Source organism: Pseudomonas reactans, from assembly GCF_013387025.1.
GTDB lineage: Bacteria > Pseudomonadota > Gammaproteobacteria > Pseudomonadales > Pseudomonadaceae > Aquipseudomonas > Aquipseudomonas reactans.
In genome coordinates this window covers 342,202-398,859 of sequence record NZ_JACAQP010000005.1, presented here as the reverse complement: position 1 = coordinate 398,859, position 56,658 = coordinate 342,202, and the positions used below count along the sequence as shown (strand labels likewise).

Sequence of the window (56,658 nt, the reverse complement as noted above, 5' to 3'; positions counted from 1 at the left end):
CCGGTTGCCAACGAAACACCGAGGTGGTGCGATGTGGTCAACGCGTTGAGCAGTGGGATGGCGATAAACAGCAGCGCGCCGAAGCCCAGTTGCTCGACCCAACCCTGGCGGCCACGACGCAGGATCGCGTGCAACAGACTCAGGCCCCAGGCAATAAAGAAGGTTTGCACTTCCCAATCGGAACGGTCGGCAAAGCTCACCGGCAACAAACGGTTGGCCCAGAAAAATGCGGCGATGGCGATCATCAACCCGGACATGCTGGCGATGTTCAGCACTTCTACCAAGCGCAACTCAAACGGCATTACCGCAGCCTTGGCATGTTTGAGCTGACGCTTGCCGAGCCAGATCACCAGACCGGTGCCGATCATCGCCGTGCCCGCCAGGCCACAGATAAAGTACAACCAGCGCAGCACCGGCCCGGCGAAATGGCCCATGTGCAACCCATAGAAACTGCCGCTGATGGCTGCCGGCAGCGACTGCCCGCCATACACCCGCACCAGCTCGCCGGTGGTGCCATTGAAGGAAACGGTGCTGCCGAAATCATGCACCACGCTGTCGGAACCCGCGCGGAACACATTGACCGAGGCGTTCATATCGGCGGGATTATTGACCGCCACGCGCCCCACATGGCCACCTTCCCACTGTGCCTGCGCTTGCTCGTACATCGGCACCAGCGGCAGCAATTTTCCAGGCTGGCCCAGCGCCGGCGCGTTGTTGGTATTCGGGAATACCTCGCTGAAAAAAGCGCGGGTGTCGCCGCCATAGGAAGCAAGAATCGGCGCCGGCATCACCATGCTCATGAAGATCACCAGGCTGCTATAGGTGATCATCAAATGGAACGGCAGCACCAGCACTCCCACCGCGTTATGCCCGTCGAGCCAGGAACGCTGGCCTTTGCGGGGCCTGAAGGTGAAGAAGTCCTTGAAGATTTTCTTGTGGGTGATGATGCCGGTGATCAAGGCGACGAACATCACCATCGCGGCAATCGTCGACAGCCAGCGACCCCACGGGTGAGGCATTTGCAGCTGGAAGTGAAAGCGGTAGAAGAAATCGCCGCCCATGCTTTCACGGGCTTGCACAGCCTGGCCGGTAACAGGGTCGAGGGTTTTCTGGATGAAATTGCCGCGGCGGCCGGGGTCGACTTTGTCTTGCCACATTACCGACAAACCAGGATCGCGGCTGTCTGGCAGAGTGATAAACCAACGCGCAGCGGTCGGCGCGACTTGCTGCAGATAGGTCTGGGCGACCGTCAGGCTGCGCGCATCGTCCAGCGGATGGGCCTGCACTTCAGGCTGCATCCAATGGCTGATCTCATCCTTGAAATACGCCAAGGTGCCCGTCAGGAAAATCGCAAACAGCAGCCAGCCAAAGATCAGCCCCGCCCAGGTGTGCAACCAGGCCATGGCCTGGCGAAAGCCCTCTTTCATGTGCGTGCCATCCAGAAGCCCACACCCGCCAGCGTGGCAAATATCGCGCTCGGCAACATCACGCCGAACCAAGCGCGTGCGGCGCTGCGGCAAGCGAAACACCAGAGCACGGCCAGCAGGTAGAACACGAATGAACTCATCATGCCGGTGATCACGGCGTCGGCGCGGGACGTGGGTATCCACAGCGCCAGGCAGATGCTGGCCAGGGAAGCCATCAGATAGCCGCCCACCACGGCAGCCAGCACGCGCGAGGTAACGGCGAGACGATAGGAGACAGGCAGCGAGGTTTTGCTTTTCATGCGGGAGGCGCCAGGTTCATCAGGCCGCAATATTAATGATAAATATTCTCATAAGCAAAACAGAACGGATGAAACACCTGCCCTGACGGATTGCCGAAGCCCGTCGCGGGCCCTACAATGCGAACAATTCTTGTTCTCTAAAGCATGGCGATGCTTGTGGAGTGTTCGCGTTGAGCCCGTCCAATACCGTCGAAGTGTTGTACAACGACCATCACCACTGGCTCACCGGCTGGTTGCGACGCAAGCTCGGCTGTCCGGAAAGCGCCGCCGACCTGGCCCAGGACACCTTCATCCGTGTGCTCACCGCACGGGAAACACCCACGTTGGTCGAGCCCCGCGCGTTCCTCACCACAGTCGCCAAGCGTGTGCTGTTCAACTTCTACCGCCGCCAGGACCTGGAGCGCGCCTACCTCGACGCCTTGGCGCAGATGCCCGAGCACGTGGCACCGTCGGAAGAAGAACGCGCCATCATCCTGCAAACCCTGGTGGAGTTGGACCAACTGCTCGACGGCCTGCCCGTCCAGGTGAAGCGGGCCTTTCTGCTGGCCCAACTCGATGGCCTGACCTACGCGCAAATCGGCGCGGAACTGGGCATTTCCATCGCCACCGTCAAACGCCACCTGAGCAAAGCGGCTATGCGCTGCTACTTCGCCCTATGAACTTCTCCACCCAAGTCGCCGAACAAGCCGTGCACTGGCTGATGGAAATGCAGCAAGGCGCGCTCAACCCACGCCAGCAAGCCGCGTGGCAACAGTGGTTGAACGCCCACAGCGAACACCAGCGCGCCTGGGACCATATGCAACGCGTCAACCAACGCCTGCGCGGCATGCCCTCGCCCCTGGCCCATGCGGCGTTGAATGCGCCAACCTCCACCAGCCGTCGTCAGGCGCTGAAATTGCTGTTGATCCTCGGCGCCGGTTCCGCTGCCGCCTGGAGCCTGCGCCAGCAACATATCCTGCCGCCGCTGACCGCCGACTACCGCAGTCCCGTCGGCCAGCGACGCAAGGTGCAATTGGCCGACGGCAGCCAGTTGCAGCTCAACACCGGCAGCGCGGTAGATGTGCATTTCGATGGCCAGCAACGGCTGATCCGCCTGCTTGAAGGCGAGATCCTGTTGACCGGTATTGCGGGCAGCACACCGTTGCAGGTGCTGACCGGCCAGGGCCTGCTCACCAGCCAAGTGGCGCGCTTTAATGTGCGGCAATTCAACGATCACACCCAACTGGCGGTGCTCGACGGTCACGTCGAGGTCATGCCCAACACCTACAGCGGCCTGCCGCTGAACGTCCAGGCCGCGAATCAAGTCAACTTCACCCGCAAAGGTTGGGACACCCCGCGCCCCACCGACGCCAACAGCGGCGCCTGGGCCGACGGCATGCTGGTTGCTGCCCACATGCGCCTGGAAGATTTCCTCGGCGAACTCGGCCGTTATCGCCGTGGCCAGGTCAATTGCGACCCACAGGTGGCCAACCTGCTGATCTCCGGCAGCTACCCGCTGGACGACAGCGAACGCATTCTCGACCTGCTGGAAGTGAGCCTGCCGGTGAAGGTGCGGCGCTTTACCCGCTACTGGGTGACCGTGCAGGCACGCGCCTGAAATTAATTCAAAAAACGGTGAGCCGTTTTCCACCCCTCGCGTGACAGAGAAGGAAAGCCACCTTGATCCTTCCTTCTCAGGACCGCTCTTCATGCCCCAGCAACCGACGCTTCTTGCCCGCACCTTGCGCCAACTTCTACTCGGCGCCAGCCTCAGTCTGACCGTGCTACCCCCGGTGATGGCGGCCGACGCCAAGCCCTATCACATCGCCCCGACGTCGCTGGAAGCTGCACTGAACCAGTTTGGCCGCGAAGCCGGCGTGTTGATCTCCTTCGGTTCCGAAGTGACGGCGGGTATGCAGAGCCGTGGTTTGTCCGGCAACTACAGCGCCGCGGACGGCCTGCAGAAACTTCTGGAGGGCACCGGCCTGCAAGCCCGTGCCGAAGGCGACAATGCCTACAGCCTGCAACCGGCCACTGCACCGGCCAGCATTGAGTTAGGCACCTCCAGCGTGGTCGGCGACTGGCTGGGCGACGCGGCGCAGACCAATGTGTTCGAACACCCCGGCGCCCGCGATGTGATCCGTCGTGAAGAGTTCGAACGCCAGGGCGCCACCCAGGCCAAGGACGTGCTCAACCGCATTCCCGGCGTCAACGCCCCGGACAACAACGGCACCGGCAGCCACGACATGGCGCTGAACTTCGGCATTCGTGGCCTCAACCCACGCCTGGCGTCGCGCTCCACGGTGCTGATGGACGGCATTCCGGTGCCGTTCGCGCCCTACGGCCAGCCGCAGCTTTCCTTTGCGCCGATCAGCATGGGCAATATGGACGCGGTCGACGTGGTGCGCGGCGGCGGTGCGGTGCGCTACGGCCCGCAGAACGTCGGCGGCGTGGTCAACTTCGTGACCCGTGCGATCCCGGATGCACCCACGGTCAAAGGCGGCTTGCAGACCGAAACCAGCCCGTCCTCCAGCCACGACGGCTTCAAGACCACCGGCAACCTGCTGGCCGGCGGCACGGCTGACAACGGCCTGGGCGGGGCGATTCTGTACTCCGGCACCCGTGGCGGCGACTGGCGCGAAAACAGCAACACGCGCATCGACGACCTGATCCTCAAGGGCAAATACCAACTGGATGACGCCAACAGCTTCAATGCGATGGCGCAGTACTACGAAGGCCAGGCCGATATGCCGGGTGGCTTGAACGTCGCGGACTACAAGGCGGATCCCTACCAGTCCACCCGCCCCTACGACAAATTCTGGGGCCGCCGTACGATGTTCAACGTGGGCTATCGCTATGAGCAGGACCGCCGCGAATTCACCGTGAACAGTTTCTTCACCAAGACTTTGCGCAGCGGTTACCTGGACCAGGGCACCTTCCTCTCGCTGTCCCCACGCGAATACTGGGTACGCGGCATCGAAACCCGCTTCGCCCAAGGTTTCGACCTGGGCCCGACCAGCCATGAAGTCGGCGTCGGCTACCGCTACATCAACGAGGCCGGCCACGAACTGCGCTACCGCACGCCGATTGCCGCCAACCAGCAGATTCCCACTACCAACAGCCGCAACGACCGCGACACCCGTGGCGGCACGGAAGCCAATGCGTTCTTCATCGATGACCGGATTGATATCGGCAAGTGGACCATCACGCCGGGCGTTCGCTACGAGATGATCGAGTCCCAGCAGACCAACAACCTGACCAACGTCAAATACAAAGGCGACTACAACACCGCGCTGCCGGCACTGAACGTGCTGTACCACCTCAGCGATAGCTGGAACCTCTACGCCAACACCGAAGGTTCGTTCGGCAGCGTGCAGTACAGCCAGATGCCGAACCGCGTGACCAGCGGCGAAGTGAAACCGGAAAAAGCCCGCACCTGGGAACTCGGCACTCGCTACGACGACGGCAGCTTGCGTGCGGAAATCGGCGCGTTCCTGATCAACTTCGACAACCAGTACGAAAGCAACCAGACCAACGACTCGGTGATTGCCCGCGGGGAAACGCGCCACCAGGGTATCGAAACCAGCGTCAACTACGCGCTCGACGGTTTGAGCCCGGCCCTGGCAGGCTTTGATGTGTACGCCACTTACGCCTACGTCGACGCCACCATCCGCGAAGACGGCCCGAACAAAGGCAACCGCGTGCCCTTCTCCTCCAAGCACAAAGGCACCCTCGGCGTGGGCTACACCGAAGGCCGCTGGAAGCTCAACCTGGACAGCAGCTACCAGAGCAGCCAGTTCGCCGACAACGCCAACACCGAGAAGGAAACCGCCAACGGCGCCAACGGACGCATCCCTGGCTACATGCTGTTCAGCAGCCGTGCGGCCTATGACTTCGGCCCGCAATTGTCGGATTTGAATGTGGCAGTGGGTGTGAAAAACATCTTCAACACCCAGTATTTCACCCGCTCGTTCGACGATAACAACAAGGGTAAATACGTCGGCGAACCGCGTACGGTCTACGTGCAGACCTCCATTGCGTTCTAACGCCACTCAAACGAAAACGGGCCTGCAAATGCAGGCCCGTTTTTAGTGGAGCGTGAGAAAACGGTCAGCCGTTGAACACGGCGCGTTCTTTTTCCAGAAACTCCTGCTCAAGCTCATCTTCGTTGACTTTGGTGGTCGGCTGGTTTTTCCCGGCAGCGCGTGGCTTGCCTTGCAGTTTGCCGAACAGATGTTCCAACGCATGGTCCAGCTTGGTCGCCGCACCGTCGATCGCCTGTTCCAGGGTATCGGCTTTGTGCAGCACGGACAGCGGTTGATGGCCTTTTGGCCGCGCTTCCAGGCGGCAACTTAAATCGTGGGGACCGGGCTTGTCGCCGTTCTCATCCCGCAGGTAGACCTCCACTCGGGTCAGGTCTTCTTCATAACGTTCGAGCGTGCTCTCAATGGTAGTACGTACCCACTCCTCCAGTCGGATGCTGCTTTCAATATGGTTATCGCTATTGACTTGGATTTGCATAGTTCTTCCCTTATTTCAGCTAGCTCGCGAGAGGTCACAACTGCAACACCGGGTCGGTGAAACCATGACCTCTTGATTACACAATTGAGCAGTCAGCAGAACAATTCAACCCCTTTGCAAAGATAAATCCCACATTACAAATTAAGTCTGACTACGAGCAAAAACGCTGTTAGGGTGGGGAGTTGGTTACATCTTCTTATGCCCAGCCAACCTCACAATTGCCCCTCTCCCAACGGGTGCAATCCGCGGAAAATCCCTGCTTCTTCAACCAACCAATCGTGCACCGCGCGAACGCCCGGGTGGCTCAGTGCGCCTGGCGCATAGAGCAATACGTAACGTTTGTGGTTAGGCACGGCCAGGCCGAAGGGCACGATCAAGGTGCCACGCTCCAGCTCATCGTTGAGCAAGGTGCGCCGCGCAATGGCCACGCCCATGCCGGCGATGGCGGCTTCGATGGTCAGGTGGTTGCGGTTGAAGGTGTGCCCGCGACGCACGTCGGCGTGGTGATAGCCGATTGCATTCAGGTAAAACTCCCACTCGGCGCACTCATAACTCCCACGCCAGGCGGTGATGTCGTGCAGCAGTGGGAAATGTACCAGATCAGCGGGGCCATGCAGCGGTGGCCGGCCGCGCAGCAGGCTCGGGGCGCAAACGGGGAAAATCTGTTCGTCCAGCAGGGCTGTGGATAACAGGCCAGGGTAGCTGCCGTCGTTCAAGTCAATGGCCAGGTCGAAGTCACCCTCATGCAGGGCGATGCTGCTGTCTTCAGCGACCATACGCAATTGGATATCCGGAAAGCGCTGCTGCAAGCGCGGTAACCGAGGGGTCAGCCACTTGCCGAGAAACGACGGGATCGAGCGCAGGCGCAGGGTGCCGCTGATCATTCCCGCGTCCAGGCGCTGCAACTCCGCGTCGATACTGCCGTAAGCCTCCCCCACCGTTGTCGCCAGTCGCTGCCCCTCGGCACTCAGCTCCACCCCCCGCGCGCGCCGATGAAACAAGCGGAAACCCAATCGCTCCTCCAACTGACGGATCTGCTGGCTCACCGCGCCTGGCGTGATGTGCAGTTCCTCGGCGCAGCGGGTGAACGACAAATGCCGTGCAGCACAGGAAAACACGTGCAACCAGACATACGTCTGGCCATGAAGGGGCCGGGTCATAGCGTTTAGTCCTGCTAAAGGGTGTCTTAGGATAATTCGTTGGTCAGTGCCGTTCCAGAGGCTCAGTATCGCGCCAATTCCGCTCGCTCTACAAAACATGGCAGCGATTTCTACTCCATTGCTTGCAAGGCTTTAGCATGGCTATCAGTGTTTTCGATCTATTCAAAGTGGGCATCGGCCCTTCCAGCTCCCACACCGTCGGCCCGATGCGGGCGGCGGCGACCTTTGCCCAAGCCCTGATCGACCAACACCTGCTGAGCGACACTCGCCGTGTGGAAGTGCGTCTGTATGGCTCGCTGTCCGCCACCGGCGTCGGCCACGCCACCGACCGCGCCTGCGTGATGGGCCTGATGGGCGAATGGCCGGACCGGGTCGACCCCACCTCAATCAACGCACGCATCCAGCAACTGCGCGAATCCGGCCGACTGCTTCTCGCAGGTCAGCAGGACATTGCCTTCAACTGGAAGCACGATCTCCTACTGCTGGATGAAAGCCTGCCCTACCACCCGAACGCCATGTCCCTGCACGCCTACGGCGAAAACGGCCTGCTGAGCGAGCAAACCTATTACTCGGTGGGCGGCGGTTTCATCATCGAAGCGGCGGAAGCGGCCTCGGGCATTGCGCCGACCAGCGATGTGCAATTGCCCTACGACTTTTCCAGCGCCGTGGAACTGCTGGCCTTGTGCAACAAGCACGGCCTGCGGGTTTCCGAACTGATGATGGCCAACGAACGCGCCTGGCGCAGCGACGAAGACATCCGCAGTGGCCTGTTGCACATCTGGTCGGTGATGCGCGAATGCGTGGAACAAGGCTTGCGCGATGAAGGCATCTTGCCAGGCGGTCTGGACGTACCGCGCCGCGCCGCGAAATTGCACCGCAGCCTGTTGGAAATCGGCAAACCGAATGTCATCACGTCGACCTTGTCGGCTATGGAGTGGGTCAACCTGTTCGCCCTCGCCGTCAACGAAGAAAACGCGGCCGGTGGGCGCATGGTCACCGCGCCGACCAACGGCGCGGCAGGAATCATCCCGGCGGTGCTGCATTACTACATGAAGTTCAACGCCGACGCGTCTGACGACGACGTGGTCAATTTCTTTCTGGCTGCTGCCGCCGTCGGCATCCTCTGCAAGAAAAACGCCTCGATTTCCGGCGCCGAAGTTGGCTGCCAGGGTGAGGTCGGCTCGGCCTGCGCCATGGCCGCTGCGGGCTTGGCCGACATCCTTGGCGCCACCCCCGAGCAACTGGAAAACGCCGCCGAAATCGGCCTGGAACACAACCTCGGCCTCACCTGCGACCCGGTCGGCGGCCTGGTGCAGGTGCCGTGTATCGAGCGCAATGCCATCGCGGCGGTCAAGGCGATCAACGCCACGCAAATGGCCCTGCGCGGTGACGGCAAACACTTCATTTCCCTCGACCGGGTGATCCGCACCATGCGCGATACCGGCGCCGACATGCATGACAAATACAAAGAAACTTCACGGGGCGGCCTGGCCGTGAGCTGGGTGGAGTGCTGAGGAGCATTCCCTGATCGCCCCAACGTGAGCCCGCGCAAAAATAATAACGAGGCAATAACGATGACCGATGTACGTACACCTGCCGTAGAAAATCCCGCTGCCGAAACAACCGTGACCACCGGCTGGACCCAACACGACACCACCTGGATGCTGGGCCTCTACGGCACCGCCATCGGTGCCGGCACTTTGTTCCTGCCGATCAATGCCGGCGTTGGCGGCTTCTGGCCGTTGATCGTGCTGGCCCTGCTGGCCTTCCCGATGACCTTCTTCGCCCACCGTGGGCTGACGCGTTTTGTGCTGTCAGGCAAATCCGGTGACATCACCGAAGTGGTCGAAGAGCACTTCGGCGTCGGCGCGGGCAAGCTGATAACCCTGCTGTATTTCTTTGCCATCTTCCCGATCCTGCTGGTGTACAGCGTTGCGCTGACCAACACCCTGGGCAGTTTCATGGAACACCAACTGCACATGGCCCCACCGCCTCGGGCGATCCTGTCGCTGGTGCTGATCCTTGGCCTGATGGCAATCGTGCGCTGCGGCCAGGGCGTGATCGTCAAGGCCATGAGCGTGCTGGTGTATCCCTTCGTCGCGGCCCTGCTGTTGCTGGCCTTCAGCCTGATCCCCAACTGGAACGGCGCCTTCTTCGCCTCCGCCGGGGATGGCATGCCCATGCCGCTGTTCTTCAAGACCCTGTGGCTGGCGATTCCGGTGATGGTGTTTTCCTTCAACCATTCACCGATCATCTCCGCCTTCGCCGTCGACCAGAAACGCGTGTACGGCGCCCAGGCCGAGCGCAAAAGCAGCGGCATCCTGGCCACGGCCCACGGCATGATGGTGCTGACCGTCATGTTCTTCTGCTTCAGCTGCGTACTGGCACTGTCGCCGGCCGACCTGGCAGCGGCCAAGGCGCAGAACATCTCGATCCTGTCCTACCTGGCCAACCACTTCCAGACGCCTGTGATCGCCTACGCCGCACCGTTGATCGCGCTGGTGGCCATCACCAAATCCTTCCTCGGCCACTACATCGGCGCCAGCGAAGGTTTCCAGGGCCTGATCGTCAAATCCCTGCGCGGGCGTAACCGTTCGATGTCAGCCAAATGGCTGGAACGCTGCACCGCGTTGTTCATGGTGCTGACCTGCTGGGCCGTGGCCACCTTCAACCCGAGCATCCTGGGCATGATCGAAACCATGGGCGGGCCGATCATCGCGTGCCTGCTGTTCCTGATGCCGATGTATGCCATTCGTCGCGTGCCATCCTTGCGCCAGTACTCAGGCCAGATGTCGAATGTATTTGTAGTGGTGATTGGGTTGATTGCGCTGTCTGCGATCGTTTTCTCGGTACTGCCCTGAAATAGATCACCCAACAAAAAGGCGAACCTCGGTTCGCCTTTTTCATGTCCCGCAATAACGGCTCGGCGCCTTATGCGGCACGGCCTTTGCTGTACAGCTGTAGAGGGAAACGGACCTTGTGAAAACCTCAGCGACGGAGTGGCCGATGGTCAGGAGACGCGAACTAATCCCGACACCGGTCGTCAATGACTGCATGTTCTTATCAGGCGGTACGAACCATGGACAATCCTTTTCAGATCATCACCGACACGTTCACCCCTGAATACCGCGTCAACTTGAGCATCCAACGGCTGGACGGCAGCATCATGCTAACCCTCTCGAACGATCAAGGCGTGGTGGCCAAGCGCATGATCAGCGCCGAACAGCGCAATGATCCAAAGCGGCTTAAACGCCTGGTGCAAAGCATCCAGTTCGGCATTGCCATCGAACAGGGCCACAGCGCCATGGAGATACTGGCAGTGATGACGGATGGCGATCACAAAGTCCTGCATCGACCGCCGACCCGCGCCCTGCCATTCAGCGTCGGGCTTTAAAGCTCGCCCTTCTCGGTCTCCAGGCTCGCCTCGCCCTTGCGACGCGGGCCTTCGACCTTCACAGAGGGGAAGGCCGACGAGGCGTAGCGCACCACCAGAATCGCGAATGCCAGCAGCAGAATCCCGCCGCACAGGTAGATGATTCCCACGTCCGGCGGGTTGTGGTGCGACACGTTGGAGATCAATAGGCGCGTTAGCGCGGTGATCGCCACGTAGATCAGGAACCGCACGGGCATGTGGTTGGTCTTGAAGTAAATCCCGACCATCGCACCCAATTCCAGGTAGATGAACAGCAGCAAGATGTCATCAATCTTGATGTGCCCGTTCTCCAACATCCCCAGAAACTCCATCACCGCCGCCCAGGCCGTCACCGCACCAATGGCGAACAACGCCAGGTAGTGGAACGACTCGACGAACAGATTCCCCAGGGACTCGGCCAGCCCGTGCACTTGCTGGCGCAGCCTTTCGGCCCAATTGATCTTCACGATGATGCTTCCTTAGGTCGACTCGACCGGATAATGCGGGTTGGACGTGACGGTTGTTCTGCATGCAGAAAAAAGGCCAGGGGCAGGTATAAGATGATGGCGGGGTGACATGAGGTACTCCAAACCTGTATTTACGGGCTACATTAAAAAACTGCTATCCAAACTCGATGGTTTGGCTTAACCTTTTTACTGTATATAAATACAGCACTCCAGCAACACCCGAACACAAGGGCTACTCCCCTTCACTACTGCACCCTGATGACGAGGCCAAAAAATGGCTGTTGAAACCCTGTATCGCAGTACCCGCGACTTGGAGACTACATTCGTGGATCGCAAACTTGCCGACGCACACGACCAGATGCTTGAACTGGCAGAGTCTCTGATGGATGTCCTGTTGAAAAACGTGGAAGGCTTGACTGAAAAGCAGGCAGAAGACGCCGGTATTTTCATGGCCAAGAACCGCGCCGCCTTTGCAGCAGCGTTCAAGAACAACGCCAGCGCCCTGGCCGAGATCGGGCAGCCAGAGGCAGAGTAAGGAGGCCGGCCCGCCTCCGTTGATTCAGGGTGAACCAACAGGCTCAGGCAGACCGGCAACTCATCGTTTTACCGAAGGCTATTTACGCCTGCCACAGGGTTTTGCCGAAGAAGGTCAACGTGCGGTCCCACGCCAGTTGCGACCATGCGGCGTCGTATTGCGTGTCGGGGATACGGCCGTGGCCGATCGCCGTTTCGTTGGCAAAGGCATGGCGCGCCAGGTAGCGATAAAACGTCGCGTCCACACCTGCCGCGTGCAGCGTTGACTCCAGTTCCGCGACGGTATCTATGTTGAAAAAAGCATCCTGCGTGCCCCAATGGCCAATCAGCGGTGCTTTGATTTTTGCCGCATCCAGGTATTCAAGCGGTGGGAAGCCATACCAGACCACAGCCGCCGCCAGCTCCGGAATTGCATTAAGCGCCAACAGCGTCAACGCCCCGCCCATGCAGTAGCCGGTCACGCCCACTTTTTTCGAGTCGGCCTGCAGGTAACGCACTGCGCCTGTGATGTCCTGGGACACCGCATCGCCAAAATCCAGGCTGTCCATCAGGTGATGGGCTTCTTCCTCTTCCACAGTCGAGGCGCCGCGATAAAGGTCCGGCACCAGCACCCGGTAACCGCATTCGGCCAGACGGATGGCCACGCCCTTGATCTGCTCGTTAAGCCCCCACCACTCTTGAATCAATACGATGGCCGGCGCGCCTTCCAGCACAGCCGGGCTGGCCAGGTAGCCGTTGACCTCGGCACCGTCTGGGCGCTTGAACGTTACGGAATGCGCTGTTGCTTGATTGGACATGAAGACTCTCCGCGGCAAGTAGGAAAACGATGGCGGGCAAGCACCAAAAAGCGCCCGCCTTCAGAACCCTATCAGGATTTTTACGCTGACAAACCCTCCTCTCCCCTCGTTATGTACCACTGTGTATTAACGCACCCGCGCGACATATTCGGGATACAAAACACCGGTCTACTGGGCCTGCCTGAACCTTCCCTGATCAATACGCCGTGACCGAAGGTTCAATCACATAGGACCCGGAGAATAAAAATGCACGACTCAACACCGGTTGATCGCCTGATCGTCAACACTTATACCAACGGCCTCATCGGCCCCAGCCAGAAAATGCTCGGCCCACTCGCCGATGGCGGCACCCTCATCACCGGTACGCCACCGGGGTGTTGGGGCCCGATGATCACGCCCGCGTTTGAGGGCGGCCATGAGGTGACTCAACCCGTATTCATCGTCGGCGCTGAAGTCGGTGACGCCGTGGCTCTGAAGATCAAACGCATGCGCGTGACGTCGCTGGCCACTTCGTCAGGCGTCATGCGCTTTGTTGAGGGGCGCTATCACGGCGATCCCTTTGTCGCCAAGTTCTGCTCCAACTGTGGGCAGGAGCATCCCGCCAGCCATGTCGAGGGGATCGGCGCAGACGCCATTCGTTGCAACGCCTGCGGGGCGGAGGTCAGCGCGTTTCGTTTCAGCCATGGCTACGTCATCGTGTTCGATGCCGAACATCAGGTGAGCCTGACCGTTAACCAGTTGGTAGCCGACCGCCTCGCCGGCCAGGCACCGGATATGGCGGCGTTGCCGGAGATGTCCGCGCAACACTCGATTCTGTCCCTGGCCCGCGCCGATATGCCCGGCCTTGCCGCGCACATGCGGCCGTTCCTGGGCAATATCGGCACCACGCCTTCACGCGACCTGCCGGATTCCCACAACTGTGCCGACTTCGGCCAATACCTGGTCGGCGCGCCCCACCGCTACGGCATGACCCATGACCAACTGCACGCCGCAAAAACCGACGGGCATATGGACACTAACTCCGTACGCGAAGGTTGCGTGCTGATTTGCCCGGTAAGAGTCCCCGGCGCCGGGGTGTACATGGGCGATATGCACGCCCAGCAAGGCAACGGCGAAATTGCCGGGCATGCCACCGATGTGTCGGGCGAAACCGAACTCACTGCCCACGTGATCAAGGGGTTGAACCTCGACGGCCCGATCCTGCTGCAAAACCTTGATGACCTGCCGCCCATGGCTCGCCCGATGACCGACGAGCAACGGCTGCACGTCAAGGCACTGGGCGAGCGCTGGGGGCAGTTCGAGATCGAAGACAACGGGCCCATTACCTTTATCGGCAGCGGCGCCGACCTCAACCTGGCGACGGAAAACGGCCTGGAGCGCGCGGCGGCGGTCACGGGCCTGTCGATGGATGAGGTGCGCAACCGCGCAACGCTTAACGGTTCGATTGAAATCAGCCGGTTGCCGGGAACCGTTCGCGTGACGATCCTGTGCCCGATGCACATTCTGGATCGCATGGGGATCGGCTCACTGGTGCGTGAGAAGTATCAACTCTGACGGGGGCATCAGCGGTACAGCAAGCGCTCGGCCAGCTCATCCGCCACCCGGGCGGGTGAGCGTTTTTCCGCCTGGGCGTGGGCGAAGATCTCGGTGAGTCGCGTGCCGATGTTGGACAGGTGCGCGGTAATCGTCGGCAGTTCCGCTCCGCCGTGCTTCAGCGCGACGTAGATCAGGCCGCCGGAGTTGATCACGTAGTCGGGGGCGTAGAGGATGCCGCGTGCCTCCAATTGATCCGCGTTGTCCAGATGAGTCAATTGCGCACTGGCAGAACCGGCCACGGCGGCGCAACGCAATTGGCCGACGCTCTGACGGTTGAACACGGCGCCAAGACCACAGGGTGCGAGGATGTCGCACGGCGTGCTCAGTAACGCGTCGTTGGCGATGGGGTGCGCGCCCAACTGCTCCATGGCCAGTTGCACCTTGCCGTGGTCGATGTCGCTTACCAGCAGTTCGGCTCCGGCGGCATGCAGTTGTTCGGCCAAGGCGTAGCCCACATTTCCCAGCCCTTGGATGGCCACGCGCAGGCCTTCGAGGTTGTCGCTGCCCAGGCGCGCCATGGCAGTGGTACGGATGCCGGCGAACACGCCCATGGCGGCATGGGGCGATGGGTCGCCTGCGGCGGTGGTGCTGGTGACGTAGCGGGTATGCTGGGCGATGCAATCCATGTCCGCCACTGAAGTGCCACTGTCGACGGCGGTGATGTAACGGCCGTCGAGTTGCTCAACGCATCGACCAAAGGCTTCAAATAATGCGGCGCGGCTTTCTACGTGGCCGGGACGCAGGATCACGGCGGTACCCCCGCCCACCGGCAGACCGGCCAGTGCCGCCTTGTAGCTCATGCCTTGGGCCAGGCGCGCGGCATCGGCCACGGCACTTTCGTCGTCGGGGTAGGAAAGGTAGCGACAGCCACCGAGGGCGGGCCCCAGGCGACTGTTATGGATGGCGATGACCGCCTTCAGCCCGGTGGCCGGGTCGATGCTCAAGTGCAGCGATTCAAGGCGGGTGCTGTGCATGAGAGCAAACATCGTCAAGCTCCCGAATCACTTCTGGTAGTGGGCCAAGTATAGGCTTGCGGCAGAAAACTGCCGGACCAGGCTGGAATAAGCCGCCCGATTTCACAGGGCTTGCGACATAAGCACACAGGATATTTCCCAAGCCACTGGACGAAAATTCCCAGCAAGGCTAAAACGGGGGCATCTGCCGGAGAATGCAATGAATCCCCGCAAAGCCTTTTTCGCCTGCCTGGAACGCTCCCCACCCGCGCTTTTTGAAGCGGCGTTGTGGATTGCTGCCGAGCATGATCCGGCCGTGAAGCCCTTGCACATCCTGCAGGAAATGACCTTGCTGCAACAACAGGTGAGCCTGGGCATGCCGCTGTTACCGGCGGATGAACTGGGCCAGCCGCTGTTGCGACGCCTGAATGACCTGGGGTTTGCCCAGGATGAATTCACGCCCTTGCGCCCCGCCGCCGCCCTGCTGGACAAGGTCTTGCAGCGCAAACGCGGGCAACCCCTGGCCATGGGGCTGATCGCCCTTGAGCTGGCTCGGCGCTTGGAGATTCCCATGGTCGGCGTGAATTTCCCCGGCCATTTCCTGCTGCGAGTGCCCGGCGCCGATCACCTGCTGGATCCCTGCGGCGGCCGGCGCCTCTACCCGAACGATTGCCGCGACCTGTTGCAGCGCCAATACGGCCCCAACCTCAAGTTGCAGGCCGATCACCTCCACACCGCCGACCCGCGTTCGATCCTGCAACGGTTGTCCCGCAACCTGCGCCAACTGCACCTTTCCAACGACGTTCCGCTCCAGGCCTTGATCGACGCCGAACGCGTGCTGGAGCTGGGCAACGCCAGCGCCGCCGATTACCTGGCACGGGCCAGCCTGTATCAGCGCCTGGACTGTCCCAACGCCGAACGCTTCGACCTGGAACACGCGCTGATGCTCAGCGAAGACCCGATCCAACGCCTGCGCCTGACCGAGCGCCTGGGCCACCTGCCACCCAATTCAGTGGTGCATTAAGCCTGCGGCGCCTTGAGGATATCGCCCGGTAGCGGTCTCTTCGGTCCTTCAGCACCCGGCGAACGCACCTGAATAATCAACAGCGCCGCAATCACCGCCGGTATCGCGCAGAAAAAGAAAATCTGCTGCACCGGAATATGCATCGCCAGCAACATACTGCCAAACAACGGCCCCAGGATTGAACCAAAACGCCCCACGCCCAGCGCCCAGCCTGTGCCGGTGGCGCGCACGTGTGCCGGGTAGAAGTTACTGGCGAAGGCATTGAGGGTCAGTTGACCACCGATGATGCAAAACCCGGCCGCAAATACGCAGGCCACCAGGTAACGCGGGTTGTCATGATTCAGCCCGAGCAGAAGGGTGCATACCGCAGCCGCTGCCAGCACGCCGGACAACAGCCGCACTTTGCTTTTCAGGCGGTCGGCAAACCAGGCCATGCCGATGGCGCCCAAGGTGCCGGCAAACAGGAACATCGAGGTCACCAGGTTGGCCTCTTTCAACGCCAAGCCACTTTCCAGCAACAGCGACGGCAACCAACTGATCATGAAATACAGCAGGATTAGGCTGACAAAAAAGGTCGCCCAGATCAGCAGCGTCGGGCGCGCGTAGCCGTTGCGAAACAGCTCCACCACCGTCAGCTTGCTGCCCTGCTCCTGCTGGTTTTCGACCTCGCTCGCCACCGGCGGTTGCCAGCCCGGCAGCATCCGTGACGTTACGCTCTGCAGCCGCGCATAGGGCGGTGCATCACGCAGCAAACGCGGCAAGGACTCCGGCAGCAGCCACACCAGAAACGGGAACAACAGCAACGGCGTCACGCCACCCGCCAGGAACACCGCCTGCCAGCCGAAGCCTTCGATAAACCCCGCCGCTACAAACCCGCCCGCTGCACCACCGAACGAGAAGCCACACGCCGCCAAGGTCACCATCAACGTGCGCAGGCGCGGCGGCGAGTATTCCGACATCAACGCCATCGCGCTGGGCATCGCGCCGCCCATGCCGATGCCGCAGATAAACCGGGCGGCCATCAGCGTGTTCAGCGAATTGGCAAATACCATCAGCACCGTAAGCGTGGCGTAGATCAGTACGCAGCCGAGCAGGATGCGGCGCACACCGAACCGATCCGCCAGCGGCGTCACCAGCAACGAGCCCAAGGTCAGCCCCAACAGGTTGGCGCTGAACACCGGGCCGAATGCAGCCTTCTCCAGCCCCCAATCCTGAGCCAGGGCCGGCACCACGTAACCCAGCACCTGGGCATCATAGCCATCGGTCACCAGCAGCAGCGCCAACAACAGGAGAATCAACCACTGATAGCGCGACACCGGACGGGCGTCGAGTGCCGCACGAAAGCTGGCAATCTGATTGTGCATCGCAAGTACCTGTTTTTTATTTTTATGGAACAACAAGCATCAGGCGGCGGGTGTATCCGGCTGGTTGGCCGGGTGTGCCTGGACAAAGGCCGGATGCTGCGCCGCCAACGCTGCCACCCGCCCAATGCGCGGGTACGCTGCCAGCGGCACCTTGAAACGCTCGGCCGCATACAGTTGTGGGATCAGGAAGGTGTCGGCCAACCCCGGCTGCTCGCCGAAGCAAAACCCTCGGTCACCGATCAACTGCTCCACCGCGCCCAAGCCCTGGCTGATCCAGTGACCGATCCATTCCAACAGTTGCGCCTCGTCATGCCCCCATTGGCGCAGCAGGTTCTGGGTGCTGGAGTTATGCAGCGGATGGATATCGCAACCGATGATCGAGGCCACCGCGCGCTCATGGGCGCGGGTCGCCAGGTCCTTGGAGAGCAGCGGCACCTGTAAATAACGTTCATCCAGGTATTCGATGATCGCCGGCGACTGAATCAACAGTTCGCCCTCCTCGGTACGCAAGGCCGGGACGCGACCTTGCGGGTTGATCGCCAGGTATTCAGGCTGGCGGTTGGCGCCGCCCGCCGGGACCAGCAGGTTGACCGGCACCGCGGTAAAATCCAGGCCCTTGAGCGCCAGGGCAATGCGCACCCGGTACGACGAAGTGGAACGGTAGTAGGTGTAGAGTTCCATTACCCTGCCCTCCTAGCGCGCCGCGATCACGGTGCCACGGCATTCGCCGAACCCGATGGAGGCAAAGCCTTCACGGTTGCAGCGCGCACGCAGGATGATTTCGTCGCCGTCTTCAAGGAACTTGCGCACTTCGCCGGACGGCAATTCAACGGCTTTTTTGCCGCCTTCGGTCATTTCCAGCAGGCTGCCGAACTGACCGGCTTGCGGGCCGGACAAGGTGCCCGAACCAAACAGATCGCCTGCCTGCAATTGGCAACCGTTGACGCTGTGGTGGGCCACCAATTGCGCAACCGTCCAGTACATGTGCAGGCTGTTGCTCAGGGCCAGGCGATGGGCCGGCAGGTTCTGCTCGCGCATGGCGGCAGTGGTGAGCAGCACTTCCAGCTCGATATCCAGGGCCCCTGCGGCCTGGTCACGTTTATCCAGCAGGTACGACAGCGGTTGCGGGTCGCCTTCAGGGCGCGCCGGTTGCGCTTTGCGGAACGGTTCCAGGGCTTCAGCCGTGACCACCCAAGGCGAAATGCTGGTGATAAAGCTTTTCGACAGGAACGGCCCCAGCGGCTGGTATTCCCAGGCCTGGATATCCCGTGCCGACCAGTCATTGAGCAGGCAGAAACCGGCGATGTGATCGGCCGCGTCACCAATGGCAATCGAATCACCCATCTCATTGCCCTGGCCGATCCAGATTCCCAGCTCCAGTTCGTAGTCCAGCCGTGCGCAGGGGCCGAAGGTCGGTTCGGTCTGACCAGCCGGCAGGGTCTGGCCTTTGGGGCGGCGCACGTCGGCGCCCGAGGTACGAATGGTCGAAGCGCGACCGTGGTAGCCAATCGGCACGTACTTGTAGTTGGGCAGCAGAGGATTATCGGGACGGAACAGTTTGCCGACGTTCTGCGCATGCTCGATGCCGACGTAGAAGTCGGTGTAGTCATTGATCCGCGCCGGTACATGCATTTGGCAATCGGCGGCGCGGTGCAGCACCTGCGCTTCACGGGTGTGCAGCTTGCTGCCTTCGGCCAGCAGTTCCAGCAGGCGCTCGCGCAAGGCTACGCGCGGGCCGCGACCCAGTTCAAAGAAAGCGTTCAGTTGACCACCGACAGTCGCTTCGACGGCGCGACGGGCTTCACCGTCGAACTCATCAATGGCGGCGTGCAGATCCAGGATCGAATCACCAATTGCCACGCCCGCGCGCGGGGCCGAGCCGTTGATGCTGAACACACCCAACGGCAGGTTCTGCAGGGGAAAATCGCTGTGACCATTGGCGGAGGCCACCCAGCTACGGGTAAGTGTGGACTGAGTCATGGGTTATCTCCGGTTCGGGTTGAAGGTGGCGGGCAGCGAGGCCCAGCACGCGTCATAAGTGGTTTGCAGTTGCGGGCAGTCCAGGGCGAACTGGGTGGGACGCAGCACTTGGCTGGTCTCGAACATGAAGGCCATGGTGTTGTCGATCTTGTGCGGTGCCAGCTCCACGTTGATGGCCTTGGTACAGGTATCGCCGTCCGGGCCGTGGGCACTCATGCAGCTGTGCAGCGACGCGCCGCCGGGCAGGAAGCCTTCGGCCTTGGCGTCGTAGGCGCCCTGGATCAGGCCCATGTATTCGTTCATCAGGTTGCGGTGGAACCACGGCGGACGGAAGGTGTTCTCGGCCACCATCCAACGCGGCGGGAAGATCACGAAGTCGAGGTTGGCCAGGCCGTGGGTGCTGGTGGGCGAGGTCAGGACGGTGAAGATCGACGGGTCCGGATGATCGAAACTCACGGTGCCAAGGGTGTTGAAGCGGCGCAGGTCGTATTTGTACGGCACGTTGTTGCCGTGCCAGGCGACTACGTTGAGGGGCGAATGGTCCAGCTCGCAGGCCCAGAGTTCGCCGAGGAATTTCTGCACCAGTGTTGTCGGTTTCTTCACGTCTTCGTAGTGGGCGACCGGCGTCAGGAAATCACGCGGATTGGCCAGGCCATTGCTGCCGATGGGGCCCAGGTCCGGCAGGCGCAACGGCGCGCCATGGTTCTCGGCGACGTAACCGCGCGCTTGCGCATCCAGCAACTCAACGCGGAATTTGAGGCCGCGCGGCAGCACGACGATTTCCAGCGGTTCCACTTCCAGCACGCCCAATTCGGTGGCGATGCGCAGGCGGCCTTGCTCTGGGACAATCAACAGTTCGCCATCAGCGTTGAAGAACACACGCTCCATGGAACGGTTGGCGCGGTAGTTGTAGACGCTGATGCCTGAAGGCTTTTGCGCCGCCGAATTGGCGACCATGCCTACCAGCCCATCAATGAAATCCGTCGGTTCGCTCGGCAAATCCAACGGATTCCAGCGTAAGCGATTGGGCGTCACCTCCCCCAACGGCCCACCGGCCAATTGCCGCTCCAATTTGATGAAAGCAGGATGATTGGCCGACGGCTGAATGCGGTACAGCCAGGTGCGCCGGGCTTCACTGCGCACCATGGTGAACGCCGTGCCGGAGAACAGTTCGGTGTACAGCCCATAGGGCGCTTTTTGCGGGGAGTTCTGGCCGACCGGCAGTGCGCCGGGCAAGGCTTCGCTGGCGAATTCATTGCCGAAGCCCGACAGGTATTCGAGGTTCATGGATCGTCCTCTGTGCGGAAGTTGTTTTTATCGTAATCCAGTTACGCATAACGTAATTTGATCACTATCGACCGTCAAGCTATAAAGACGCCCATTCATCTCTCGGATTCTCGCCCCTCCATGGAAAAGCCCCGCGACACCGGTAAACAGAAAGTCCGCTCGGCCGAAGTAGGCACCGATATCCTCAAGGCCCTGGCCGAGTTGTCCCCGGCCACTTCGCTGTCGCGCCTGGCCGAACACGTGCAGATGCCGGCGAGCAAGGTGCACCGCTACCTGCAGGCGCTGATCGCCTCGGGTTTCGCCGAACAGAACACCGCCACCAACCACTACGGGCTGGGCCGCGAAGCCTTGCGCGTGGGCCTGGCGGCGCTGGGCAGCATGGATGTTTTGAAAGTGGGCGCGATGCCCCTGGCGGAGCTGCGCGATGAGTTGAATGAAACCTGCTTCCTGGCGGTATGGGGCAACCAGGGCGCGACCGTGGTGCAGATCGAACCCGCCGTGCGCGCCGTCACCGTGGTGACGCAATTGGGTTCGGTGCTGCCGCTGCTCAGTTCGTCCACCGGGTTGGTGTTCAGCGCGTTTCTACCGTCGCGGGAAACCGTGGAGCTGCGTGAACGCGAAATCCAGGCTGGCATCGCCCATGCCCTGGCAGATGACCAGGCCTACGCCACCGCCTGCGAACAGATCCGCCACCGTGGCCTGCATTTTGTGCATGGTTTGTTGATGCCCGGCGTCGACGCGTTATCCGCGCCGGTATTCAACGCTATCGGGCAAGTGGCAGCGGTGATGACCGTGGTCGGCCCCACCTCGTTATTCCACGCCGACGAAGACGGCCCGGCGGCGCAGCACTTGCTGGCGGCCACCCGGGCCGTGAGTTGGCGCATGGGCTATCAGCCCTGAACTAGTCGTGCCACTGCACCAGGGCCAGCGCCACGCGGTTTTCCAGGGCGCGGATCGGTGCGGCGGTGCTCAGGTAGTTGTTGCTGATCATTGAAAACACCAGGCGCCGGCCCTGGGTGTCGGTGATGTAGCCGCTCAAGGACGACACGCCGGCCATGGAGCCGGTCTTGGCGTGCAGATTGTTTTCCGCCGCCGTCCCGCGCAAGCGATAACGCAAGCTGCCGCCGATCATGCGATCGGAGTTTCCAGCGATCGGCAAGGCGTTGTACCAGGCCTCGAACCAAGGCTGTTTGGCCGTCGCCACCAGCAGATCGGTGAGGTTCTGCGACGACACCAGATTGCGCCGCGACAAGCCCGAACCATCGACCTGGCTCAGCGTCATCGGGTCCAGACCCTGGCGGCGCATGAAGTCCGCCACTGCCGCGACACCCGCCTGCGCCGTGCCTGCATTCGACACTTTACGCCCCATGGCCTTGAGCAAGGCTTCGGACATGTTGTTGTTCGACAGCTTGAGCAGCGGCGTGATCAGTTCCTGCAACGGTGCTGATTGGTGCTCGGCCAGGACCCTGGCTGTCGCAGGGGTTGCCCCACCGATCACACGTCGCCCAAGTACCTGAATGCCCTGCTGCGCCAACGCCTGCTCAAACAGATTGGCCACCAGCTGCGTCGGCTCCCACACACTTATCCACTGCCGGCTTTGCTTGCCCGGCGCCAATGCACCGGTGAGTTGCAGCAGATTGGTGCCGTGCTGGCGAGTGATGCCGTAATTGTTGCCGGGGCCACTGACTGCACGGTTATTCAGTTGCACGTAGTCGGTGGACGGGCTCACCACCACGCTGACCGGTTGGCCAACCATGGCGGGCGCCTTTGCCGTGACCAGAAGCGTGCCCGCATCAAAATCCGTGTTGGGCGATACGGTCAGCGCGGAAATCTGCGCGCCGTAGTAGGTGCTTTCATCGTCGTGTGCCCAGTCCACGCCCAGGCGTTCGGCGTCGAAAAAGGTATCGTCAAATACCAAGTCGCCCTGGACCTGGCGCACGCCCTGGCCCGCAAGCTGTGCCGCCAATGCCTGGTAATCAGCGAATTGCGTGGTCGGATCGCCCAGGCCCTTGAGGTACAGGTTGCCGGTGAGGCGCTCACCTTGCTGCGTGCCGTTGCTCAGCAGTTGTGTGGAGAAGCGGTATTGCGGCCCCAGTACATCCATCGCCGCTGCGGTGGTGAGCAGCTTGAGATTGGAGGCGGGAATCAGGCGGGTTCGCGGGTTGTGTTGATAGAGCGTGCTGCCGCTACGGGCATCACGCACCATCAGGGAAACCGTGGCGCCGTTGAGGGCCGGGTCAGCCAGGAGTTGCTCCAGGCTTGCCGGGGTGGAAGTCGGTGAAACACTCGCGCAACCACCCAGCAAAACGCTCAAGCACAGCAGATGTAGCCATCGTCCAAAATGCATCAGTATCGTTTCCGCCAAGACATCAGTGGCGGCAACGCTACCACAAACCCTTTAGAACTCCAGGGTGCTGGACACCGACACCTGTCGCGCATCGCCCATGGACACAAACAAGCGGCTGGCCGCCGAGGTGTAGTAGACGCGGTCGAACATGTTCTTCACGTTGAGCTGGAACTTGACCTTTTGCCCATCGATCTTGGTGTCGTAGGTGGCGAAGGCATCCGCCACGGTATAACCCGGCAAGGTGAAATCGTTGGCCGCATCGCCTGCGCGTTCACCGACGTAACGCGCACCGGTGCCCACCCGCAACTGGTCGCCACCAAAGATGTTGCCGAAGTCATAAGCCACCGCCAGCGAGCCGGTGTGCTTAGCGACGTTTTGCAGGCGGTTGCCTTCCAGGGTCGGGTCCTTGTCCTTGACGTCCAGCGCATCGGTGTAGGCATAGCTGCCGATCAGGCTGACCTTGTCGGTCAACTGGCCGGTGGCGTCCAGTTCCAGGCCACGGGAACGCACCTGGCCGGCAATGCTGTAGACGGTGTTGGCACCGGAGCCGACGGAGACCAGTACATTGCGTTTGTCGATATTGAACAACGCGGCGCTGGCGGTGATACGTCCCGGAATGTCGAGCTTGGCCCCCAGTTCCCAGGACTTGGACTCCTCGGGCGTAAGGTCGCCGGTCAAGGTGCTGCCATCGGCCAAGGCGGCGATGGTGGAGTTGGGTTTGAACGATTCGGTGTAGCTGCCGTAGAACGACAGTTCATCGGTGTAGCGATACACCAGGCCCGCACGCGGCACCCAGGCCTGGCCGTTGCCGTTGGTGTTGGCCTTGAACGGCACGCCTTTGCCGGCGTATTGGTCATACATCTGATAGCGCGCGCCGGCGACGAAAATCCACTGTTCGTTCAGGTGGAGGGCGTCCTGGAAGAACAGCGAATCACTGCGCAGCAGGTCGGTCTGGGCGCTGTCAGCGGGGCTGACGTTGGTGCCCGCGACTTCATTGCCGTACACCGGATTGTTGTAGTTGAAGGTGCCGCGTGAGTTCTGGCGGATCAGGTCGGCGCGGTAGATCTTGCGGTACTCGTCATCCAGGCCGAACACCACATCATTCTGCAGGCCGAACACATAGACCTTGCCTTCCAGGCTCGCCGTGGCGAAACGGTCCGTAGTGATCGCCCCCTTGGTGCCGTCCATCTTGCGAGTCAGGGTGCCATTAGTGTTTACCGCGCTGACGCGCACTTGGCTGGCGTCATAGGTCTCGCGGTTCCAGCTGTAGCCGAAATGGGCTTTCCAATCATCGTTCAGGTCGTGATCGGCCTCGAAGCGATACAGGTCGGAACGCCCTTCCATGTTGTTGAAGGGTTCATCCAGACGCCGAGTGGCCGGGATATCCAATGGGTGGTTGGACTTGTCGATGGCGGTGCCGCGGTCGAACGGGGTGAGAAATTCGCGGTGTTCATACGCAAACAGCAACTTGGTGCTGTCGCCGTACCAGGCCAGGGACGGCGCGATCAGGCTCTCACGGTGAGTACCGAAGTTACGCCAGTAGTCTTCGTCTTCATGGTCAACGATCAGCCGATACGCCAGGCCGCTGTCGCCAATCGGGCCGGTGGTGTCGAGGCTGCCGCCGCTGCCGTTCTTGCCGTCACCGAAGGTGGAGCCGCGCACGGTCAGGGCGGTGGACTGCACCAATTCAGGCTTTTTACTGACGATGTTCACCACGCCGCCAGGGTCCTGGATGCCGTACAGCAGCGATGACGGGCCCTTGAGCACTTCGACGCGCTCCGCCGTGGCATTCAATGCACGCCCCTGCACGATAGGCATGCCGTCGCGCATGATCGAACCGTTACGGTTGTCGCCAAAGCCGCGCAGCATCACCGCGTCCTGGGTACTGGCCAAGGTGTTCGCCTGGGTGATACCGCTGACGTTGGCAAGGGCATCATCCAGATTGCGCGGGGTCTGGTCGCGCAGTACTTGGGCGGGCACCACGTTGACGGTCTGCGGGGTTTCCAGCAGCAGCGCGTGGGAGCGCATCACCGAACTGGTGGGCGGCGGCTGGTAGCTGGTGCTGTCCTGGGCTTGCTGGCCAACGCCGCTGATGGTGGTAGCGCCCAGATTCACTGCGCCTTCAGTGGGCACGGGTTCAAGCGCCAGGGTGCGGGCATCGATCTGACGGAAGGTGAAGCCGGTGTTGCCCAACAAGCGTTGCAGGGCCTGGGTCGCGCTCATCTGCCCGCTGACCGCCGGGGCGCTGAGGCCGTAGGGCGCTTCATCGGTGTAGATCACGCTGATGCCGGTGACCCGACTGAAGTCGCTCAAGGCCTGGGGCAACGGTTTGGCCGCCAGGGCAAAATTGAACTGGGCGCTTTGCTGCTCCTGCGCCTGCGCAATGCTCAAGGGCAGCAACGCCAACCCCGATACCGCCAATACCGAGGCTCCCAGCCACTGTTTAACCCAACCGCCCGCCGTCGACTTCATGCTGTGAGAACCCGTGTAGAAAACGCTGTTAATGCGAATAGATCGCAGTTTCAAGCACTACACGGATGGGCCGTGGATTTACCTCACCTTTATTTGCAAATATTTTTGTTTATTGCGCCTGGATGCGAAAACCCATGCGTGGGAAATGCACATGCACGGTGCCGGCACGTTCGTCGCTGCGACGCAGGATCAGCTCTTCACGCCCAGCAAACAACAGTTCGCCCGCCACCGGGTCGGTGCCGTAGTCGGTGGCGCAAATGGTCACCTGCTGGCCAGCCTTGAAGCCGTTCAAGTCCTCAAAGACTTCTTCAGGCAGAACAGCCGGCGCCGCATTGCGCGATACGTCCAGGGCCTGCTCGGCGCTCATCTGGGTGGAAGTGCCATGGCCGAAGCCCAACACGCGGTCCAGCCAGGCAGCGACGGCGGGATAGGCGTCCACCAACGGCGACGTCACAGAAGAGCCTTTGAGGAACCACAGGGGGTGAGCCAGAGCAAAGTCGGCAATCGACGGCTCGCCGAACAGGAAATCCCCCGCCGAGTGCTGCAATTGCTGATTGATGCGATGGATGATCGTCGGCCATTGGTGCTTGGCCTGGTCCAATTGCACACGGGTTGCGGTGCCGCCGCTGAACAGCTTGCTACGGTCCGCCACCAGCACCTGGATCATTTCCGGCGGCACCTTGGCAAATTTGACCGCCAGGGATTCCGGCTGGAACACCAGCGCCACCGCATGGGAAAACACTACCGAGTCGGCCCAGGCGGCGAAGCCTTGAGTAACCAGTTCCTGGCCTTGGGGAAACAGCGCCGGCGCGGATTTTTCCTGCTCCAGGCGTCGGGCAATCAAGGCGGTGTCACAGTAAATATCCGCGCCGACTTGCAACACCGGCGTTTTGCGATAACCGCCGGTCAGGGCGGTGAGGTCCGGCTTGGGCATCACCGGTGAGATGTGCACCGAGCGCCAGGACAAACCCTTGAAGCCCAGCAACAGGCGGGCTTTTTCAGCAAAGGGGGACTGCGGGTAATGGTGGAGGATTAACTCAGACATGCCAGGCTCCGCTTGAGAAGTGAACCGCCAGCTTAGCCTGCAACCACGCGATTGGGGACGATGGGAACCCATCAGTCAAATCAATGAGCCGCTCGCCGCCAGACATTCCTTGGCGCTCTTCTTCAACTTCTTGATCAGCCGTTCCTGACGCAACGCCTCGCCCTTGCTCGCGCATTGCTCGGTGTACACCAGTGCTACCGCCGGGCTCGACAGGAAAAACCGCGCGCCCTTGCCGCTCTGGTGAGAAGCAAAGCGGCGCACCGGGTCATTGCTGATGCCGCAGTACAGCGAGCCATTGGCGGCGCGTACCAGGTAGACGAACCAGGGTTTGGGTTCAGAAGGATCAGTCACAGGTAGATTCGGCTAATACAGAAGAGCGCCAAGCTTATCAACGACTGGCCTGGAATGCCTTCAAACCGCGTAACGCCTGGGCACGCACGGCGTTTTTCACCAGCGGCGTCCAGCCCAGCAACGAGCCTTTGGTGCCCAATGCCTGCCGCGACCAACGCCACAGGTCAAAGCTGTCGTGGTGCTCGCAGATCTTGCCGTCGCGAAACACAAAGCGCGCCTGGATATCGTTGACCACCGTGTTGCCGGTAGCACTGAACAGGTATGTCGCCACCCAATGGGCACTGCCACTGCGCTCATCGCTGCGCACATTGTCGAAGGTCAGGGAAAACTCCTTGGCCCGCGTGGTCAGCATGCGCCACATGTCCCCGGCATCACGGCCGTGCAGTTCGCCAAACGCAGGGTCGCTGAACACCACATCGTCGGTATAGCAGGCGGCCATGGCCTCGGCATCCAGGCGCTGGAAGGCGCTGTAGAACTCAGTGATCAGGGCGTTATGGGCATCACTCATGGGCAGGCTCCGCGGGTGTCGAAAAGAGTAGGCGCACGATAAGCTGCCCGCGCGGCCAAGGCTACTGACATTCGCCGCGCAAATACCCGAGCTTAAGGCACCATGCCATTGCTGCGCGCATAAGCAAACAAATCCACATCGGTGGAGATGCACAACCGGTTCATCGCCGTGCTTTTCTGTTTGCTGATGGTCGAGATACTGCGATTGACCCGTGCTGCAATCTGACTGACCGTCAAGCCGCTGGCGAGCATGCGTACCACTTCGCGCTCCTTGCCGGACAGCTGCAGCTCGGCTTGCTGATCAAGGCTACCGGCCTCGACCATTTGCTGGCGCAGGCACTCGCTGACAAACGTCTGGCCGCCACACACGGCCTTGATGGCTTGCGGCAACTCCCGGGCGGAAGCGCTTTTAGCAACGATAGCCCTGGCGCCGTGGGCAAACGATGCGCGCAGGGTGGCCACGTTGGCAAACATGGTGACCAGAATCACCGGCATCTGGGGATATTGACGATTCAGCAGGCCCAACAGTCCATAGCCGTCCGCCTGTTGATTGCCCGGCATGGCAAAGTCGGTGACCAGCACATCGCACGGCTGGCTCGCGACCAACGCCAACAGTTGATCGGGACCATCGGCCTCACCCACCACCTTGCACTTGCCATTAGCTTCGATCACCACTTTTTGCCCGACACGCACGATGGGATGGTCGTCAGCAATAATTACACGGAGCATGGAAACCACCTGGATTGCCAGTTGAGTTGGCGCACACTACCGCTAGTGGCGTTCAGCCACAACCGCCAATGGCGGGCGTTTTCCAGCCTCGCCCAGCAATCAATGAGTCGCAAGTTTTTACCTACAAAACAAACAGAATCAGCCTACATACAAAGGCTACGACACCATCAGAAATGTCCTGCAAAAACTACAGTGAAGACAGATAGTTCAGGAAACCGCGCAGGTCCTTGAGCAGCAGGCCGAGCGGTCGTGCATGTCGCGCCACCCCTTCCCGCGCCACTGCATCGATCATCTGCACACCCCGGGTTTCCAACGAACCGGCGCCCAGGAACGCGACGCTTCCGATCAATCGATGCAAATGCTGTGCGGCAGCGCAGGCATCTCGCGTGCGTCTGGCTTCGGTGACGATGGCGAGGTCGACGTGCGCCTCCCGTACCAAGGTTTGCAATAGCTGCTCCACCGTCGCCGCGCAGCCGAAGGTGTCGAGCAGGCTCGCACGGGTCGGCCAGTTCAGGTGGGCCAGTGGTTTACTCGACTTGGCGTTGCCGGGGAGCCAATCGGTGAGCGTGTCGCGCAGTTGTTCGAACGTCACCGGCTTGAGCAGCCAGGCGTCCATGCCGGCCGCCACGCAACGTTGGATCTGCGCAGGCCCGAGGGTGACGGTGAAGGCGATGATCGGCACGCGGGCAGCACCGGACAGCTGTTCAGCCCGGCGTATTTTACGGGTCATGGTGTAGCCGTCCATGACGGGCATCTGGCAGTCGGTCAACACCAGATCAATCTGCTGACGCTTGATCACCGCCAATGCGGCCTGGCCTTCTTCGACCATCACAAACGCCAACCCCAGGCGCTGCAAGATCCAACCGAACAAAAACCGGTAGGCCGGGTGGTCCTCCACCACCAATACCGTCAAGCCGTGCCACTTCGCGGGCAACACGCTTGACGACGAAGACGCGCAGCGCGTGCCTTCGTCGGGTGGGTTACCCGGTTGCATGTTCACCTCGATTACACGGCACAACGAACGAAGAGACAGGTCCGCCCACTGACACAGGCGCCCCTTGGGAATGCACGCAAAAATCACCCATACGAGTGCATTTAGATGCTAAACACGACCAAAAAGTAACCAAATGAATGCTTTTTAGCGATACAACAACTACGAAAAAGCCATTCCTCCTACAAGCACCAATGCCTCTTCTTACGCTCCAATCAGCCCCCGGTTGATTGTCGTAATTGTTGTATTCCCCGACATAGCCCCACTGGATAAATTGCGCCGCACCCCGAAACGGGAGGCAGCACGGATAACGCTGCGCGCTCTACAAACACCGCCGCCAGCCTCGGCAGGCGGTCAGCAAGCCTTGCAATGGAATCGTCTAGATATGGAAATGAAAACATCCCTCGCCGCGCTCGGCGCCGCGCTCCTGCTTACCAGCCCCTGGCAGGCGTTTGCCGCCAGCAGCGTTGACCTGACCGTCAGCGGCCTGATCGTGCCAAGCGCGTGCACCCCGACGCTGTCAGGCAACGGCGTGGTGGATCACGGCAAGTTGTCGGCAAAAGACTTGAAGGTCGATGAAGCGACCAAACTCAACGATGCGACGTTGCAACTGACGGTCAATTGCGACGCACAAACCCTGTTTGCCTTGCAGGGTGTGGATAACCGCGCAGGCTCTGCCAGCGACCCGGCAGGCGAAGGCTATGGACTGAACCTGATCAACGGCACTCAGAAATTGGGGTTCTATCACCTGCGCCTGCTCAACCCGCTGGCCGACAGTGTGGCGACCGTCCCCCTTGCCTCCATGGACAACGGCAACACCTGGACCGAGGCCACCGGCGCCACGTGGCCACCTCGCCAATACGCAGGCTTCGGTGAGCAAAGCGGCGGCACCTGGGCGCCGATTCCGATCCAGGAACTGATCACCGACCTACAGGTAATGACCTACATCGCCCCCACCCAGGACCTCGACCTGACCAATGAAGTGCAGATCGACGGCTCGGCAACCCTGGAAGTGAAGTACCTGTAACTCAGCCACGAAGGTTTTTGAGCCATGGATAAGTACATCCCTACCCTGGTGGCAAGCCTGCTGCTCGCCAACGTGTCGACAGCCTGGGCCGCCAGCAATACCGACCTGAATGTGACGGGCCTGATTACGCCGAATGCCTGCACACCGGGCTTGTCCGATGGCGGCACGATCGACCACGGCAAGCTGGCCGCCCGCGATCTGAACCCGGAAAGCTCCACCCAACTGCCGCGCCACAGCATGCGGCTGAGCGTGCGCTGCGAAGGTTCGACGTTCTTTGCCTTGACCACCGTCGACAACCGCGAAGGCACGTCAATGAGCAATCGGCATCACGGCCTGGGCATGACCCCCAACGACGAAAAGCTGGGCAGTGTCGCACTGGGTTTGACTAACCCCGTGGCGGACAACACAGCGGTGCGCACCATCCTGTCCCTGGACGGTGGCGCTACGTGGGTCGCCAGTTCGTACCTTGGCCACACCGGCCTGCTCGCCGTCGCCTCGGTGGACAACACCACCCAGCCGATTGCGGTGAAGGAGTTGGACGCGGACATCGGCCTATCCACCCGGATTGCCCGCGCAGACGGCCTGACCCTTCTCGATGAAGTCCCCATCGATGGGCATGTGACCGTTGAGTTGCGTTACCTGTAACCCCCTTAAATCCCTGTAACACCCTGTATTCCCATCTACCCCTGGAGCTTTACCCAACATGAAAAAACTACTCTGCACCAGCGTCGCTGGCCTGCTGATCGGCAACGCTTTGCCTGCATTTGCCGCGTCTACCACCGACTTGACTGTCAAGGGCCTGATCGTGCCCTCGGCATGCACGCCGAGCCTGTCGGCGGGCGGCACCGTCGATGTGGGGCGTATATCAATCAGCGACCTCAATCAGGATGCCCGCACGTATCTGACTCCAACCACCTTGCAACTGAGCGTCAACTGCGAGGCGTCGACGCTGTTTGCCATGAAAGCAACCGACAACCGCGCCGACTCTACGGTCGGTGTCGGCGAATACGGCATAGGTAAAACCAACGCCGGCGAGCGCATCGGCGGCTACGTCATGTTTCTCGACAAAGGCACCGCCGACGAGGCGTCCGTTCAGATGATCTGGTCGATGAACAATGGCGTCAGTTGGAGCCGTATGTGGGAGGACGACGTGTGGCAAAAGGACTTCCTGGTCTCCATTCAAGACCCTGCCGCAGCAAGGGTACCTGTCCCGGCGAAGGACACATTGATGGAGCTTTCGGTGAACCCGTTCATCCTTGCGGCAAGGAACCTCACCCTCACTGAAGACACGGTGATTGACGGCTCAGCCACGATAGAAATCACCTACCTGTAACCCCCCTTTAAGCCCTGTATTGCCCTCCATCCCTGGAGCATTACCCAGCATGAAAAAACTACTCTGCACCCTCGCTGCAGGTTGGTTGATCGGCAGCGCCTTACCCGCGCTTGCCGCCTCCACCACCGACCTGACCGTCAAGGGCCTGATCGTGCCTTCGGCGTGCGCACCCAGCCTGTCGGCAAACGGCATCGTCGATGTGGGCCGCTTTTCGGTCCATGACTTGAACCAGGACACCTGGACCCGCCTGACCCCGGTCACCTTGCAACTGAACATCAATTGCGAAGCCCCAACGCTGTTCGCCATGACGGCCACCGATAACCGCACCGACTCCGCCGTCAGCAATGCTGAGTTTGGTATCGGCAAGACGCTCGCGGGAGAACGTATCGGTGGTTACTACATGGAACTCAACAAGGCGATCGCCGACGAGAACAACGTCCAACCGATTGCATCCATGGACAACGGCACCACATGGTTCCCTCAGATGGATGACTACGCCTGGGCAAGCAACCTGCTGGTTTCGATTCAGGATCCCACAGGGCCACTTGTGCCAGTCGCCGCCCAGAGCACGCAATTGGAGCTTGAGGTGAACGCTTACATCCTCGGTACAAGAAACCTGACCATCACCCAAGACACACCGATTGACGGTTCCGCCACGATCGAAGTCAGGTACCTGTAACACCGCCGCTTCGCTCGATGCCCGTACCACCCGTTCAACACCAGGTATTCATCGCATGAACCCGCTTACCCGTTTGCTGGCCCTTGCCGCTGTACTCACCGCTGCGCCGTTGACCTTCGCCGCTTCAACCGTGGACTTACAGGTCAATGGGCAGATCACCCCCAGGGCGTGCACCGTATCGCTGTCGGATAACGGTGTGGTGGACCACGGCAGGATCATGGCGAGGACGCTCAACCCGAGCGATTTCACCGTGCTGCCCAACCTGCAAATGGGGTTTAGCGTCAGCTGCGATGGCCTGGTGTTGTTCGCCCTGATGGGCATCGACAACAAGCCGGAGTCGTCACTGGCACCTGAGCGTCTATTCGGGCTGGGCATGAACATCCACGCCCCCACCGAACGCCTGGGCACAGTCACCCTGTCGCTGCGCGGTCCGGTGGGCGACATGCAACCGATGCAAACCCTGACGTCGCCTGACAAGGGCATCACCTGGACCCCGGAACCGCACGTCTATCCAGGCCGGTACATGGGCTTTGCGGCTACCGGCGAAACGTTACCCAAGCCCATCCGGCAACTGGTGGCCTCGCTGCGGGTCGACACCTCGATCAGCCCGGCCAACGGCCTGACGCTCAAAGAGGAAGTGCCGCTGGACGGCTCGATCACGCTGGACCTGATTTACCTCTAACACCGCGCTGCCGGCCACGCGCACGGCGGCCTATTTGAAGAGACTTGTCATGAAGCTGCTTTTTTCCATTTCACGTTGGGCCACCGGTCTCTGCTGTGTGGCGCTGGCAACCGTCACCCACGCCGACGGCATGGTGCCGGACACCTCGGTGGTGATCGTGCAGGAGGCCGACGGTGAGGCCTCGATTTCCGTCACCAATACCGACACCGGCCTGGCCTTGCTGCACGTCACCCTCGAAGATATCCCCGAGGACACAGACCCATTGCTGTTCGTGACCCCACCGCTGGCGCGGGTCGAGACCGGCAAGACGCAGCTGGTGCGCTTTGTCATGATGGCCAGCGAACCGCTGAAAACCCAACGCCTCAAACGCGTGATCTTCGAAGGCATGCCACAGGGCCGTGCGCCCGCGGAGGCCGGCCACGCTCGCGTCGGTGTCACCGTGCGCCAGAACCTGCCGGTGATCATTCATCCCAAGGGCCTGGCGCAAAACCGCACACCGTGGACCGATCTCACGTGGTCCCTGGCCAACGGCCAATTGCAGGTGCACAACGACACGCCGTATGTGGTGCGCCTGGCCCAAGAGCTACAACTGCTGCCAGGCACCGACACTGCGCTGCTGCCGCGCAGCTACGTGCTGCCAGGTGAACGGATCGAGGTCCCAACCAAGGCCGCGCAGGCCAGCAGCGTGCGGTTTCAACCGGCCACCGTGTATGGCTTCGCGGTCCAGGCCTACGACGCACCACTGACAACCGCCCAGCCCTAGCCCACTGCTCCGCCCGTGAGGGCCTGCGTCCACTATCCGAGTGACTTCCGTGAACACACTCATGATCTGCCATGGCGGCGAAGCCGTGCCCGTCATTCTACCTACCCGCCCAGCGCGAGGGCTCGCACCGGCACTGTTGTCATTGGCGCCGATGCTGTGGCTGGGCGCCGCCCAAGCCCAACCGCCGACCTTCGACAGCACCACCTTGCAACAACGCGGCATCGACCCCGCGCTGGCCACCCAATTGCTCGCGGCCCCACGCTTCGGGGCCGGGCGCCATGCCGTCACGCTCAAGATCAACGGCCAGAGCCAGGGCCGGGTTGACGCGCAATTCAGCGCCGATGGCCAACTGTGCTTTGACACGCCGCTGCTGGATAAGGCCAACCTGCAAAATCCCGACTCAAACCTTGCCGACCCACCCGCATGCCATGACGTGCTTGGCCGCTGGCCGCTCACTGCCGTCGAGCAAGACCCGGCCAACCTGACCCTGAGCCTGCTGGTGCCCACCGACGCCTTGCGCCCGGTTGACCGCGACTTGTCCGCCTTCGAAACCGGCGGCTTTGCGGGGTTGATCAACTACGACCTCACCGGCCTGTACAGCCACTATGGCGACCAGCGCAGCCGCTTCGGCGCGGCTAATACCGAGGTCGGCTTCAACGCCGGTGACTGGATCGTGCGCAGCCGCCAAGTACAGACCTGGCAAGGCGACAGTTCGCGTACCAGCCACCTGGAGGCCTACGCCCAGCGCACCTTCGCCAGCCAGCAAGTGGTGTTGCAGGCCGGCCAGGTCAACCTCTACAACCCGGTGTTGTCGGGCGCGCAGATCACCGGTGTGCAAGTCCTGACCGAGCAGGCGCTGCAAGGCGAGCAGCAAGGCTCGACCATTGACGGCATCGCCTACAGCCAGGCGCAGGTCGAGGTGCGCCAGAACGGCGCGCTGATTCACTCCACTGTGGTGCCGGCCGGCCCGTTCTCGCTGACCGACGTGCGGCGCCTGGATCGGCGCAGCGATGTTGAAGTCACCGTGCGCGAAGTCGACGGCAGCGAACGGCGCTTCACGGTGCCCGCGGCCATGCTCGGCGTTGGCCTGCCGGCGCCGGGGTATTCGTTGTCGGCCGGCCAGGTGCGCGACATCGGCAATGAGCGTGACGCCACCCCCTGGGTGATCAGCGGCGGCTGGAGCGGCGCGCTGCAACCGCGCTTGAACCTCGCGGGCGGTGCGATGCTGGCTGACGGTTATCGTTCGGCAGGCGTGAGCGTCGGGCTCTTGCCCTGGGCCGATGGCGAGTGGCAGACCACGCTGCAAGCCACCGACGCCAGCCGCTTTGAACAGGTACGCGGGGTGCAGACCGATGTGCTGTTTTCCCAACAGTTCAGCGAACGCTGGTCATTTTTTGCCGGCACGTCGCACCGCACGCCGGGCTACCGCGAGCTGGAGGCGGTGACCTTCGACCGCCGCGATGAGAGGCGCGACACGCGTTACCGCGACCAGCAAACTGCCGGCCTGTCCTGGTCCCATCCCTGGCTGGGCGCTTTCAGCACTGGTTACGCACGCTCCACCTCGTTCGAGGGTCGCAGTAGCAGCCGCGCCCTGGCGTCCTGGGGCACCACGTTCGGCCAGGTCTCGGTGTCGGCCACCGCCGAATGGCAGGTCAGCGGCCAGCAACGCAATGAAGACAGCCTCTATCTGAACCTGAGCATTCCGCTGGGTGAAAACCGCCGTGCTCGCACTTGGGTGCGCAATTCCGGTGGCGAGCACCGCAGCGGCGTGGGGTTGAGCGAGCAGGTGAATGATCAACTGAGCTACCGCGCCAGTGCCGAGCACGACACCCGCGACCAGCAGGTGCAGACATCGGTGGGGGTTTCGATGTTGCCGCGCTACACCCAACTGGACCTCAATTACACCCGCGACGACGCCGAGCGCGCCAGCTACCAGGGCAGCGCCCGGGGTGCGGCGGTGTTGCACGGCGGCGGGGTGACACTGTCGCCGTACCCGGTGCGCGACACCTTTGCGGTGTTGTCGGTGGGTGACATCGGCGGCGTCAAGCTGAACACCCCCAGCGGTCCTGTATGGACCGACTGGCAAGGTCAGGCGGTCGCCTCGCAAGTGGCGGCCTATGGCAGAAGCCCCGTGGAAGTCGAGGCCCGCACCCTGCCGCGCAATGCCGACATCAACAACGGCCTGGCGGTGGTCTCGGCCGGGCGCGGGGCGGTCGACCGTGTGGACTTCGGCCTGACCCTGACCCGTCGCGCCTTGCTGCACATCACCACGCCCGACGGCGTGCCACTGCCACGCGGCTCAAGCGTCAGCGATGGCAGCGGGGCGTTCATCACCTTGGTGCAGGACGGCGGCAAGGTGTTCCTCAGCAATGCGCTCGACCAGCCGACGCTGCACATCACCGCCCCAGGCAAAGCGCCTTGCGTGGTGCATTACCAACTGCCCGCGCAAGCCGATGTGCAGGTGTATTACGAAACGGCGGCGGCCCAGTGCCGCCAGCCTTGAGGAGGCCTCTCGATGCCTAGCCCTTTGCGCTGCCAGCTCGCCTGGCTGGCATTACTCACCACAACCGCGCACGCCGGGGATGACACCTGCCGGCTCACCACCAGTCAATCGAGTGTCGATTTCGGCCAGTTCAACCGCGCCTTGCAAAGTGTTCGCGCGGCGGAGTACCCGCTGGGCGAGCGGCGGTTGAGCCTGACTCTCACCTGCGACGAACCGGCGGACATGCAACTGTTCTACCGCGCCGTTGCCGCCACCCACGAGCGCCTGCGCTTTGCCGACCAGGGCAGCTACGCGCTGCAGGTCGGTGAAGCACAGCTGGATGGCCAAGGCGTCGAACTGGGGTTGATCGCAGGACCGGGCCAATCACCCAGCCAAATCGCGCCGCGACTGGACTGGCGCCCCGAACACGGGGTAGTGCCCCTCAAGGCCGGCGTACCGACCAAGGGCAAAACACTGTCCGTGCAACTGCTGGTCAACGCCTGGGCCACCGAGCCTGCGTTGCAGGTACGCGACGCCGTGACCTGGGACACCGCAGGGCGGTTCGAGACCATTTCCGGCCAGGCCAGCCGCGAGTTGCAGCTACGTGCCCGGTTTGCTCCGGCGGCGTGCGACCTGGGGCTGTCCAACGGCGGCGTGGTGGATTTTGGCCGCATCGCCAAGTCCCAGCTCAACGCGCAGCAATCCACGCGCCTGCCGAGCAAGGCCTTGATGCTGAATGTCGACTGTGACGCGCCAGCACTGTTCGCCCTGCGCATGGTGGACAACCGCGAGGGCAGCGCCACGGTCAACAGCGAGATCTACTACGGCCTGGGCGTGGACCCGAGCGCCAATCGAATCGGCCTGTATTCGCTGCAACTGGACCCCGCCGACGCCAGCGCCGACAGCGTGGCACAGCTGTACCGCACCGACTCGACCACCGGTGGGGTGGCCTGGAGCACCAGCAGCACCTCGCCGATTGCCATCGGTGCCAACAGCTACTTGGGGTTCACGCACCTGGCCAGCAGCCAGGCCGGCCCGGTCGCGATTGCGCACCTGAGCAGCCGCGTGACAGTCGAGGCAGTGATCGCCCCGACCAGCACCCTGGACTTGAGCAGTGAAGTGCAACTGGACGGTTCCGGCACCCTGGAAATCATCTACCTCTAACGCCAACAGGACTCAACCATGAACAAATACTGGCTCTCACTGGCTGCGCTGACCCTGACCGGCACGGCCTGCGCCGCCTCCAGCACAGACTTGACCGTGAGCGGTAAAGTCACGCCCCTGGCCTGCACGCCGAGCGTGTCGAGCGGCGGGCTGGTGGACTACGGCAAGATTTCCCAGCAGGACCTGAACGTCGACCGGGGCACCCGGCTGCCGCTCAAGCAATTGCTGGTGACGATCAATTGCGACGGCTTGAGCCGTTTCGCCCTGCGCATGGGCGACAACCGCGACGGCACCGCCACCGTCAATAGCGAGGTCTATTACGGGCTGGGGCTGGACGGCAGCGGCAACCGCATCGGCTTGTACTCCATCAGCTTCGACCCGGCCCAAACCGCCGTGGATGCCATGCCACAAGTGTTCGGCACCGAGTCCACCACCGGTGGTCTGGGCTGGCGCACCGCAAACCGCAACCCCATGGATATCGGCGCCAGAAGCTACGTGGGCTTTACCGACATCGAGGGCAGCACCGCAGGGCCCGTGGCCATTCGCACGCTGAGCAGTACGGTGACCGTACACACCATTATCGCGGCCAAGCAAAACCTCGACCTGAGTCGCGATATCCACATAGACGGTTCAGCCACCCTGGAGGTGGTGTACCTGTAGGCCTAGACCTTTTCGCTGATGGCCTGCACATACCGCGCGCGACCGGCGCCCAGCCCAGCAATGATCGCGCCCGCACCAAGCACCGCGAACACCCAACCGGTGGCGGCCCAACCGCCGGTCCAATCGTGGATCAAGCCCACCGCCAACGGCCCGAGGGACGCCAGGGTGTAACCGATGCCCTGAGCCATGCTCGACAGGTTGGCGGCCACGTGAGCGTCCCGCGAGCGCAGCACGATCAAGGTCAGCGCCAGACTGAAGGTACCGCCCTGCCCCAGGCCCAGCAGGATTGCCCAGCCCCATAAGCCGTCGAGCGGCGCATACAGGCAGCCGAACAGGCCACCGAGGGTCAGCACCATCACCACCACGATGGCCAGGCGCTGGTCCTTGCCACGTGTGGCCAGCCACGGCGCGGTGAGGGCGCTGAGCAGTTGCACGATGATCGAACCGGACAGCGCCAACCCGGCTTCGGTGGCGCTCAGGCCACGACTGATCAGGATCGACGGCACCCAGCCAAAGACGATGTAGGCCAGGGACGACTGCAGGCCCATGTACAACGTCACCTGCCAGGCCAACGGATCACGCAGCAGCCCCTTTACACGGTAAGCGACGCGATGCGCACCGTGTTTCTGGCCAATTTGCGGCAACCAGAACAATGCCGCCAGCAGTGCTGGTGCAATCCAGAAGCCCAGGCCGATGTTCCAACTGTCACCAAAATAATGGCTGAGCGGCACCGTGGCCCCTGCCGCCAACGCTGCCCCCAGGCACAACGCCATGGTGTACACACCGGTCATGGTGCCGGCCTGTTTGGCGAAGTCGCGCTTGACGATACCCGGCAGCAGCACGCCAATGATGCCGATGCTCGCACCCGCGATCAGGCTGCCGGCAAACAGCCCGGCTTCGCCAAACGAGCTGCGCAGGAGGATGCCACCGGCCAGGGTCAGCAGAATCCCCAGCACGACGCGCTCGGCGCCAAAGCGTCGCGCAAGTATCGGTGCCAGGGGGGCGAACAACCCCAGGCACAACACCGGCAAGGTGGTCAGCAGGCCAGCCTTGGCGGCGGACAGGCCCAGGCTGGTCGACACGTCATTGAGCAACGGCGACAAGCTCGACAGCGCGGGGCGCAGGTTCAGTGCCACCAACACCAGCCCGAACAGTAACAACCAAGGGCGGCTGACCACCGGAGGGGCGTGTTGCACCACCTCGTCGTCGGCTTCGGCGTCGATCAACAGTTCATCGAGTTTCGTTTCAGGGTTCATTGATCAACTGCCGGCAGAGGGATTTGGCGCGTTCCGGGTCTTGATGCTCCACGGCATCGAGCAACGCGATATGCAGGTCGAACACCGCCTGGCGACGTGGCGAGATATTCAGGGTCTGGCGCAACTGGGCGCCGACGATGGCAGAGAAGTACTGGTACAACTCGCTCAACGCAGGGTTGTGCGCCGCATCCACCAAATGTTTGTGGAACACCAGATCGGCGCTGATATAGGCCTCCAGGTCGCCGTGGTAAAGCGCGGCACTGGCGTCGAGGGCTTCACGCAGTTTTTTCAGGTCTTCGTCGGTGCGGCGCAAGGCTGCCAGGCTGATCGCCTCCACCTCCAGAATCTGTCGCGTTTCCTGCGCCTGCTCCAGCGTGCAATGGGACAACGCCCGCATCGTGCCCAGCGGGTCGGTCATTGAACGCAAGTAGCTGCCGTCGCCCTGGCGGATCTCGATCAAACCGGAAAACGCCAACACACGCATGGCTTCGCGCACGGTATTGCGGCTGATGCCCAGTTCTGCGGACAACTCCGGCTCGGTGGGCAGACGCTCGCCAATGGCCCACACACCTTGGCTGATGCGCAGGCGCAGTTGCTCCAGGGCCTGGTCCACCAGGGAGCGTTTGATCAGGGGGGCGATGTCTGTCATGGGATTTGCACTTTCGTCCAATCATAGGATGAATTTTCCTACAGCCTATTCGGAGTTGCCTACAAAGGCAACGCACTAGGGTTCTTAGGCAGAAAAAGGAGCAGTATTTTCGATTGGTAAAATTACCCTCTGAGGGTAATTATTGGACTCAGGTGTCTTATGGAAAAGTACACACCTCACTACGATTTGGCTCTGGTGAAAAAAGAGGTCGTTCGGTTGGGTTATACGGCATTCACCGCCAACGCCCGGCAAGACGCGCGAAAAATGGAGCTGAGCCCTGGCCAGATGCAACACGTGGTCTGCGCCCTTGAGCACCGAATGTTGTACAAATCAATGACGACCTATGCAGACCATCGGATATGGCAGGACGTCTACCTGATCAAGATTTACGGCACGGAGATTTACATCAAGGTCACTTACCGCCCAGGCGGTGGTCCTCCCGTAATCTCCTTCAAGGAGAAAACCCTATGAGAACCCAGCAATGCATGAGCTGCGGAACCCATGACGCAATGCAGCATTTCGAAGGTCGCACCTTCACGATCAACACACGGGGAATGATCCGGGATATCCCTGACATCGCAGGCTGGGAATGCGAGGTCTGCCATGAAGTCGAATTCGATCACGACGACGACAGTGCAGAGCGTTACTGCAAGGCCTCAGATTTGCTGTTGATCGATGCGCGTAAAATCATCGCCGCCGAGATGAAGCGAATCCGCCGCAAGCTGCATTTGACCCAAAAAGACGCCGTGAGGCTCTTCACCGTTCGCGGGCACAATGCATTCTCTCGCTATGAACGGGCTGAGATTTTTCCGCCGGAACCGTTGCTCACATTGATGCGCCTACTGGATAAACACCCCCACTTGCTGGCAGAGGTAGAGGCCCTCAATGTCGGGGAAGACTTGAACAGACTGCTCATCGCAAAAGATGCGCAACCGCTCGCAGCACAGGCCTCCTGACAAAAACCAGCAGGCAAAAATAAACCCGGCACCAGGCCGGGTTTATTCATTCAACCTTCGATCAATGCAAAATCTGGCTCAAGAACAACTTGGTCCGATCATTCTGCGGGTTGTCGAAGAAGTCATTCGGCGCCGCCTGTTCCACGATCTCGCCCTTGTCCATGAAGATCACGCGGTTGGCCACGGTGCGCGCAAAGCCCATTTCGTGGGTTACGCACAACATGGTCATGCCGTCTTCGGCCAGGCCGATCATGGTGTCGAGTACTTCCTTCACCATTTCTGGATCGAGTGCCGAGGTTGGTTCGTCGAACAGCATGATTTTCGGCTTCATGCACAAGGCACGGGCAATCGCCACACGCTGTTGTTGGCCGCCAGACAGTTGCCCCGGAAACTTGTGGGCCTGCTCCGGGATGCGCACACGCTCCAGGTAGTGCATGGCGATTTCCTCGGCCTTGCGCTTGGGCATCTTGCGCACCCACATCGGCGCCAGCGTGCAGTTCTGCAGGATGGTCAGGTGCGGGAACAGGTTGAAGTGCTGGAACACCATGCCGACTTCACGGCGGATCGCTTCGATCTGCTTGAGGTCATTGGTCAGCTCCACGCCATCCACCACGATACGGCCCTGCTGGTGTTCTTCCAGGCGGTTGAGGCAGCGGATGGTGGTGGACTTGCCCGAACCCGACGGGCCACACAGCACGATTCGCTCGCCCTGCTTGACGTTGAGGTTGATGTCTTTCAACACGTGGAACTGGCCGTACCACTTGTTGACGCCCTGCATCTGGATAATGCCTTCAGGGCTCACAGGCTGTTTGATCGCTTCGCTCATAACATCAACTCCTAACGCTTGTGGCCTGTGTCGAGCTTGTGTTCCAAATGAATGGAATAGCGCGACATACCAAAACAGAAAATCCAGAACACCAGGGCCGCGAACACGTAGCCTTCGGTGGCCATGCCCAACCATTTAGGGTCGGCGGCGGCTTGCTTGACGCTGTTGAGCAGGTCGAACAAGCCGATGATGATCACAAGGCTAGTGTCCTTGAACAGCGCAATGAACGTGTTGACGATGCCGGGGATCACCATCTTCAGGGCTTGCGGCAGGATCACCAGGCCCATCGAACGCCAGTAGCCCAGGCCCATCGCAGCAGCGGCTTCGTACTGGCCCTTGGGGATCGCCTGCAAGCCACCGCGCACCACTTCAGCCACATAAGCCGACTGGAACAGGATCACGCCGATCAACGCCCGCAGCAGTTTGTCGATGCCCATGCCTTCGGGCAGGAACAACGGCAGCATCACCGAGGACATGAACAGCACGGTGATCAACGGCACGCCGCGCCAGAATTCGATGAAGGTCACGCAGACCACTCGAATCGCCGGCATGTTCGAGCGCCGCCCCAGCGCCAGCATGATGCCCAGCGGCAAGGCGCCGGCGATGCCGACGGTGGCGATCACCAGGGTCAGCATCAGGCCGCCCCATTGGCTGGTTGCCACATTAGTCAGGCCAAAGGCCCCGCCGTGCAGCAGGAAGAACGCGATGATCGGGTACAGCACCAGGAAGCTCAGGCCGTAGACCGCCTTGCGCTGGAAGCGCGAGATGAACAACGGCGCCACGCCAACGATGGCCAGCCATACGGTGAGGTCCACGCGCCAGCGCAGGTCGCCGGGGTAGTAGCCGTACATGAACTGCCCGAAGCGCTGTTGGATAAACACCCAGCAGGCGCCCTCTTTGGTGCAATCGGCGCGCGTGGTGCCGACCCAGTTGGCGTCGATGATCGCCCAGCTCAGGATCGGCGGTACCACCAGGTAGATCAGGTAGAACGCCAGCAGTGTCAGCAGCGTGTTGAGCCAGCTGGAAAACAGGTTGGCGCGCATCCAGGCCATCGGCCCGAACACTTTGTTCGGCGGCGGCATATCCGGTTTGAAAGTATGTGAACTCATGGGCGTTTCCTCACCGCTCGATCAGCGCAATGCGCTTGTTGTACCAGTTCATCAGCAGGGAAATGCTGATGCTGATCGCCAGGTACACGCTCATGGTGATGGCAATGACTTCGATGGCCTGGCCGGTCTGGTTGAGCACCGTGCCAGCAAACAGCGAAACCATTTCCGGGTAACCAATACCGGCCGCGAGTGACGAGTTTTTCGCCAGGTTCAGGTATTGGCTGGTCAGCGGCGGGATGATCACCCGCAGGGCCTGCGGGATGATGACCTTGCGCAGCGTCGGCCCCGGGCGCAGGCCCAGGGAGCGCGCGGCTTCGGTCTGGCCGTGGCTGACGGACTTGATGCCCGAACGCACGATCTCGGCGATAAACGCGGCCGTGTAGACGGTCAGTGCCAGGGTCAGCGCCAGCAATTCAGGGATCAGTACCCAACCGCCGACAAAGTTGAAGCCCTGCAACTTCGGCATTTCCCAGTGCAGCGGCGCACCGAAGATCAAGGCGCACAACGCCGGGATCACGATGAACAGCGCCAGGCCGGCCCAGAATTTATGGAACGGAACACCGGTTGCCTCAAAACGCTTGTTCGCCCAACGCGCCATCAGCACGATTGCCACGATGGCGACCACGATGCTGACCACAAACGGCCAGAAACCGTCGGCGGCAATCGCTGCCGGCATGTTCAGGCCACGGCTGCTGACATAGAAGGTATCGCCGAAGTTATGACTGTTACGCGGCCCCGGCATGGTCAGGAACACCGCGAAGTACCAGAACAGGATTTGCAGCAGCGGCGGGATGTTGCGGAACACTTCCACGTACACGGTCGCCAGCTTGTTGATCATCCAGTTCGGCGACAGCCGCGCCACACCGATGACGAACCCGAGCAGCGTCGCCAGGATCACGCCAATGAAGGTCACCAGCAAGGTGTTGAGCAAACCGATTACAAAGACCCGGGCATAGCTGTCCGATTCGGTGTAGTCGATCAAATGCTGCGCGATGCCGAACCCGGCACTGCGTTCAAGAAAGTCGAAACCCGAGGTAATGCCCCGGTGTTGAAGGTTGGTCTGGGTGTTATTGAAGAGGTACCAGCCCAGCGAGACCACCGCCACAATCGTGATGATCTGGAAGAGCCACGCACGCACTTTGGGATCGCTGAAGCTGAGCTTCTGCTTGGGTGCGCCGATTTGTTTTTGCATGAAATGCCCCGAAAATAATGGAACAGAACATCACCCGGCGGTTGGCCCACCGGGTGACAGAACCATCAGCGATCAGCGCACAGGGGGTGCGTATTGAATGCCGCCGTTGTTCCACAGCGCGTTCAGGCCACGGTCGATTTCCAGCGGGGTGCTCTTGCCCAGGTTGCGCTCGAACACTTCACCGTAGTTACCGACTTGCTTGACGATCTGCACGACCCAGTCTTTCTTCACTTTCAGGTCTTTGCCGTATTCGCCGTCAGCACCGAGCAGACGCGCAACGTCCGGGTTCTTGGTGGACTTGGCTTCAGCTTCAACGTTTTTCGAAGTGATACCGGCTTCTTCAGCGTTGAGCATGGCGTAGCCCACCCAGCGCACGATGGCCAGCCACTCGTCGTCGCCGTTACGCACGACCGGACCCAACGGTTCTTTGGAAATGGTTTCCGGCAGAACCACGTAGTCTTTCGGCGCGGCCAGCTTGCTGCGCTGGGCGAACAGTTGGGACTTGTCGGAAGTCAGTACGTCGCAACGACCGGATTCCAGCGACTTGGCGCTTTCGTCGGAGGTGTCGAAGGTGATCGGGGTGTATTTCAGGTTGTTGCCGCGGAAGTAGTCGGAAACGTTCAGCTCAGTGGTGGTACCGGCCTGGATGCAGATGGTTGCACCGTCCAGTTCCTTGGCACTTTTCACGCCCAGCTTGTTGTTTACCAGGAAGCCGATGCCGTCGTAGTAAGTGATGAAGCCTGGGAATTTCAGGCCCATGCCGGCGTCGCGGGAGCTGGTCATGGTGGTGTTACGGGACAGAATGTCGACTTCGCCGGACTGAAGCGCGGTGAAACGCTCCTTGGCATTCAACTGGCTGAATTTGACCTTGGTCGCGTCGCCGAAAACGGCAGCGGCCACAGCGCGGCACACGTCAGCGTCGATCCCGAGGATCTTGCCGCTGGCATCCGGCACCGAGAAACCCGGCAGGCCGTCACTCACGCCACATTGTACAAAGCCTTTCTTCTGCACGGCATCCAGGGTGGCGCCGGCTTGGGCGAAACCGCTGACACCCAGTACAGCCGCCGCAGTCACGATGGCCAGGGTGGATTTCAATACCTTCATTCAAACCTCCAGTTTGCTCTTGTTGTGTCGGAGCTCGAACCTCAGCGCACCCTTATGAGGCGATATCGACCCGTGTTGGCTTTTTTTAGGGTCAAGCAGCATGAGGCTTTCGCGGTAATTCCAGCTGCTTTCCCACAACGGTAGTCACTGATAGTGTTACCGAATCAGGAAAGCTCTGACATCGAACTACACGTAGCAAGGCGCGTACCAGAGTGATGGCTGAGCCGTTTCAGCCCACTATCAAGAGCAAAAGATTCAACCTTGCGACATTCTCTTAACAGATCAACCCGTGACGCACCGTTCCGACGCACTTAATCGGAGCGCCCGCACGTATATGGAGCAGACATGACCGAACCCTTGATTCTTCAGCCCGCCAAGCCCGCAGACGCCTGCGTCATCTGGTTGCATGGCCTGGGTGCCGATCGCTACGACTTCCTACCGGTAGCCGAAGCGCTGCAGGAAAGCTTACTGACCACCCGTTTCGTTTTGCCCCAGGCACCGACCCGCCCGGTGACCATTAACGGTGGCTACGAGATGCCCAGCTGGTACGACATCAAGGCCATGAGCCCGGCCCGTTCCATCAGCCTGGAGGAGCTGGAAGTCTCGGCGAAGATGGTCACGGATTTGATCGAAGACCAGAAGAGAACCGGAATAGACGCGTCGCGGATTTTCCTCGCCGGTTTTTCCCAGGGCGGCGCCGTGGTTTTCCACACCGCATTCCTGAATTGGGAAGGCCCGTTGGGCGGCGTGATCGCCCTCTCCACTTATGCACCCACATTCGGGGATGAGCTGGAATTGTCCGCCAGCCAACAGCGCATTCCAGCCCTGTGCCTGCACGGCCAATACGACGACGTGGTGCAGAACGCCATGGGCCGCAGCGCCTACGAGCACTTGAAGACCCGTGGTGTCACCGTGACATGGCAGGAATACCCAATGGGCCACGAAGTGTTACCCGAGGAGGTACGCGATATCGGTGCCTGGTTGACCGCTCGCCTGGGCTGAAAACCACCGTTTATGTAGCCATATGACAGACGCACTACGCCGCGCCCGATTCTTGCATTACACTGGCCGGCGTACATTCCTTAACCAATTAATGAGATCACCGTGCTCGAAGCACTCAAGAAGATGTTCGGCAAAAGCGAGGCCGAGCCGCTCGCGCCTGTTCCCAGTGCTCCTGCCCCGACTGCCGGCAGCCGCAATGGCGGTCAACAGCCCGACCGGACTGCGCCTGTCGCCCAGCCCAAGACGCCTACGGTGACACCGCCTGAAACGGCTAAAGAAGCCGCACCTGCCCCCAAGCCGCGCCGTGAGCGCGCGCCAAAACCGCCCGTGATCCCATGGAAACTCGAAGACTTCGTCGTCGAGCCCCAGGAAGGCAAAACCCGCTTCCACGATTTCAAACTCGCTCCGGAACTGATGCACGCCATCCAGGACCTGGGTTTCCCATACTGCACTCCGATCCAGGCGCAGGTGCTGGGCTTCACCCTGGCCGGCAAAGACGCCATCGGCCGTGCCCAGACCGGCACCGGCAAGACCGCCGCGTTCCTGATCTCGATCATCACCCAGTTGCTGCAGACGCCACCGCCGAAAGAGCGCTACATGGGTGAGCCGCGCGCACTGATCATCGCCCCGACCCGCGAGCTGGTGGTACAGATCGCCAAGGACGCTGCTGACCTGACCAAGTACACCGGCCTCAACGTCATGACGTTTGTTGGCGGCATGGACTTCGACAAGCAGCTCAAGCACCTCGAAGCTCGTCACTGCGACATCCTGGTGGCAACACCGGGCCGCCTGCTGGACTTCAACCAGCGCGGCGACGTGCACCTGGACATGGTCGAAGTGATGGTGCTGGACGAAGCAGACCGCATGCTCGACATGGGCTTCATCCCACAAGTGCGTCAGATCATTCGCCAGACCCCGCCGAAATCCGAGCGTCAGACCTTGCTGTTCTCCGCGACCTTCACCGAAGACGTGATGAACCTCGCCAAGCAGTGGACCACCGACCCGTCCATCGTCGAGATCGAGGCGGAAAACGTCGCCAGCGAAAACGTCGAGCAGCACATCTACGCGGTGGCCGGTGCCGACAAGTACAAGCTGCTCTACAACCTGGTCAACGACAACGGTTGGGAGCGGGTGATGGTGTTTGCCAACCGTAAGGATGAGGTGCGTCGCATCGAAGAACGCCTGGTGCGTGATGGTGTGAACGCCGCACAACTGTCGGGCGATGTGCCGCAGCACAAGCGCATCAAGACGCTGGAAGGTTTCCGCGAAGGCAAGATTCGTGTGCTGGTGGCGACCGATGTGGCCGGACGCGGGATTCACATTGATGGCATCAGCCATGTGATCAACTTCACCCTGCCGGAAGTGCCGGATGACTATGTGCACCGCATTGGCCGTACGGGCCGTGCCGGGGCTGCGGGGGTGTCAATCAGTTTTGCGGGTGAGGATGACTCGTACCAGTTGCCGTCGATCGAGGCGCTGCTGGGGCGCAAGATCAGCTGCGAGACGCCGCCGACGCATCTGTTGCGGGCGGTGGAACGTAAGCGCCCCTAAAGCTGGAATGCGGTAAAAAATGTGGGAGCGGGCTTGCTCGCGAATGCGGTGTATCAGTACCAGATTCATTGACTGACACTGCGCATTCGCGAGCAAGCCCGCTCCCACATTGGGTTTTGTGTTTAGCCAGCTACTTCCAGCGGTCTGCCGCGGCGTGATCGCTACTGCGCCCTTCCACCCAACGCGCGCCCTCACTGGTATTTTCCTTCTTCCAGAACGGCGCCCGCGTCTTCAGGTAGTCCATCACAAACGCACAGGCATCAAACGCTGCATGGCGATGGGCACTCGCTGCCGCAACAAACACAATCGGCTCACCCGGCTCCAGCGCGCCAATGCGGTGCAGCACTTCCAGCTTGAGCAACGGCCAGCGCTGCTCGGCTTCCACGGCGATCTTGGCCAGGGCTTTTTCGGTCATGCCGGGGTAGTGTTCCAGGAACATTCCCGCCACATCCAGGCCGTCGTTGAAGTCGCGCACGTAGCCAACAAAACTCACCACCGCGCCGACGCCGACATTGGCCGCGTGCATGGCATTCACTTCGAAGCCTGGATCAAACGGCTGGGCCTGCACACGAATGGCCATGATCAGCCTCCGGTCACGGGTGGGAAGAATGCCACTTCGTCACCTGCCTGCACCGGTTCATCAAGGCCGCACATCTCTTCGTTGCGCGCGCACATCAGGCTGGTCTCGTTGAGTACGGCAAACTCCGGGTCACTGGCTAACGCCAGACGCACAGCATCAACGGTGGCGAACTCACCTTCCATCTCCAGCGAATCAAAGCCCACATCTTCGGCGTAACGCCCAAAAAACAATACGTTGATGCTCATGCCTGGTCCGCCTTGAAGTGCCCGCTCTTGCCGCCAAGCTTTTCCAGCAGGCGAATGCTTTCGATGGTCATACCGCGATCCACGGCCTTGCACATGTCGTAGATGGTCAATGCCGCGACGCTGGCGGCGGTGAGGGCTTCCATTTCCACGCCGGTCTGCCCGGAGAGTTTGCAGCGCGCCAGGATGTGCACCGAGTCAGCGCCATCGGCGCTCAGTTCGACCTTGACGCCCGTCAACATCAGCGGGTGGCACAGGGGGATAAGGTCACTGGTTTTCTTCGCAGCCTGGATCCCGGCAATGCGGGCCACGGCAAATACGTCGCCCTTGGGATGGGCACCGTCGACAATCATTTGCAGGGTCTCGGGCAGCATGCGCACCCGGGCTTCGGCCACGGCTTCACGGAACGTCACGGACTTGTCGGTGACGTCGACCATGTGGGCGCGACCTTGGGAATCGAGATGAGTCAGCACAGGGATACTCCTGATCAGGAGCACCGATTGTAAACCCGTGGGTCAATTTTGCGCACGGCTGATTGTGCATAGGAGCCGGCAAGCCGGCTCCTACAGTGTGTAGTGTTTACAAGTGAGATTCGGCGTACTCAGCCAGAATCGAACGTGGAACCCCTTGCAGCGCAATGTGCACGCCGTTCGGGAAATCTTTGAAGCGTTCCGTCAGGTAGGTCAGCCCGGAGCTGGTCGCGGACAGGTAAGGGGTGTCGATCTGTGCCAGGTTGCCCAGGCACACCACTTTGGAACCGGCGCCGGCACGGGTGATGATGGTTTTCATCTGGTGCGGGGTGAGGTTCTGGCATTCATCAATCAAAATCAGGCTCTGCTGGAAGCTGCGACCTCGGATGTAGTTGAGGGATTTGAACTGCAACGGCACTTTGCTGAGGATGTAGTCGACGCTGCCATGGGTGTTTTCGTCATCCATGTGCAAGGCTTCGAGGTTGTCGGTGATCGCTCCCAGCCACGGCTCCATTTTTTCCGCTTCGGTGCCGGGCAGGAAGCCGATTTCCTGGTCCAGGCCCTGCACGCTGCGGGTGGCGATGATGCGGCGATAGCGCTTGGTCACCATGGTCTGCTCGATGGCGGCAGCCAGGGCGAGGATGGTTTTACCGGAACCGGCGGCACCGGTCAGGTTGACCAGGTGGATGTCCGGGTCGAGCAGCGCGTACAGCGCCAGGCTCTGGTAGATATCACGCGGTTTCAGGCCCCAGGCTTCCTGGTGCAACAGGGGTTCCTGATGCAGGTCGAGGATCAGCAGCTTGTCGACCTGGATCTCTTTGATCCAACCCACAAAACCCTGTTCGTCGACGATGAATTCATTGATGTGCACGGCCGGAAGGTTGTCGATCAGTTGCACCTGGTGCCAGGTGCGGCCGTGGTCCTGACGGGTTTCGACCTTGCTGACGCGGTCCCAGAACGAGCCGGTCATCATGTGATAACCACGGGACAGCATCGACACGTCGTCGACCAGTTGGTCGGTGCTGTAGTCCTCGGCCGCGATCCCACACGCTCGGGCCTTGAGGCGCATATTGATGTCTTTGGTCACCAGCACTACGCGCAGGTCCTTGTCGCGGGCGTGCAGGTCGATCAATTGGTTGATGATTTTGTTGTCGTTCAGATTCTCCGGCAGCAGGCTGTTGGGCTCGCTGCGCTTGCTCATAAGAATCGACAGCAAGCCCTTGGGCCCGCCTTTGCCGCGCTGGATCGGCACGCCGACTTCGACGTCCTCCGGCGACGCTTCGCCCAATGTCTTGTCGATCAGGCGGATGGCCTGGCGGCATTCGGCGGCAACGCTGTGGTGCCCGCTTTTGAGTTTGTCGAGCTCCTCAAGCACGATCATCGGGATGGCGACGTGGTGTTCTTCGAAGTTGAGCAGTGCGTTTGGATCGTGGATCAATACGTTGGTATCAAGCACATAAAGGATTGGCTGGTCGGAAGAAGGGTTACGTCCATGATCATCCATACTCGGTCACCTTTTGTGGGAGCCAGTCGACGCAATACCTGGGCGGTGCTGCGCCTCGATTCGACCACCGACTGCACCTGAGTGACGTCAAGCGCAGTGCCCACCTGAGGAGTCTTGGAAGACGCCACCTGTGCTGCAGGGTTCGGCGATCTGACTTCGTAATACCGCAAAACGTGTGACAGAAAAAAGCACTTTGACGCTTTTTTGAAGTTTATTTTTCAGGATGACGAATAGCACTAGCCGAGTCCCCCTTACCCCGCTAAAGTCGGAAGTCCGCCTGCTTCGAAATGTCGCATAAAATCACCCCAAAAACGCCTCATCCCCAACAGGGCCGGGCATTTTCAGCGAAACGCCTCCCGGCAGTCCTGCCAACCCAGACCACTCTGCGCCGTCGCCTGCAACAGCATGGGTAACGCCACCCGCGCCTTGTCCTGGGTGTCGTGAAACACAATCACGCCTTTGCGCCACAACAGCATCAAGGTCAGCACCCGTTGCGCCGATTCATCGGCCTTGAGTTTGCCCGGTTCATCCTGGGAATCGATGTCCCACAACGCCACCTGCAAGCCCTGGGCTTGAAAGAAACCCTGGCTGTCTGCACGACGTTGGCCATAGGGCGGACGGAACAGCGGCACGTAGTTTTCCGGCATCAGGTTCTGCGCCAACGACGCGCTGCGGGTGATGGAACTCTGCCAGTCCACCCAATGGCTGTGTGAACGGTATTGCCAACCCTGCGTGCCGACGCACTGGCCTTGGTACAGCGCCTGCACGTCGGCCACCGAACTGCGCTCGACACGGGTTTGCAGGCTGCTGCCGAGGGCGAAGAACGTGGCGTTCATCTTTTGCTTGCGCAGGTAGTCGGTGAGCCAGTCGGTATTGCCGCTGACCGGCGCGGGGCCGCCGTCAAAGGTAAGCAGGAACAGGCGATCGTTGAATTCATCGCCATTGCGCTCATGGTCGCCGAAGCGCGCGACTTCGCTGCTGATCTGCGGGAACAGCGCGGCCTTGCGCAGCAGCTCGTCCAAATAACGCTCATGGAACACATGGCTGGGGTTGGCCCAGCCTATATAGAAGGAGTCTTCGCTCACCTCGAATTTGCCGGCCTGCTCGCGCAGATCGTCCATGTTCTCTACCAGATAGCAGAACGAGGCGTCGACCTCGCAACTCTGCTGGGCGAACGTATAGTTCTCCAGCAAGCGCTGCCAGAGCTGGCGACGCAGGTCGTCTATGGCGGACAGGTTGATGATCTTCAAGCCCAGGCGCTGCTTGAGCGCGGCTTCGTCCTGATTCTCGCTGGCCAGCAGGCTGTGAGCGAACATGAGGATTTCGGCGCGTGAGGCCACGTCGAACAGCGCCGGGCTGCCGAGCTTTTCGGGCCAGCTGCCACGGTCCAGGCTGGCCACATCCACGGGCGCTGCCTGGGCATTCAGGCATAGCAGACATGCCGATAAGAAAAGCGCTATTCGCACACGGGGTCTCCCTCTCCAGAGTCACCGGCCATCATAGCGGATCACGCCTATCGCCATCATAGGTGGAGTCAAAACGCCCCAGCCCCTAGAATCCCTCCCACGATTACAGGAGACGACTTCATGCTGATGGTGATTTCACCCGCCAAGACCCTCGATTTCGAGACCGCGCCTGCGACCCAGCGCTTTACCCAGCCGCAGTACCTGGACCATTCCCAGGAGCTGATCGAGCAACTGCGCGAGCTGAGCCCGGCGCAAATCAGCGAATTGATGCACGTATCCGACAAGATCGGCGGCCTCAACGCCGCCCGTTTCGGCAGCTGGACGCCTGCGTTCACGCAGGAAAACGCCAAGCAGGCGCTGCTGGCCTTCAAAGGCGACGTGTACACCGGCCTGAATGCCGAAACCTTCAGCGACGCCGACTTCACCTACGCCCAAGACCACCTGCGCATGCTCTCGGGCCTCTACGGCCTGCTGCGCCCGCTGGACCTGATGATGCCGTACCGCCTGGAAATGGGCACCAAGCTGCCCAACGCCCGTGGCAAGGACCTGTACGCGTTCTGGGGCACGCGCATCAGCGAGTGGCTGAACGAAGCGTTGGCTGAACAAGGCGATGACGTCCTGCTAAACCTGGCCTCCAACGAATACTTCTCGGCGGTCAAGCGCACGGCCCTGAACGCGCGGATCATCAACACCGAGTTCAAGGACCTGAAGAACGGCCAGTACAAGATCATCAGCTTCTACGCCAAAAAAGCGCGGGGCATGATGAGCCGCTTTGTGATCGAAGAACGCATCAACGACCCGGCCAAGCTGAAGGAATTCGACGTGCAGGGCTATCGCTTCAATGCGGAGCAGTCGAAGCCGGATAACCTGGTGTTCTTGCGCGATCACGCACCGGAATAAGGCTCCAGAGAACACTGATGAACAAATGTGGGAGGGGGCTTGCCCCCGATGGCGGTGGATCAGCCAGCTTATCTTTAGCTGACCCACCGTCTTCGGGGGCAAGCCCCCTCCCACATTTTTAATCGCGTTTTGATCGACGGAACGTCATATTTTTGGCGTCAAAAAACATCTTGACGCATCTCTAACAATTCTTTCACTCGACATCCGTCGTTTTTTTTCGTAGTGGCACCACTTTTTTTAAACACTAGTGGCACAAAACTATCCCCCTCTCCAAACTCCCCATAACTACTGGTCCAAATAGCAAGTGCTATCAATATAATGCCAGTGCCATCTTTCCTAATATTTCAAGAAATTTCCGGAAACAGGATGAGCGGCCCGGAACTTCGTCTAAACACACGGCTCATACCACCGGTAACGAAATTCTCTGTTTCTGTAAGAGATGACTTACATGACGACCCAAGGAAGTAGCAAAGTTGCCCCATCAACTTTGACTCATGGGTCATATCATCAACTGATATGAGTTGAGGGCGGCGATAAGGATGAATTGCTATCCCCTATAGGCCAAGGCAGCGCTTACCCAAATGTGTCAGTGATGACACCCAAGGTGTTGATAAACAAAGGCTTAAAGCCTCTATCTGCACCCTGTGGCACTGGCGTCGGCACCTTCCCCCAGGAAGGCCGGCTGCATTTCAGGGCAAGCCCCAATAACAAGGCCAAGTTGCGCACAACTTGAGTGCAATAGTTAGTCACTCACTAATTAACATGCCTGTACGCGGTAAGTCGGCGTCTATTCGCCCAACTTTCGTGGCATCAGTGACGCTTGCAAACATGAACTCCAGCCATTAATTGGCATGATTAATACAGTCTTCAATGACAAAGAGGTAAATGCGATGCGCATCAGCATATTTGGTCTCGGTTACGTTGGCGCAGTGTGTGCCGGTTGCCTGTCTGCCCGTGGCCACGAAGTGGTTGGCGTAGACATCTCCAAGGACAAGATTGACCTGATCAATGCGGGCAAATCGCCAATCGTTGAACCGGGTCTGGGCGAGTTGTTGAGCCAGGGTATTCAGAACGGCCGACTGCGCGGTACCACCAACTTCGCCGAAGCCATCCGCGACACCGACCTGTCGATGATCTGCGTCGGTACGCCGAGCAAGAAAAACGGCGACCTGGAACTGGACTACATCGAAGCGGTATGCCGCGAAATCGGCCTGGTCCTGCGTGACAAAACCTCCCGTCACACTGTGGTAGTGCGCAGCACCGTGCTGCCAGGCACCGTGGCCAATGTGGTGATCCCGATCCTCGAAGACTGCTCCGGCAAAAAAGCCGGCGTCGACTTCGGTGTGGCGGTCAACCCGGAATTCCTGCGTGAATCCACCGCCATCGCCGACTACGACCTGCCACCGATGACCGTCATCGGCGAATTCGACAAAGCCTCCGGCGATGTCCTGCAGTCGCTGTACGAAGAGCTCGACGCGCCGATCATCCGCAAGGACATCGCCGTTGCCGAGATGATCAAGTACACCTGCAACGTCTGGCACGCCACCAAGGTCACCTTCGCCAACGAAATCGGCAACATCGCCAAGGCGGTCGGCGTCGATGGTCGCGAAGTGATGGAAGTGGTCTGCCAGGACAAGACCCTCAACCTGTCCCAGTACTACATGCGCCCTGGCTTCGCCTTCGGTGGTTCGTGCCTGCCCAAAGACGTGCGCGCCCTCACCTACCGCGCAAGTTCGCTGGACGTGGAAGCGCCACTGCTCAACTCGCTGATGCGCAGCAACGAGTCCCAAGTGCAGAACGCCTTCGACATCGTCTCCAGCCACGACAAACGCAAAGTCGCCTTGCTGGGCCTGAGCTTCAAGGCCGGTACCGATGACCTGCGCGAAAGCCCGCTGGTAGAGCTGGCCGAAATGCTGATCGGCAAAGGTTTCGACCTGAGCATCTACGACAGCAACGTCGAGTACGCCCGTGTCCACGGCGCGAACAAAGACTACATCGAAGGCAAGATCCCGCACGTGTCGTCCCTGCTCAACTCGGACTTCGACGACGTGATCAACAACTCCGACGTGATCATCCTGGGCAACCGCGATGAGAAGTTCCGTGCCTTGGCGCATAGCGCACCGCACGGCAAGCAAGTGATCGACCTGGTGGGCTTCATGGCCAATGCCACCAGCGCCGGTAGCCGTACCGAAGGTATTTGCTGGTAACAGCAACAGCCAGTTCCGGGCTGCAAGCGTACTTCCCCAGCGCTTGCAGCCCGGAGCCTTCTTCACCTTCGGATGACGCTTATGTCCACGTTAAAACACATATTGCTCCAATCCGCCGGCTGGCTGTTCTTCCTCAGCCTGCTGATGGGACTCGCGCTGCTGCTGCCGGCGAGTACGTTCGACTCCGAGTCGAAGAATTTTATTTTCCTGATTGGCGCTGTCGGTATCTGGCGCTACTCGATGGGTGCTACGCATTTCTTTCGCGGCATGCTGTTCCTTTACGTCGTCTACCCGCACCTGCGCCGCAAAGTGCGCAAGCTGGGCAAGGCCGCCGACCCGTCCCACGTGTTCCTGATGGTCACCAGTTTCCGTATCGATGCGCTGACCACCGCGCAGGTCTACAGCTCGGTGATTCGTGAAGCCATCGAATGCGGCTTCCCCACCACCGTGGTCTGCTCGCTGGTGGAAATGTCCGATGAGCTGCTGGTGAAAAGCCTGTGGGAGAAAATGAACCCGCCGGAACACGTGAAGCTCGACTTCGTGCGTATCGCCGGTACCGGCAAACGCGACGGCCTGGCCTTCGGTTTCCGCGCCATCTCCCGCCACCTGCCGGATGACCGCGCAGTCGTTGCGGTGATCGACGGCGACACCGTGCTCGCCGAAGGCGTCGTCCGCAAGACCGTGCCGTGGTTCCAGCTGTTCGGCAATGTCGGTGGCCTGACCACCAACGAATTCTGTGAAGTACGCGGCGGCTACATCATGAGCGAGTGGCACAAACTGCGCTTCGCCCAACGCCACATCAACATGTGCTCCATGGCCTTGTCCAAGCGCGTACTGACCATGACCGGTCGTATGTCGGTGTTCCGCGCCAGCGTGGTCACCGACCCCGGTTTTATCGCCGACGTGGAAAGCGACTCGCTGCAACACTGGCGCCTGGGCCGTTTCAAATTCCTCACTGGTGACGACAAGTCCAGCTGGTTCAGCCTGATGCGCCTGGGCTACGACACCTTCTACGTGCCGGACGCCGCGATCAACACCGTGGAACACCCGCCGGAAAAGAGCTTCATCAAGGCCAGCCGCAAACTGATGTTCCGCTGGTACGGCAACAACCTGCGCCAGAACTCCCGCGCCCTTGGCCTGGGTGTGCGGCGCCTCGGCCTGTTCACCAGCATCGTGCTGTTCGACCAGCGTGTGTCGATGTGGACCTCCCTGCTCGGCCTGACCGTGGCGATCATCGCCACCTTCAAGTACGGCGGCGCGTTCATCCTCGCTTACCTGCTGTGGATCGGCATCACCCGCCTGATTCTCACCCTGTTGCTGTCGTGCTCCGGCCACAAGATCGGCCCGGCCTACCCGGTGATTCTCTATTACAACCAGATCATGGGCGCGCTGGTGAAGATCTACGTGTTCTTCCGCCTTGATCAACAGTCCTGGACCCGCCAGGACACCAAACTGACCCGCGATTTGGCCAGCTTTCAACGTTGGTTCAACACCTGGTCGTCTCGGACCATGACCTTCTCCGCCGGCAGCATTTTCGTCGCCGTGTTGCTGATGATGGTCTGACAGCCAAGCCTGAATTAACTAGGAGCTACACCTATGAGTCAGAACACCA

General features: G+C 60.9%; 56 protein-coding genes (2 of these 56 cut by a window edge). 27 read left to right on the top strand and 29 right to left on the bottom strand.

Annotation, left to right across the window (positions count from 1 at the left end; translation table 11 throughout):
* Window positions 1-1,427 carry the 5' portion of a PepSY-associated TM helix domain-containing protein gene (locus tag HX793_RS06235; RefSeq protein ID WP_177050082.1) on the bottom strand. 148 nt of this gene lie to the left of the window's left edge, so 1,427 of the gene's 1,575 nt are visible here — the first part of the coding sequence; it begins with the start codon at window positions 1,425-1,427; the stop codon falls past the left edge of the window.
* On the bottom strand, window positions 1,424-1,726 hold the full coding sequence (locus HX793_RS06230; RefSeq protein WP_177050084.1) for a DUF3649 domain-containing protein: 303 nt from the start codon (window positions 1,724-1,726) through the stop codon (window positions 1,424-1,426). Before HX793_RS06230 ends, HX793_RS06235 begins: the two co-directional genes overlap by 4 nt.
* A 170-nt stretch (window positions 1,727-1,896) precedes the next feature.
* Here HX793_RS06230 and HX793_RS06225 point away from each other — a divergent pair, with 170 nt between their 5' ends.
* From HX793_RS06225 to fecA, 3 genes are all read left to right on the top strand, one after another.
* Window positions 1,897-2,385, top strand: a complete 489-nt coding sequence (locus tag HX793_RS06225; protein ID WP_033902504.1) for a sigma-70 family RNA polymerase sigma factor — start codon at window positions 1,897-1,899, stop codon at window positions 2,383-2,385.
* Window positions 2,382-3,323, top strand: coding sequence for a FecR domain-containing protein (locus HX793_RS06220; RefSeq protein WP_177050086.1), 942 nt, complete (start codon window positions 2,382-2,384; stop codon window positions 3,321-3,323). Before HX793_RS06225 ends, HX793_RS06220 begins: the two co-directional genes overlap by 4 nt.
* 91 nt (window positions 3,324-3,414) lie before the next feature.
* A complete protein-coding gene (gene fecA / locus HX793_RS06215; RefSeq protein WP_177094882.1) occupies window positions 3,415-5,751 on the top strand; it encodes a TonB-dependent Fe(3+) dicitrate receptor FecA in 2,337 nt (778 codons plus the stop codon).
* A 64-nt stretch (window positions 5,752-5,815) separates the two neighbouring features.
* On the opposite strand, the gene HX793_RS06210 is transcribed toward fecA, so the two are convergent.
* Both HX793_RS06210 and HX793_RS06205 read right to left on the bottom strand, forming a co-directional pair.
* Entirely contained in the window at window positions 5,816-6,226 is a 411-nt protein-coding gene (locus HX793_RS06210; protein WP_016978251.1) for an HPF/RaiA family ribosome-associated protein, read from the bottom strand.
* Between the two features lie 212 nt (window positions 6,227-6,438).
* Window positions 6,439-7,386 (bottom strand): LysR substrate-binding domain-containing protein, encoded by a 948-nt coding sequence (locus HX793_RS06205; protein WP_178905461.1) that lies wholly within the window; start codon window positions 7,384-7,386, stop codon window positions 6,439-6,441.
* Between the two features lie 137 nt (window positions 7,387-7,523).
* On the opposite strand from HX793_RS06205, the gene HX793_RS06200 reads away from it, so the two are divergent.
* The 3 genes from HX793_RS06200 (at window position 7,524) to HX793_RS06190 (ending at window position 10,780) form a co-directional block, all read left to right on the top strand.
* Entirely contained in the window at window positions 7,524-8,900 is a 1,377-nt protein-coding gene (locus HX793_RS06200; protein ID WP_177050090.1) for an L-serine ammonia-lyase, read from the top strand.
* Window positions 8,901-8,960: 60 nt separating this feature from the next.
* Window positions 8,961-10,247 (top strand): serine/threonine transporter, encoded by a 1,287-nt coding sequence (locus HX793_RS06195; RefSeq protein ID WP_177050092.1) that lies wholly within the window; start codon window positions 8,961-8,963, stop codon window positions 10,245-10,247.
* Between the two features lie 218 nt (window positions 10,248-10,465).
* Complete coding sequence (locus HX793_RS06190; protein ID WP_177050093.1) at window positions 10,466-10,780, top strand: DUF3509 domain-containing protein; 315 nt, start codon at window positions 10,466-10,468, stop codon at window positions 10,778-10,780.
* Here the strand turns inward: HX793_RS06190 and HX793_RS06185 are convergent.
* A complete protein-coding gene (locus HX793_RS06185) occupies window positions 10,777-11,265 on the bottom strand; it encodes a phosphate-starvation-inducible protein PsiE (RefSeq protein ID WP_016978246.1) in 489 nt (162 codons plus the stop codon). The two genes, HX793_RS06190 and HX793_RS06185, sit on opposite strands and share 4 nt — an antisense overlap.
* Before the next feature lie 274 nt (window positions 11,266-11,539).
* Here HX793_RS06185 and HX793_RS06180 point away from each other — a divergent pair, with 274 nt between their 5' ends.
* The gene (locus HX793_RS06180; protein ID WP_016978245.1) at window positions 11,540-11,800 is read left to right on the top strand and encodes a YebG family protein; all 261 of its coding nucleotides are present in this window, start codon (window positions 11,540-11,542) and stop codon (window positions 11,798-11,800) included.
* A gap of 82 nt (window positions 11,801-11,882) precedes the next feature.
* On the opposite strand, the gene HX793_RS06175 is transcribed toward HX793_RS06180, so the two are convergent.
* Window positions 11,883-12,596, bottom strand: a complete 714-nt coding sequence (locus HX793_RS06175; protein ID WP_177094885.1) for a dienelactone hydrolase family protein — start codon at window positions 12,594-12,596, stop codon at window positions 11,883-11,885.
* Window positions 12,597-12,842: 246 nt separating this feature from the next.
* Here HX793_RS06175 and HX793_RS06170 point away from each other — a divergent pair, with 246 nt between their 5' ends.
* Window positions 12,843-14,150: an acetamidase/formamidase family protein gene (locus HX793_RS06170; protein ID WP_177094886.1), complete on the top strand. Its 1,308-nt coding sequence runs from the start codon at window positions 12,843-12,845 to the stop codon at window positions 14,148-14,150.
* 8 nt (window positions 14,151-14,158) lie between these two features.
* Here the strand turns inward: HX793_RS06170 and HX793_RS06165 are convergent, their stop codons facing one another.
* Window positions 14,159-15,178, bottom strand: coding sequence for a Leu/Phe/Val dehydrogenase (locus HX793_RS06165; protein WP_016978242.1), 1,020 nt, complete (start codon window positions 15,176-15,178; stop codon window positions 14,159-14,161).
* A 187-nt stretch (window positions 15,179-15,365) separates the two neighbouring features.
* On the opposite strand from HX793_RS06165, the gene HX793_RS06160 reads away from it, so the two are divergent.
* A complete protein-coding gene (locus HX793_RS06160) occupies window positions 15,366-16,169 on the top strand; it encodes a SirB1 family protein (RefSeq protein WP_177094888.1) in 804 nt (267 codons plus the stop codon).
* Here HX793_RS06160 and HX793_RS06155 read toward each other — a convergent pair.
* The 4 genes from HX793_RS06155 to hmgA are packed head-to-tail and all read right to left on the bottom strand — an operon-like array spanning window position 16,166 to window position 20,800.
* Complete coding sequence (locus HX793_RS06155) at window positions 16,166-17,533, bottom strand: MFS transporter (RefSeq protein ID WP_177050099.1); 1,368 nt, start codon at window positions 17,531-17,533, stop codon at window positions 16,166-16,168. The two genes, HX793_RS06160 and HX793_RS06155, sit on opposite strands and share 4 nt — an antisense overlap.
* A 39-nt stretch (window positions 17,534-17,572) precedes the next feature.
* Window positions 17,573-18,214, bottom strand: a complete 642-nt coding sequence (gene maiA, locus HX793_RS06150) for a maleylacetoacetate isomerase (protein WP_177094890.1) — start codon at window positions 18,212-18,214, stop codon at window positions 17,573-17,575.
* A gap of 12 nt (window positions 18,215-18,226) precedes the next feature.
* A complete protein-coding gene (fahA, locus tag HX793_RS06145) occupies window positions 18,227-19,513 on the bottom strand; it encodes a fumarylacetoacetase (protein ID WP_177094892.1) in 1,287 nt (428 codons plus the stop codon).
* A 3-nt stretch (window positions 19,514-19,516) separates the two neighbouring features.
* Window positions 19,517-20,800 (bottom strand): homogentisate 1,2-dioxygenase, encoded by a 1,284-nt coding sequence (gene hmgA, locus HX793_RS06140; protein WP_177050105.1) that lies wholly within the window; start codon window positions 20,798-20,800, stop codon window positions 19,517-19,519.
* A 120-nt stretch (window positions 20,801-20,920) separates the two neighbouring features.
* Here hmgA and HX793_RS06135 point away from each other — a divergent pair, with 120 nt between their 5' ends.
* Complete coding sequence (locus HX793_RS06135; protein WP_095014802.1) at window positions 20,921-21,700, top strand: IclR family transcriptional regulator; 780 nt, start codon at window positions 20,921-20,923, stop codon at window positions 21,698-21,700.
* 1 nt (window position 21,701) lies between these two features.
* On the opposite strand, the gene dacB is transcribed toward HX793_RS06135, so the two are convergent.
* The 7 genes from dacB to HX793_RS06100 all read right to left on the bottom strand — a co-directional run bounded on the left by dacB (window position 21,702) and on the right by HX793_RS06100 (window position 29,245).
* Window positions 21,702-23,147, bottom strand: coding sequence for a D-alanyl-D-alanine carboxypeptidase/D-alanyl-D-alanine endopeptidase (gene dacB / locus HX793_RS06130; protein WP_177094894.1), 1,446 nt, complete (start codon window positions 23,145-23,147; stop codon window positions 21,702-21,704).
* Window positions 23,148-23,198: 51 nt separating this feature from the next.
* Complete coding sequence (locus HX793_RS06125; protein ID WP_177094896.1) at window positions 23,199-25,619, bottom strand: TonB-dependent siderophore receptor; 2,421 nt, start codon at window positions 25,617-25,619, stop codon at window positions 23,199-23,201.
* A gap of 109 nt (window positions 25,620-25,728) precedes the next feature.
* Complete coding sequence (locus tag HX793_RS06120) at window positions 25,729-26,664, bottom strand: glutathione S-transferase family protein (RefSeq protein WP_177058576.1); 936 nt, start codon at window positions 26,662-26,664, stop codon at window positions 25,729-25,731.
* Window positions 26,665-26,739: 75 nt separating this feature from the next.
* On the bottom strand, window positions 26,740-27,015 hold the full coding sequence (locus HX793_RS06115) for a GIY-YIG nuclease family protein (RefSeq protein WP_016978233.1): 276 nt from the start codon (window positions 27,013-27,015) through the stop codon (window positions 26,740-26,742).
* 37 nt (window positions 27,016-27,052) lie between these two features.
* The gene (locus HX793_RS06110; protein WP_177094898.1) at window positions 27,053-27,523 is read right to left on the bottom strand and encodes a nuclear transport factor 2 family protein; all 471 of its coding nucleotides are present in this window, start codon (window positions 27,521-27,523) and stop codon (window positions 27,053-27,055) included.
* Between the two features lie 92 nt (window positions 27,524-27,615).
* Window positions 27,616-28,251 (bottom strand): response regulator, encoded by a 636-nt coding sequence (locus HX793_RS06105; protein ID WP_178905460.1) that lies wholly within the window; start codon window positions 28,249-28,251, stop codon window positions 27,616-27,618.
* Window positions 28,252-28,438: 187 nt separating this feature from the next.
* Window positions 28,439-29,245: a response regulator gene (locus HX793_RS06100; protein WP_177050117.1), complete on the bottom strand. Its 807-nt coding sequence runs from the start codon at window positions 29,243-29,245 to the stop codon at window positions 28,439-28,441.
* A 388-nt stretch (window positions 29,246-29,633) separates the two neighbouring features.
* Between HX793_RS06100 and HX793_RS06095 the strand changes: the two genes are divergently transcribed.
* From HX793_RS06095 to HX793_RS06055, 9 genes are all read left to right on the top strand, one after another.
* Window positions 29,634-30,269 carry a DUF1120 domain-containing protein gene (locus tag HX793_RS06095; RefSeq protein ID WP_177050119.1) on the top strand — a complete coding sequence of 212 codons (636 nt, stop codon included), beginning with the start codon at window positions 29,634-29,636 and terminating at the stop codon, window positions 30,267-30,269.
* A gap of 24 nt (window positions 30,270-30,293) precedes the next feature.
* A complete protein-coding gene (locus HX793_RS06090; RefSeq protein WP_177050121.1) occupies window positions 30,294-30,914 on the top strand; it encodes a DUF1120 domain-containing protein in 621 nt (206 codons plus the stop codon).
* Window positions 30,915-30,972: 58 nt separating this feature from the next.
* Window positions 30,973-31,602: a DUF1120 domain-containing protein gene (locus HX793_RS06085; RefSeq protein ID WP_177050123.1), complete on the top strand. Its 630-nt coding sequence runs from the start codon at window positions 30,973-30,975 to the stop codon at window positions 31,600-31,602.
* Window positions 31,603-31,651: 49 nt separating this feature from the next.
* On the top strand, window positions 31,652-32,281 hold the full coding sequence (locus HX793_RS06080; protein ID WP_177050124.1) for a DUF1120 domain-containing protein: 630 nt from the start codon (window positions 31,652-31,654) through the stop codon (window positions 32,279-32,281).
* Window positions 32,282-32,336: 55 nt separating this feature from the next.
* Complete coding sequence (locus HX793_RS06075) at window positions 32,337-32,963, top strand: DUF1120 domain-containing protein (protein ID WP_177094900.1); 627 nt, start codon at window positions 32,337-32,339, stop codon at window positions 32,961-32,963.
* Between the two features lie 49 nt (window positions 32,964-33,012).
* Window positions 33,013-33,726 carry a fimbria/pilus chaperone family protein gene (locus HX793_RS06070; protein WP_177050128.1) on the top strand — a complete coding sequence of 238 codons (714 nt, stop codon included), beginning with the start codon at window positions 33,013-33,015 and terminating at the stop codon, window positions 33,724-33,726.
* Window positions 33,727-33,787: 61 nt separating this feature from the next.
* The gene (locus tag HX793_RS06065) at window positions 33,788-36,229 is read left to right on the top strand and encodes a fimbria/pilus outer membrane usher protein (RefSeq protein ID WP_218178603.1); all 2,442 of its coding nucleotides are present in this window, start codon (window positions 33,788-33,790) and stop codon (window positions 36,227-36,229) included.
* A 12-nt stretch (window positions 36,230-36,241) separates the two neighbouring features.
* A complete protein-coding gene (locus HX793_RS06060) occupies window positions 36,242-37,372 on the top strand; it encodes a DUF1120 domain-containing protein (protein ID WP_177050139.1) in 1,131 nt (376 codons plus the stop codon).
* Window positions 37,373-37,390: 18 nt separating this feature from the next.
* Entirely contained in the window at window positions 37,391-38,032 is a 642-nt protein-coding gene (locus HX793_RS06055) for a DUF1120 domain-containing protein (RefSeq protein ID WP_177058592.1), read from the top strand.
* 2 nt (window positions 38,033-38,034) lie between these two features.
* On the opposite strand, the gene HX793_RS06050 is transcribed toward HX793_RS06055, so the two are convergent.
* Together HX793_RS06050 and HX793_RS06045 are read right to left on the bottom strand one after the other, a co-directional pair.
* Complete coding sequence (locus HX793_RS06050) at window positions 38,035-39,288, bottom strand: CynX/NimT family MFS transporter (protein ID WP_177058594.1); 1,254 nt, start codon at window positions 39,286-39,288, stop codon at window positions 38,035-38,037.
* On the bottom strand, window positions 39,278-39,937 hold the full coding sequence (locus HX793_RS06045; protein WP_016978220.1) for a FadR/GntR family transcriptional regulator: 660 nt from the start codon (window positions 39,935-39,937) through the stop codon (window positions 39,278-39,280). Before HX793_RS06045 ends, HX793_RS06050 begins: the two co-directional genes overlap by 11 nt.
* Before the next feature lie 159 nt (window positions 39,938-40,096).
* Here HX793_RS06045 and HX793_RS06040 point away from each other — a divergent pair, with 159 nt between their 5' ends.
* Together HX793_RS06040 and HX793_RS06035 are read left to right on the top strand one after the other, a co-directional pair.
* Window positions 40,097-40,408: a type II toxin-antitoxin system MqsR family toxin gene (locus tag HX793_RS06040; protein ID WP_177050144.1), complete on the top strand. Its 312-nt coding sequence runs from the start codon at window positions 40,097-40,099 to the stop codon at window positions 40,406-40,408.
* Window positions 40,405-40,893 carry a type II toxin-antitoxin system MqsA family antitoxin gene (locus HX793_RS06035; protein WP_016978218.1) on the top strand — a complete coding sequence of 163 codons (489 nt, stop codon included), beginning with the start codon at window positions 40,405-40,407 and terminating at the stop codon, window positions 40,891-40,893. The genes HX793_RS06040 and HX793_RS06035 overlap by 4 nt, the downstream gene beginning before the upstream one ends.
* 61 nt (window positions 40,894-40,954) lie before the next feature.
* On the opposite strand, the gene HX793_RS06030 is transcribed toward HX793_RS06035, so the two are convergent.
* From HX793_RS06030 to HX793_RS06015, 4 genes are all read right to left on the bottom strand, one after another.
* Window positions 40,955-41,719, bottom strand: a complete 765-nt coding sequence (locus HX793_RS06030) for an amino acid ABC transporter ATP-binding protein (RefSeq protein WP_003171943.1) — start codon at window positions 41,717-41,719, stop codon at window positions 40,955-40,957.
* 11 nt (window positions 41,720-41,730) lie between these two features.
* A complete protein-coding gene (locus tag HX793_RS06025) occupies window positions 41,731-42,828 on the bottom strand; it encodes an amino acid ABC transporter permease (protein ID WP_016978216.1) in 1,098 nt (365 codons plus the stop codon).
* Between the two features lie 10 nt (window positions 42,829-42,838).
* A complete protein-coding gene (locus HX793_RS06020; RefSeq protein WP_177050146.1) occupies window positions 42,839-44,020 on the bottom strand; it encodes an amino acid ABC transporter permease in 1,182 nt (393 codons plus the stop codon).
* A 72-nt stretch (window positions 44,021-44,092) separates the two neighbouring features.
* The gene (locus HX793_RS06015; protein ID WP_016978213.1) at window positions 44,093-45,124 is read right to left on the bottom strand and encodes an amino acid ABC transporter substrate-binding protein; all 1,032 of its coding nucleotides are present in this window, start codon (window positions 45,122-45,124) and stop codon (window positions 44,093-44,095) included.
* Window positions 45,125-45,469: 345 nt separating this feature from the next.
* On the opposite strand from HX793_RS06015, the gene HX793_RS06010 reads away from it, so the two are divergent.
* Window positions 45,470-46,126, top strand: coding sequence for an alpha/beta hydrolase (locus HX793_RS06010; protein WP_177094910.1), 657 nt, complete (start codon window positions 45,470-45,472; stop codon window positions 46,124-46,126).
* A gap of 96 nt (window positions 46,127-46,222) precedes the next feature.
* Window positions 46,223-47,677, top strand: a complete 1,455-nt coding sequence (gene rhlB, locus HX793_RS06005) for an ATP-dependent RNA helicase RhlB (protein ID WP_177095052.1) — start codon at window positions 46,223-46,225, stop codon at window positions 47,675-47,677.
* Window positions 47,678-47,807: 130 nt separating this feature from the next.
* Here the strand turns inward: rhlB and moaE are convergent, their stop codons facing one another.
* From moaE to HX793_RS05980, 5 genes are all read right to left on the bottom strand, one after another.
* Entirely contained in the window at window positions 47,808-48,257 is a 450-nt protein-coding gene (moaE, locus tag HX793_RS06000) for a molybdopterin synthase catalytic subunit MoaE (protein ID WP_177094912.1), read from the bottom strand.
* Between the two features lie 2 nt (window positions 48,258-48,259).
* On the bottom strand, window positions 48,260-48,502 hold the full coding sequence (gene moaD / locus HX793_RS05995) for a molybdopterin converting factor subunit 1 (protein ID WP_177094914.1): 243 nt from the start codon (window positions 48,500-48,502) through the stop codon (window positions 48,260-48,262).
* A complete protein-coding gene (moaC, locus tag HX793_RS05990; protein WP_017736740.1) occupies window positions 48,499-48,972 on the bottom strand; it encodes a cyclic pyranopterin monophosphate synthase MoaC in 474 nt (157 codons plus the stop codon). The genes moaD and moaC overlap by 4 nt, the downstream gene beginning before the upstream one ends.
* A gap of 106 nt (window positions 48,973-49,078) precedes the next feature.
* Window positions 49,079-50,473, bottom strand: coding sequence for a PhoH family protein (locus HX793_RS05985; protein WP_003188745.1), 1,395 nt, complete (start codon window positions 50,471-50,473; stop codon window positions 49,079-49,081).
* Between the two features lie 341 nt (window positions 50,474-50,814).
* The gene (locus tag HX793_RS05980; RefSeq protein WP_177050158.1) at window positions 50,815-51,939 is read right to left on the bottom strand and encodes a polysaccharide deacetylase family protein; all 1,125 of its coding nucleotides are present in this window, start codon (window positions 51,937-51,939) and stop codon (window positions 50,815-50,817) included.
* A gap of 120 nt (window positions 51,940-52,059) precedes the next feature.
* On the opposite strand from HX793_RS05980, the gene yaaA reads away from it, so the two are divergent.
* The 4 genes from yaaA to HX793_RS05960 all read left to right on the top strand — a co-directional run.
* Complete coding sequence (gene yaaA / locus HX793_RS05975) at window positions 52,060-52,839, top strand: peroxide stress protein YaaA (RefSeq protein ID WP_016978205.1); 780 nt, start codon at window positions 52,060-52,062, stop codon at window positions 52,837-52,839.
* Window positions 52,840-53,729: 890 nt separating this feature from the next.
* On the top strand, window positions 53,730-55,046 hold the full coding sequence (locus HX793_RS05970) for a nucleotide sugar dehydrogenase (protein ID WP_177050160.1): 1,317 nt from the start codon (window positions 53,730-53,732) through the stop codon (window positions 55,044-55,046).
* Window positions 55,047-55,118: 72 nt separating this feature from the next.
* Window positions 55,119-56,609, top strand: coding sequence for a mannuronan synthase (alg8, locus tag HX793_RS05965; RefSeq protein ID WP_016978203.1), 1,491 nt, complete (start codon window positions 55,119-55,121; stop codon window positions 56,607-56,609).
* A 48-nt stretch (window positions 56,610-56,657) separates the two neighbouring features.
* A protein-coding gene (locus HX793_RS05960) for an alginate biosynthesis protein Alg44 (protein ID WP_177050168.1) crosses the window boundary here: on the top strand, window position 56,658 shows a 1-nt sliver of it. It continues 1,166 nt past the right edge of the window; just 1 of its 1,167 coding nucleotides falls inside the window; only part of the start codon is in view: it crosses the right edge, with 1 base visible at window position 56,658; its stop codon lies off the right edge, out of view.

Bases quoted from the DNA above. Each gene is read 5' to 3' on its own strand.
- HX793_RS06230 (WP_177050084.1), bottom strand. From the start codon at position 1,726: ATGAAAAGCAAAACCTCGCTGCCTGTCTCCTATCGTCTCGCCGTTACC.
- HX793_RS06220 (WP_177050086.1), top strand. From the start codon at position 2,382: ATGAACTTCTCCACCCAAGTCGCCGAACAAGCCGTGCACTGGCTGATG.
- fecA (WP_177094882.1), top strand. From the start codon at position 3,415: ATGCCCCAGCAACCGACGCTTCTTGCCCGCACCTTGCGCCAACTTCTA.
- HX793_RS06210 (WP_016978251.1), bottom strand. From the start codon at position 6,226: ATGCAAATCCAAGTCAATAGCGATAACCATATTGAAAGCAGCATCCGA.
- HX793_RS06205 (WP_178905461.1), bottom strand. From the start codon at position 7,386: ATGACCCGGCCCCTTCATGGCCAGACGTATGTCTGGTTGCACGTGTTT.
- HX793_RS06200 (WP_177050090.1), top strand. From the start codon at position 7,524: ATGGCTATCAGTGTTTTCGATCTATTCAAAGTGGGCATCGGCCCTTCC.
- HX793_RS06195 (WP_177050092.1), top strand. From the start codon at position 8,961: ATGACCGATGTACGTACACCTGCCGTAGAAAATCCCGCTGCCGAAACA.
- HX793_RS06190 (WP_177050093.1), top strand. From the start codon at position 10,466: ATGGACAATCCTTTTCAGATCATCACCGACACGTTCACCCCTGAATAC.
- HX793_RS06180 (WP_016978245.1), top strand. From the start codon at position 11,540: ATGGCTGTTGAAACCCTGTATCGCAGTACCCGCGACTTGGAGACTACA.
- HX793_RS06175 (WP_177094885.1), bottom strand. From the start codon at position 12,596: ATGTCCAATCAAGCAACAGCGCATTCCGTAACGTTCAAGCGCCCAGAC.
- HX793_RS06170 (WP_177094886.1), top strand. From the start codon at position 12,843: ATGCACGACTCAACACCGGTTGATCGCCTGATCGTCAACACTTATACC.
- HX793_RS06165 (WP_016978242.1), bottom strand. From the start codon at position 15,178: ATGTTTGCTCTCATGCACAGCACCCGCCTTGAATCGCTGCACTTGAGC.
- HX793_RS06160 (WP_177094888.1), top strand. From the start codon at position 15,366: ATGAATCCCCGCAAAGCCTTTTTCGCCTGCCTGGAACGCTCCCCACCC.
- HX793_RS06155 (WP_177050099.1), bottom strand. From the start codon at position 17,533: ATGCACAATCAGATTGCCAGCTTTCGTGCGGCACTCGACGCCCGTCCG.
- maiA (WP_177094890.1), bottom strand. From the start codon at position 18,214: ATGGAACTCTACACCTACTACCGTTCCACTTCGTCGTACCGGGTGCGC.
- fahA (WP_177094892.1), bottom strand. From the start codon at position 19,513: ATGACTCAGTCCACACTTACCCGTAGCTGGGTGGCCTCCGCCAATGGT.
- hmgA (WP_177050105.1), bottom strand. From the start codon at position 20,800: ATGAACCTCGAATACCTGTCGGGCTTCGGCAATGAATTCGCCAGCGAA.
- HX793_RS06135 (WP_095014802.1), top strand. From the start codon at position 20,921: ATGGAAAAGCCCCGCGACACCGGTAAACAGAAAGTCCGCTCGGCCGAA.
- dacB (WP_177094894.1), bottom strand. From the start codon at position 23,147: ATGCATTTTGGACGATGGCTACATCTGCTGTGCTTGAGCGTTTTGCTG.
- HX793_RS06125 (WP_177094896.1), bottom strand. From the start codon at position 25,619: ATGAAGTCGACGGCGGGCGGTTGGGTTAAACAGTGGCTGGGAGCCTCG.
- HX793_RS06120 (WP_177058576.1), bottom strand. From the start codon at position 26,664: ATGTCTGAGTTAATCCTCCACCATTACCCGCAGTCCCCCTTTGCTGAA.
- HX793_RS06110 (WP_177094898.1), bottom strand. From the start codon at position 27,523: ATGAGTGATGCCCATAACGCCCTGATCACTGAGTTCTACAGCGCCTTC.
- HX793_RS06105 (WP_178905460.1), bottom strand. From the start codon at position 28,251: ATGCTCCGTGTAATTATTGCTGACGACCATCCCATCGTGCGTGTCGGG.
- HX793_RS06100 (WP_177050117.1), bottom strand. From the start codon at position 29,245: ATGCAACCGGGTAACCCACCCGACGAAGGCACGCGCTGCGCGTCTTCG.
- HX793_RS06095 (WP_177050119.1), top strand. From the start codon at position 29,634: ATGAAAACATCCCTCGCCGCGCTCGGCGCCGCGCTCCTGCTTACCAGC.
- HX793_RS06090 (WP_177050121.1), top strand. From the start codon at position 30,294: ATGGATAAGTACATCCCTACCCTGGTGGCAAGCCTGCTGCTCGCCAAC.
- HX793_RS06085 (WP_177050123.1), top strand. From the start codon at position 30,973: ATGAAAAAACTACTCTGCACCAGCGTCGCTGGCCTGCTGATCGGCAAC.
- HX793_RS06080 (WP_177050124.1), top strand. From the start codon at position 31,652: ATGAAAAAACTACTCTGCACCCTCGCTGCAGGTTGGTTGATCGGCAGC.
- HX793_RS06075 (WP_177094900.1), top strand. From the start codon at position 32,337: ATGAACCCGCTTACCCGTTTGCTGGCCCTTGCCGCTGTACTCACCGCT.
- HX793_RS06070 (WP_177050128.1), top strand. From the start codon at position 33,013: ATGAAGCTGCTTTTTTCCATTTCACGTTGGGCCACCGGTCTCTGCTGT.
- HX793_RS06065 (WP_218178603.1), top strand. From the start codon at position 33,788: ATGATCTGCCATGGCGGCGAAGCCGTGCCCGTCATTCTACCTACCCGC.
- HX793_RS06060 (WP_177050139.1), top strand. From the start codon at position 36,242: ATGCCTAGCCCTTTGCGCTGCCAGCTCGCCTGGCTGGCATTACTCACC.
- HX793_RS06055 (WP_177058592.1), top strand. From the start codon at position 37,391: ATGAACAAATACTGGCTCTCACTGGCTGCGCTGACCCTGACCGGCACG.
- HX793_RS06050 (WP_177058594.1), bottom strand. From the start codon at position 39,288: ATGAACCCTGAAACGAAACTCGATGAACTGTTGATCGACGCCGAAGCC.
- HX793_RS06045 (WP_016978220.1), bottom strand. From the start codon at position 39,937: ATGACAGACATCGCCCCCCTGATCAAACGCTCCCTGGTGGACCAGGCC.
- HX793_RS06040 (WP_177050144.1), top strand. From the start codon at position 40,097: ATGGAAAAGTACACACCTCACTACGATTTGGCTCTGGTGAAAAAAGAG.
- HX793_RS06035 (WP_016978218.1), top strand. From the start codon at position 40,405: ATGAGAACCCAGCAATGCATGAGCTGCGGAACCCATGACGCAATGCAG.
- HX793_RS06030 (WP_003171943.1), bottom strand. From the start codon at position 41,719: ATGAGCGAAGCGATCAAACAGCCTGTGAGCCCTGAAGGCATTATCCAG.
- HX793_RS06025 (WP_016978216.1), bottom strand. From the start codon at position 42,828: ATGAGTTCACATACTTTCAAACCGGATATGCCGCCGCCGAACAAAGTG.
- HX793_RS06020 (WP_177050146.1), bottom strand. From the start codon at position 44,020: ATGCAAAAACAAATCGGCGCACCCAAGCAGAAGCTCAGCTTCAGCGAT.
- HX793_RS06015 (WP_016978213.1), bottom strand. From the start codon at position 45,124: ATGAAGGTATTGAAATCCACCCTGGCCATCGTGACTGCGGCGGCTGTA.
- HX793_RS06010 (WP_177094910.1), top strand. From the start codon at position 45,470: ATGACCGAACCCTTGATTCTTCAGCCCGCCAAGCCCGCAGACGCCTGC.
- moaE (WP_177094912.1), bottom strand. From the start codon at position 48,257: ATGGCCATTCGTGTGCAGGCCCAGCCGTTTGATCCAGGCTTCGAAGTG.
- moaD (WP_177094914.1), bottom strand. From the start codon at position 48,502: ATGAGCATCAACGTATTGTTTTTTGGGCGTTACGCCGAAGATGTGGGC.
- HX793_RS05985 (WP_003188745.1), bottom strand. From the start codon at position 50,473: ATGGATGATCATGGACGTAACCCTTCTTCCGACCAGCCAATCCTTTAT.
- yaaA (WP_016978205.1), top strand. From the start codon at position 52,060: ATGCTGATGGTGATTTCACCCGCCAAGACCCTCGATTTCGAGACCGCG.
- HX793_RS05970 (WP_177050160.1), top strand. From the start codon at position 53,730: ATGCGCATCAGCATATTTGGTCTCGGTTACGTTGGCGCAGTGTGTGCC.
- alg8 (WP_016978203.1), top strand. From the start codon at position 55,119: ATGACGCTTATGTCCACGTTAAAACACATATTGCTCCAATCCGCCGGC.